The sequence below is a fragment of the Ruegeria sp. BHSB064 genome (genome assembly GCF_059613205.1).
Genome location: NZ_JBXWSB010000026.1, coordinates 1 through 49,111, shown reverse-complemented (window position 1 = coordinate 49,111; position 49,111 = coordinate 1). Strand labels below are relative to the sequence as shown.

48 protein-coding genes are annotated in these 49,111 nt (G+C 58.4%); 30 read left to right on the top strand and 18 right to left on the bottom strand.

The window, feature by feature from the left end:
• Both AC2FNU_RS08825 and AC2FNU_RS08820 read left to right on the top strand, forming a co-directional pair.
• Positions 1–150 (top strand): cold-shock protein (locus AC2FNU_RS08825; RefSeq protein WP_496787305.1); only part of this gene is annotated, 150 nt, incomplete at its 5' end.
• A gap of 163 nt (positions 151–313) precedes the next feature.
• Positions 314–868, top strand: coding sequence for a L,D-transpeptidase (locus tag AC2FNU_RS08820; protein ID WP_171647348.1), 555 nt, complete (start codon positions 314–316; stop codon positions 866–868).
• Between the two features lie 6 nt (positions 869–874).
• Here the strand turns inward: AC2FNU_RS08820 and AC2FNU_RS08815 are convergent, their stop codons facing one another.
• Positions 875–1,498, bottom strand: a complete 624-nt coding sequence (locus tag AC2FNU_RS08815) for an arylesterase (protein WP_496787300.1) — start codon at positions 1,496–1,498, stop codon at positions 875–877.
• Positions 1,499–1,564: 66 nt separating this feature from the next.
• Between AC2FNU_RS08815 and AC2FNU_RS08810 the strand changes: the two genes are divergently transcribed.
• Together AC2FNU_RS08810 and AC2FNU_RS08805 are read left to right on the top strand one after the other, a co-directional pair.
• Positions 1,565–2,260 carry an ABC transporter ATP-binding protein gene (locus tag AC2FNU_RS08810; protein WP_496787297.1) on the top strand — a complete coding sequence of 232 codons (696 nt, stop codon included), beginning with the start codon at positions 1,565–1,567 and terminating at the stop codon, positions 2,258–2,260.
• Entirely contained in the window at positions 2,257–4,785 is a 2,529-nt protein-coding gene (locus tag AC2FNU_RS08805; protein WP_496787293.1) for an ABC transporter permease, read from the top strand. Before AC2FNU_RS08810 ends, AC2FNU_RS08805 begins: the two co-directional genes overlap by 4 nt.
• Positions 4,786–4,787: 2 nt before the next feature.
• Here the strand turns inward: AC2FNU_RS08805 and AC2FNU_RS08800 are convergent, their stop codons facing one another.
• Positions 4,788–5,234, bottom strand: coding sequence for an RrF2 family transcriptional regulator (locus AC2FNU_RS08800; RefSeq protein WP_171093544.1), 447 nt, complete (start codon positions 5,232–5,234; stop codon positions 4,788–4,790).
• 93 nt (positions 5,235–5,327) lie between these two features.
• Between AC2FNU_RS08800 and AC2FNU_RS08795 the strand changes: the two genes are divergently transcribed.
• Positions 5,328–5,939, top strand: a complete 612-nt coding sequence (locus AC2FNU_RS08795; protein WP_496787288.1) for a gamma-glutamylcyclotransferase family protein — start codon at positions 5,328–5,330, stop codon at positions 5,937–5,939.
• Between the two features lie 26 nt (positions 5,940–5,965).
• Here the strand turns inward: AC2FNU_RS08795 and gltX are convergent, their stop codons facing one another.
• Positions 5,966–7,291: a glutamate--tRNA ligase gene (gltX, locus tag AC2FNU_RS08790; RefSeq protein WP_496787285.1), complete on the bottom strand. Its 1,326-nt coding sequence runs from the start codon at positions 7,289–7,291 to the stop codon at positions 5,966–5,968.
• Positions 7,292–7,432: 141 nt separating this feature from the next.
• Between gltX and AC2FNU_RS08785 the strand changes: the two genes are divergently transcribed.
• On the top strand, positions 7,433–8,365 hold the full coding sequence (locus AC2FNU_RS08785) for an MBL fold metallo-hydrolase (RefSeq protein WP_496787279.1): 933 nt from the start codon (positions 7,433–7,435) through the stop codon (positions 8,363–8,365).
• Positions 8,366–8,369: 4 nt separating this feature from the next.
• Here the strand turns inward: AC2FNU_RS08785 and AC2FNU_RS08780 are convergent, their stop codons facing one another.
• The 3 genes from AC2FNU_RS08780 to AC2FNU_RS08770 form a co-directional block, all read right to left on the bottom strand.
• The gene (locus AC2FNU_RS08780) at positions 8,370–9,701 is read right to left on the bottom strand and encodes an NAD(P)/FAD-dependent oxidoreductase (RefSeq protein ID WP_496787274.1); all 1,332 of its coding nucleotides are present in this window, start codon (positions 9,699–9,701) and stop codon (positions 8,370–8,372) included.
• Between the two features lie 137 nt (positions 9,702–9,838).
• Complete coding sequence (locus tag AC2FNU_RS08775) at positions 9,839–10,042, bottom strand: hypothetical protein (RefSeq protein WP_496787272.1); 204 nt, start codon at positions 10,040–10,042, stop codon at positions 9,839–9,841.
• 335 nt (positions 10,043–10,377) lie between these two features.
• Entirely contained in the window at positions 10,378–12,036 is a 1,659-nt protein-coding gene (locus tag AC2FNU_RS08770; protein WP_496787267.1) for an NAD+ synthase, read from the bottom strand.
• Between the two features lie 154 nt (positions 12,037–12,190).
• Between AC2FNU_RS08770 and AC2FNU_RS08765 the strand changes: the two genes are divergently transcribed.
• A complete protein-coding gene (locus tag AC2FNU_RS08765) occupies positions 12,191–13,672 on the top strand; it encodes an MORN repeat-containing protein (RefSeq protein ID WP_496787262.1) in 1,482 nt (493 codons plus the stop codon).
• A 4-nt stretch (positions 13,673–13,676) separates the two neighbouring features.
• Here AC2FNU_RS08765 and AC2FNU_RS08760 read toward each other — a convergent pair whose 3' ends face one another.
• Positions 13,677–14,342: an SDR family NAD(P)-dependent oxidoreductase gene (locus tag AC2FNU_RS08760; RefSeq protein WP_496787260.1), complete on the bottom strand. Its 666-nt coding sequence runs from the start codon at positions 14,340–14,342 to the stop codon at positions 13,677–13,679.
• A 291-nt stretch (positions 14,343–14,633) separates the two neighbouring features.
• Between AC2FNU_RS08760 and AC2FNU_RS08755 the strand changes: the two genes are divergently transcribed.
• On the top strand, positions 14,634–16,202 hold the full coding sequence (locus AC2FNU_RS08755) for a 2-isopropylmalate synthase (protein ID WP_496787256.1): 1,569 nt from the start codon (positions 14,634–14,636) through the stop codon (positions 16,200–16,202).
• A gap of 167 nt (positions 16,203–16,369) precedes the next feature.
• Here AC2FNU_RS08755 and AC2FNU_RS08750 read toward each other — a convergent pair whose 3' ends face one another.
• Positions 16,370–17,155 (bottom strand): 23S rRNA (adenine(2030)-N(6))-methyltransferase RlmJ, encoded by a 786-nt coding sequence (locus tag AC2FNU_RS08750; protein WP_496787253.1) that lies wholly within the window; start codon positions 17,153–17,155, stop codon positions 16,370–16,372.
• 155 nt (positions 17,156–17,310) lie between these two features.
• On the opposite strand from AC2FNU_RS08750, the gene AC2FNU_RS08745 reads away from it, so the two are divergent.
• Genes AC2FNU_RS08745 through AC2FNU_RS08720 form a run of 6 tightly spaced genes read left to right on the top strand, consistent with a single transcriptional unit; the run spans position 17,311 to position 23,877 of the window.
• A complete protein-coding gene (locus AC2FNU_RS08745; protein WP_039523195.1) occupies positions 17,311–18,357 on the top strand; it encodes a rod shape-determining protein in 1,047 nt (348 codons plus the stop codon).
• A 58-nt stretch (positions 18,358–18,415) separates the two neighbouring features.
• On the top strand, positions 18,416–19,318 hold the full coding sequence (gene mreC / locus AC2FNU_RS08740; RefSeq protein ID WP_496787251.1) for a rod shape-determining protein MreC: 903 nt from the start codon (positions 18,416–18,418) through the stop codon (positions 19,316–19,318).
• Positions 19,311–19,847, top strand: coding sequence for a rod shape-determining protein MreD (locus tag AC2FNU_RS08735; protein ID WP_496787247.1), 537 nt, complete (start codon positions 19,311–19,313; stop codon positions 19,845–19,847). Before mreC ends, AC2FNU_RS08735 begins: the two co-directional genes overlap by 8 nt.
• On the top strand, positions 19,844–21,793 hold the full coding sequence (gene mrdA, locus AC2FNU_RS08730) for a penicillin-binding protein 2 (RefSeq protein ID WP_496787245.1): 1,950 nt from the start codon (positions 19,844–19,846) through the stop codon (positions 21,791–21,793). Before AC2FNU_RS08735 ends, mrdA begins: the two co-directional genes overlap by 4 nt.
• Positions 21,790–22,929, top strand: a complete 1,140-nt coding sequence (gene rodA, locus AC2FNU_RS08725) for a rod shape-determining protein RodA (protein WP_496787244.1) — start codon at positions 21,790–21,792, stop codon at positions 22,927–22,929. Before mrdA ends, rodA begins: the two co-directional genes overlap by 4 nt.
• A gap of 15 nt (positions 22,930–22,944) precedes the next feature.
• Positions 22,945–23,877 carry a 2-hydroxyacid dehydrogenase gene (locus AC2FNU_RS08720; RefSeq protein WP_496787242.1) on the top strand — a complete coding sequence of 311 codons (933 nt, stop codon included), beginning with the start codon at positions 22,945–22,947 and terminating at the stop codon, positions 23,875–23,877.
• Positions 23,878–23,879: 2 nt separating this feature from the next.
• Here the strand turns inward: AC2FNU_RS08720 and AC2FNU_RS08715 are convergent, their stop codons facing one another.
• From AC2FNU_RS08715 to AC2FNU_RS08690, 6 genes are all read right to left on the bottom strand, one after another.
• Complete coding sequence (locus AC2FNU_RS08715; protein WP_496787239.1) at positions 23,880–25,895, bottom strand: M3 family metallopeptidase; 2,016 nt, start codon at positions 25,893–25,895, stop codon at positions 23,880–23,882.
• Between the two features lie 75 nt (positions 25,896–25,970).
• Positions 25,971–27,020, bottom strand: coding sequence for a HesA/MoeB/ThiF family protein (locus AC2FNU_RS08710; protein ID WP_496787237.1), 1,050 nt, complete (start codon positions 27,018–27,020; stop codon positions 25,971–25,973).
• On the bottom strand, positions 27,020–27,475 hold the full coding sequence (gene dut / locus AC2FNU_RS08705) for a dUTP diphosphatase (protein ID WP_496787235.1): 456 nt from the start codon (positions 27,473–27,475) through the stop codon (positions 27,020–27,022). Before dut ends, AC2FNU_RS08710 begins: the two co-directional genes overlap by 1 nt.
• 15 nt (positions 27,476–27,490) lie before the next feature.
• The gene (coaBC, locus tag AC2FNU_RS08700; protein WP_496787234.1) at positions 27,491–28,687 is read right to left on the bottom strand and encodes a bifunctional phosphopantothenoylcysteine decarboxylase/phosphopantothenate--cysteine ligase CoaBC; all 1,197 of its coding nucleotides are present in this window, start codon (positions 28,685–28,687) and stop codon (positions 27,491–27,493) included.
• A gap of 63 nt (positions 28,688–28,750) precedes the next feature.
• Entirely contained in the window at positions 28,751–29,575 is an 825-nt protein-coding gene (locus AC2FNU_RS08695; protein ID WP_496787233.1) for a ChaN family lipoprotein, read from the bottom strand.
• Positions 29,572–30,450, bottom strand: a complete 879-nt coding sequence (locus AC2FNU_RS08690) for an RNA polymerase factor sigma-32 (protein ID WP_496787232.1) — start codon at positions 30,448–30,450, stop codon at positions 29,572–29,574. The genes AC2FNU_RS08695 and AC2FNU_RS08690 overlap by 4 nt, the downstream gene beginning before the upstream one ends.
• Before the next feature lie 100 nt (positions 30,451–30,550).
• Here AC2FNU_RS08690 and cobU point away from each other — a divergent pair, with 100 nt between their 5' ends.
• The 4 genes from cobU to AC2FNU_RS08670 are packed head-to-tail and all read left to right on the top strand — an operon-like array spanning position 30,551 to position 34,152.
• The gene (cobU, locus tag AC2FNU_RS08685) at positions 30,551–31,072 is read left to right on the top strand and encodes a bifunctional adenosylcobinamide kinase/adenosylcobinamide-phosphate guanylyltransferase (protein ID WP_496787230.1); all 522 of its coding nucleotides are present in this window, start codon (positions 30,551–30,553) and stop codon (positions 31,070–31,072) included.
• On the top strand, positions 31,069–31,647 hold the full coding sequence (locus AC2FNU_RS08680) for a histidine phosphatase family protein (RefSeq protein ID WP_496787229.1): 579 nt from the start codon (positions 31,069–31,071) through the stop codon (positions 31,645–31,647). The genes cobU and AC2FNU_RS08680 overlap by 4 nt, the downstream gene beginning before the upstream one ends.
• Before the next feature lie 58 nt (positions 31,648–31,705).
• Positions 31,706–32,590: a glutathione S-transferase N-terminal domain-containing protein gene (locus AC2FNU_RS08675; protein ID WP_496787227.1), complete on the top strand. Its 885-nt coding sequence runs from the start codon at positions 31,706–31,708 to the stop codon at positions 32,588–32,590.
• A 47-nt stretch (positions 32,591–32,637) separates the two neighbouring features.
• A complete protein-coding gene (locus AC2FNU_RS08670; protein WP_496787226.1) occupies positions 32,638–34,152 on the top strand; it encodes a YifB family Mg chelatase-like AAA ATPase in 1,515 nt (504 codons plus the stop codon).
• Here AC2FNU_RS08670 and gshB read toward each other — a convergent pair.
• The 3 genes from gshB to rsmI all read right to left on the bottom strand — a co-directional run bounded on the left by gshB (position 34,149) and on the right by rsmI (position 36,373).
• A complete protein-coding gene (gene gshB, locus AC2FNU_RS08665) occupies positions 34,149–35,081 on the bottom strand; it encodes a glutathione synthase (RefSeq protein WP_496787224.1) in 933 nt (310 codons plus the stop codon). The genes AC2FNU_RS08670 and gshB overlap by 4 nt on opposite strands.
• Before the next feature lie 61 nt (positions 35,082–35,142).
• Positions 35,143–35,514, bottom strand: a complete 372-nt coding sequence (locus tag AC2FNU_RS08660; protein ID WP_496787222.1) for a YraN family protein — start codon at positions 35,512–35,514, stop codon at positions 35,143–35,145.
• Between the two features lie 4 nt (positions 35,515–35,518).
• Positions 35,519–36,373, bottom strand: a complete 855-nt coding sequence (rsmI, locus tag AC2FNU_RS08655; RefSeq protein WP_496787220.1) for a 16S rRNA (cytidine(1402)-2'-O)-methyltransferase — start codon at positions 36,371–36,373, stop codon at positions 35,519–35,521.
• Positions 36,374–36,461: 88 nt separating this feature from the next.
• On the opposite strand from rsmI, the gene AC2FNU_RS08650 reads away from it, so the two are divergent.
• The 3 genes from AC2FNU_RS08650 to murJ are packed head-to-tail and all read left to right on the top strand — an operon-like array spanning position 36,462 to position 41,951.
• Complete coding sequence (locus tag AC2FNU_RS08650) at positions 36,462–37,634, top strand: penicillin-binding protein activator (RefSeq protein WP_480800846.1); 1,173 nt, start codon at positions 36,462–36,464, stop codon at positions 37,632–37,634.
• On the top strand, positions 37,594–40,413 hold the full coding sequence (locus AC2FNU_RS08645; protein WP_496787219.1) for a [protein-PII] uridylyltransferase: 2,820 nt from the start codon (positions 37,594–37,596) through the stop codon (positions 40,411–40,413). Before AC2FNU_RS08650 ends, AC2FNU_RS08645 begins: the two co-directional genes overlap by 41 nt.
• On the top strand, positions 40,410–41,951 hold the full coding sequence (gene murJ, locus AC2FNU_RS08640) for a murein biosynthesis integral membrane protein MurJ (RefSeq protein WP_496787217.1): 1,542 nt from the start codon (positions 40,410–40,412) through the stop codon (positions 41,949–41,951). Before AC2FNU_RS08645 ends, murJ begins: the two co-directional genes overlap by 4 nt.
• Here the strand turns inward: murJ and AC2FNU_RS08635 are convergent, their stop codons facing one another.
• Entirely contained in the window at positions 41,952–42,638 is a 687-nt protein-coding gene (locus tag AC2FNU_RS08635; RefSeq protein ID WP_496787215.1) for a rhomboid family intramembrane serine protease, read from the bottom strand.
• Between the two features lie 86 nt (positions 42,639–42,724).
• Here AC2FNU_RS08635 and trpS point away from each other — a divergent pair, with 86 nt between their 5' ends.
• The 9 genes from trpS to AC2FNU_RS08590 form a co-directional block, all read left to right on the top strand.
• Entirely contained in the window at positions 42,725–43,753 is a 1,029-nt protein-coding gene (trpS, locus tag AC2FNU_RS08630) for a tryptophan--tRNA ligase (protein ID WP_496787213.1), read from the top strand.
• A 58-nt stretch (positions 43,754–43,811) separates the two neighbouring features.
• Positions 43,812–44,675 carry a branched-chain amino acid aminotransferase gene (locus AC2FNU_RS08625; protein WP_496787212.1) on the top strand — a complete coding sequence of 288 codons (864 nt, stop codon included), beginning with the start codon at positions 43,812–43,814 and terminating at the stop codon, positions 44,673–44,675.
• Positions 44,676–44,752: 77 nt separating this feature from the next.
• Positions 44,753–45,208: a universal stress protein gene (locus AC2FNU_RS08620; protein ID WP_496787210.1), complete on the top strand. Its 456-nt coding sequence runs from the start codon at positions 44,753–44,755 to the stop codon at positions 45,206–45,208.
• A 9-nt stretch (positions 45,209–45,217) separates the two neighbouring features.
• Positions 45,218–45,811: a 2-hydroxychromene-2-carboxylate isomerase gene (locus AC2FNU_RS08615; RefSeq protein WP_496787208.1), complete on the top strand. Its 594-nt coding sequence runs from the start codon at positions 45,218–45,220 to the stop codon at positions 45,809–45,811.
• Positions 45,812–45,880: 69 nt separating this feature from the next.
• Positions 45,881–46,444: a NifU family protein gene (locus AC2FNU_RS08610; RefSeq protein WP_480800841.1), complete on the top strand. Its 564-nt coding sequence runs from the start codon at positions 45,881–45,883 to the stop codon at positions 46,442–46,444.
• The gene (gene tsaB / locus AC2FNU_RS08605) at positions 46,434–47,024 is read left to right on the top strand and encodes a tRNA (adenosine(37)-N6)-threonylcarbamoyltransferase complex dimerization subunit type 1 TsaB (protein ID WP_496787204.1); all 591 of its coding nucleotides are present in this window, start codon (positions 46,434–46,436) and stop codon (positions 47,022–47,024) included. Before AC2FNU_RS08610 ends, tsaB begins: the two co-directional genes overlap by 11 nt.
• Positions 47,025–47,035: 11 nt before the next feature.
• The gene (locus AC2FNU_RS08600; RefSeq protein WP_496787203.1) at positions 47,036–47,434 is read left to right on the top strand and encodes a GNAT family N-acetyltransferase; all 399 of its coding nucleotides are present in this window, start codon (positions 47,036–47,038) and stop codon (positions 47,432–47,434) included.
• 157 nt (positions 47,435–47,591) lie between these two features.
• Complete coding sequence (locus AC2FNU_RS08595) at positions 47,592–48,590, top strand: BMP family lipoprotein (protein ID WP_496787202.1); 999 nt, start codon at positions 47,592–47,594, stop codon at positions 48,588–48,590.
• Positions 48,591–48,678: 88 nt separating this feature from the next.
• The coding region (locus tag AC2FNU_RS08590; RefSeq protein ID WP_496787200.1) for an ATP-binding cassette domain-containing protein at positions 48,679–49,111 on the top strand (433 nt) is incomplete at its 3' end.

Sequence of the window (49,111 nt, the reverse complement as noted above, 5' to 3'; positions counted from 1 at the left end):
CCCGAAGATGGCGGCAAAGACATCTTCGTTCACATCTCGTCCGTCGAACGCTCGGGCCTGACCGGTCTGGCCGACAACCAGAAGGTCACGTATGAGCTGCGCGCTGGTCGTGACGGTCGCGAAAGCGCCGACAACATCCAGCTGGCCTAAGCCAGTCTAAGGGTAAGGCATGGCCTTGCCCTTTCCTTCCCGCTCGCCTGCGTGGCGGACGGAACACATCACGACCACGTGATGATTGCCCCAGAATTGACCAAATATCATATCATACTGAAACTGTTCTAAAGTTTCATTGGTCATTCGATGAGGGTTCTTGATGTTTACACGCCGTGTTTTTCTGGCCGGAACAGCTGCCAGCCTGTTGCCGGGAATCGCCAGCGCCAAGAAAGCGGTTGAGTATGATCCGACACCGCAATTCGTGCGCATCAAAAAGCAATTCGTGCCCGGACAGCTACTTGTCGCCCCGCGCTCGTTCTACCTTTACTACGTGACTGAGCCTCGCAAGGCGATCCGCTATGGCTGTGGGGTCGGTAAGGCGGGATTGGAGTTCACCGGGACGGCGACGATCGCCGTGAAAAAGGAATGGCCGACCTGGCGCCCCACCGACGAGATGATCGAACGCGACCCGGTGGCCTACGCAAAATTCAAGGACAATGACTATGTCCAACCCGGTGGCGGAGATAACCCTCTGGGTGCGCGGGCGCTGTATCTGTTCCAGAACGGTGTCGACACGTATTTCCGCATCCACGGAACAACGCAGCCGCAAACCATTGGTCATGCAGTGTCAAACGGGTGCGTCCGGATGCTCAACGAACATGTCATTGACTTGTACAATCGCGTCCCAATCGGAACAGTGGTCACGGTCGTCTGATCAAACTCAGGGGGCCGCTGCCTGCCCAACAAGCTCCAGAACCGACGGGCCCAGCGCATCCACGATCCGGGCGACCCCTTCCGCGTTTGGATGAATGCCGTCGGCCTGCATGAATTGCGACACTGCGCCGGGATCACCCTCGGCTGCGAGCCCTTCAAAGAAACTGCTGACGAACAAGGTTTCATAGTCCCGAGCCAATTCGGGATACATGGCGTCAAAGGCCCGCTTGTAATCGGCCCCATAATTGCCGGGGGCCTGCATGCCAACGAGCAGAACGGCAACATCCCCCGCCCGTGCAACCTCAAGTATCTTGCTCAAATTGGCCCGCGAGACGGCAGGATCGATCCCGCGCAGCAGATCGTTTCCGCCCAAGGCAACGATCATTCCATCCACGTCCGGTGTCAGGGTCCATTCCACCCGTGCGGCCCCACCCGCCGTTGTGTCGCCCGAGACTCCGGCATTGATCACCTGCACATCTGCTCCTTGACCCTCAAGCCAACGGTCAAGCTGTGGAACAAACCCGTCTTCTTCCACCAGCCCATAGCCTTGCGTCAGCGAATCCCCCAAGGCGGCAATCACCACTTGCTCGGCTGTGGCCGTGAAACCGCAGAAGATAAACAGACCTGTCATCAAAGCCTTGCGCAATGAGGTGATCGCTCCATATCCCAAATGACCGCTCCTGAATCGGGTAAACCCATGACATCTGCCGTTCTCACTCTCCAAAATGCTGCTTTGTCTCTGGATGGCAATGCCGGACGGGTCGATATTCTGCATGACATTACGTTGTCTGTGACCAAGGGTGAGACACTCGGCCTGATTGGACCGTCCGGGTCGGGCAAATCCTCGCTGCTGATGTTGATGGGTGGGCTGGAACAAGCGACCAGTGGGCAGATCACCGCGCTGGGTCAGTACCTGACCAACATGGACGAAGATGCACTGGCCCGCTTTCGACGCAACAACATGGGCGTGGTGTTTCAGAATTTCCACCTGATCCCGACCATGACAGCGCTGGAGAACGTGGCAACCCCGCTGGAGCTGGCCGGTGAAAAGGATGCATTCGACCGCGCCGAGGCTGAGCTGGACGCCGTTGGGCTATCGCATCGGCGCGATCATTACCCGGCGCAATTGTCGGGTGGTGAACAGCAAAGGGTGGCCCTTGCCCGTGCCTCAGCGCCGCGTCCCAAGATCTTGTTGGCGGACGAACCGACCGGGAATCTGGACGAAACCAACGGTGCCGCGATTGTCGATCTGCTGTTCGGACTGCGCCAGAAATACGAGGCGACCCTGGTTCTTGTGACACACAGCCATTCTCTGGCGGAACGCTGTGACCGGGTCGTTCGTTTGCGCGATGGCAGAATCGCGGACGAAACCCGACAGCAGGCCGCCGAATGAGCCTGCGGCTGGCAGGGCGGCTCGCCCGTCGCGAGCTACGCGGCGGCTTGCGGGGATTTCGGATCTTTCTGGCTTGCCTGGCTCTCGGTGTCGCCGCAATCGCAGCCGTCGGGTCGGTGCGGCAAGCCATTCAAACCGGATTGGCGCAGGAAGGTGCTTCGCTTTTGGGCGGCGACGCCCAGCTTGAGTTCACCTATCGCTTTGCCGACGAGGCAGAGCGCGCCTGGATGCAGCAAACAGCCGAACAAGTGTCCGAGATCGTCGATTTCCGCTCGATGGCTGTTGTACCCCGCGCCGACGGACCGGAGCGCGCACTGACGCAAGTGAAATCCATCGACACTGCGTACCCCTTGATTGGTTCGGTCAGGCTGGATCCTGACATTGCACTGGATGACGCCCTGAACGGGACATCCGGTTTGCCCGGAGCGATAATGGAGCGCGTACTGATCGACCGGCTTGGGCTGACTGTTGGTGATCGCTTCAAGCTTGGGACGCAGGAATTTGTCCTGACAGCCGCACTGGTGAACGAACCCGACAGCGCGGCAGATGGGTTTGGCCTTGGACCGCGCACATTGGTTCGAACCGAGGCGCTACAGACCTCCGGGTTGTTGGAACCCGGTACTTTGTTTTCGACCAAATACCGATTGAACCTGCCAGACACGATTGTTCTTTCCGAAATCGCCGCCGAAGCTGACAAAGCCTTCGACGGCACGGGAATGCGATGGAGCGATGCGCGCAACGGTGCCCCCGGTATTTCCGAGTTTGTCGGCCGCCTCAGCGCCTTTCTCGTCCTTGTTGGTCTGTCGGGCCTTGCCGTAGGTGGTATCGGAGTTTCTGCCGCCGTGCGCGCTTATCTGACCCAAAAAACGGAAACCGTTGCGACCCTGCGCACCTTGGGTGCCGATCGCGCAACGATTTTTCAAACCTACATGCTTCAGATCGGCGTGCTGTCGGTCATCGGAATCGTGATCGGCCTGGCGCTGGGTGGGCTGGCTCCGCTGCTTCTGGCACCTCTGTTGGAAAGCCAGTTGCCGGTTCCGGCAGTATTCTCTCTCTATCCGCAACCACTGATCGAGGCCGCAATCTATGGGTTGCTTACCGCATTTCTGTTCACGCTTTGGCCATTGGCCAGAACCGAAGACGTGCGGGCCGCAACCCTATTTCGCGATGCGCTGAGCACGGCCCGAGCGATCCCACGCCCGATCTACGTCGTTGCCACAGGAATTGGACTTGTGTTGCTTGTCACCGTTGCCGCCTGGTTCAGCGGATCCACTCAATTGACTCTTTGGACAAGCGGCGGGCTTGTGGGCGCGTTGGTTTTGCTGACCCTCTCAGCCTATGCGATTCGCAAACTGGCCCGGGCCGGAGCGCCTCTGGCACGTGGACGTCCAGCGCTACGATGGGCCCTGTCCGCAATTTCAGACCCGCGTGAAGGCGCAGGCTCGGTGGTTCTGTCGCTTGGTCTGGGCTTGTCGGTTCTGGCCGCAGTTGGACAGATTGACGGCACGCTGCGCAACGCGATCTCAGGCAATCTGCCGGACGTAGCGCCCTCGTATTTCTTCGTCGATATCCAGAAGGACCAGATGCCAGGCTTTACCGATCGCCTGAACTCGGACCCTGCTGTCAGCCGCATCGAAAGTGCACCAATGCTGCGCGGGATCATCACGCAGATCAATGGCCGCCCTGCCCGTGATGTGGCTGGTGATCATTGGGTGCTCGAAGGAGACCGTGGTGTCACCTATTCTGCCCAACCTCCGGCAAACGCAAACGTAACCGACGGGGAGTGGTGGGCCGAGGATTACTCGGGCACGCCTCAGGTCAGCTTTGCTGCAGAAGAAGCCGCCGAAATGGGCCTGCAACTTGGCGATCAACTGACCGTCAATATCCTTGGTCGCGACATTACGGCAGAACTGACATCCCTGCGCGAAGTGGATTTTTCAACCGCAGGCATGGGATTCATCATGTCGATGAACCCCTCTGCACTGTCCGGTGCACCGCACAGTTTCATCGCCACTGTCTATGCAGAAGAGCAGGCCGAGGCTGCCATCCTCAGGGATCTCGCCGGCCAGTTCCCCAACATCACGGCCATTCGCGTACGCGATGCCATCGACCGTGTCTCGGGCCTGCTGGCCGGCATCGCCGTCGCCACTTCTTACGGCGCAGGTGTGTCCTTGCTAACCGGGTTTCTGGTCTTGATCGGAGCGGCAGCGGCAGGCGAACCTGCCCGCAGATACGAAGCGGCCATCCTGAAAACCCTCGGGGCCAACCGGGGCCGCATCCTGCGCAGCTTTGGCCTGCGCTCTGTCTTGTTGGGGGCCGCCGCAGGCTGCGTCGCCTTGCTGGTTGGCATTCTGGGCGGATGGGCCGTTGCCACCTACATATTCGAGACGGATTTTGCGATCATCTGGTCTTCGGCCCTCGGCATTGTTCTGGCCGGGATCGGCGTCACGCTTTGCGCAGGTCTTGCCTTTGCGCTACGTCCGCTTTCGGCCCGACCAGCCCGTATCCTGCGCGCCAGCGACTGAACTCAGCGCACACAGGCCACGGGCTGCAGAAGTTTCAGCAACGGATCATTGTCACAGACCAAGGCATCCAGCGAAACTTCATCGAGAGAGGCGTAAAACACCTCAGCCGCATCCTGCAGCGCCAGCCGCAACCGGCAGGCATCCGTCAAGGGGCAGGTATTGTCCGCATCCGCAAAGCACTCGGCAATGGGCAAGGCCCCTTCGACATGCCGGAAAACGGCACCGATCCGAATTTCTTCCGCCGGACGCGCCAGGGACATGCCACCATTGCGCCCCCGCTGCGTGCTCAGATAGTTCAACTGGCTCAGTTGATTGATCACCTGTGCCAGATGGTTTTCCGAGATGTTGCACACCTCGGCAATTTCCGCCTTCGTGACCAACCTGTCCGGATGCGCTGCGCAATACATCAACAGGCGCACGGCGATATTCGTCCGTTTGGTAATCCGCATGAGGGCCTCCCTGAATTCAAGATGCAGCCTTATTGCATGTCCGGGAAAAAAGCGGTTTGACATACATCAATCGATCAAAAGGACGCCTTATCCATGCCTGACCCCTATTTCTTTGGCTATGGCAGCCTTGTGAACCTCGCCACCCATGATTTTCCCGACCCGCGCCCGGCAAAATTGAAAGGCTGGAAACGGGCGTGGCGCCATACCGACTTACGTCCGGTCGCGTTCCTGACCGCAATTCCCGACCCCGAGTCCGAGATCGAAGGCATGATCGCCCATGTGCCCAAAAACGACTGGGCCGCACTGGATCAGCGGGAATGGGCCTATGACCGGGTTCCGGCAACGGATTCGATTTCACACACCCTGACACATGATGTCGAAATCGCGGTTTATGCGGTGCCCCATGACCGGCACACCGCGCCCAGCAATCACCATCCCTTGCTGCTCAGTTACATCGATGTGGTAGTGCAGGGATATCTGAGGGCGTTTGGACAAGACGGTGTGGACCGGTTCTTTGCCACAACCGACGGCTGGGACGCGCCTGTTGTGAATGACCGGGCCGAGCCGAAATATCCCCGCCACCAACAGCTCAAACCTGACGAGACAGCATTTGTAGATGATCGCCTGGAGCGCGCATCGGTAAAGATCATCCAGCCAAACCAACAAAAAGAGGCAGACGAACTGCCTGCCTCTTTCAAATTCTAAGCTTACATCTTTTCGGTACGGGGCGCTCAGCCCCGTGCGCGGATCACTTGCAGCAAGGGCAGCAGAGCCGCCATTTCCGGACCCCGCTCCATCCCGGTCAGGGCTTTGCGCAGCGGCATGAACAGACCTTTGCCCTTACGGCCTGTCGCCTCTTTCACCGCTTTGGTCCAAGCACCCCACGTCTCGCCATCAAACGGGCCGTCGGGCAGCAAAGCGATCGCTTCGGCAATAAACTCGCGATCTTCATCGGCAATCAAAGGCTCGGCCCCATCGCGGCACAGTTCCCACCAGCCTTTCAGATCGGCCAGAGTTGTGATGTTTTCGCGCGCCATGGCCCAGAAGGGTTCTGCCAAGTCAGCTGGAACCCCAGCATCCGCCACCGCATCACCTACATCTGCCAGCGGCAGCGATTGCAGGTGCTTGGCGGTCAGCGGGAACAGGTCTTGCACGTCGAACTTGGTCGGCGCCGCACCAAACCGGTTCACATCAAACCCTTCAATCAATTCCGCCATGTCCGAGCGCAACTCAACCGGGTCAGATGACCCCAAACGCGCCATCAGGCTCAGCAACGCCATCGGCTGCACGCCCTGTTCGCGCAGGTCGCGCAACGCCAGCGTGCCCAAACGTTTCGAAAGGGCCTCACCCTGCGGGCCGGTCAGCAGCGAGTGGTGGGCAAAACGGGGACACTGTCCGCCCAGCGCTTCGATGATCTGGATCTGCGTAGCGGTGTTGGTCACGTGGTCCGAGCCCCGCACCACATCGGTCACACCCATTTCGGTATCGTCCACAACGGACGCAATTGTATAGAGCACCTGGCCGTCACCACGGATCAGCACTGGGTCAGACACCGAAGCAGCATCAATCGAGATGTCGCCCAGAATACCGTCATTCCACTCGATACGCTCATGATCCAGCTTGAAGCGCCATACCCCGTTGCCACGTTCGGCGCGCAGGGCGTCTTTTTCGGCATCTGACAGGTTCAGCGCGGCCCGGTCATAGACCGGTGGCTTGCCCATGTTCAGTTGCTTCTTGCGTTTCAGGTCCAGCTCGGTCGGCGTCTCAAACGCCTCATAGAAACGACCCATCTCACGCAGCTTGTCGGCAGCTTCGGCATAGCGGTCCAGACGGTCCGACTGGCGTTCAACCTTGTCCCAATGCAGACCCAGCCACTCCAGATCCTGCTTGATGGCATCGACATATTCTTCCTTCGAGCGCTCGGGATCAGTATCGTCAATACGCAGGATGAATGTACCGCCAGCCTTGCGGGCGATCAGATAGTTCATCAGGGCGGTGCGCAGGTTGCCCACATGGATGTAACCGGTGGGCGACGGGGCGAAACGGGTGGTTGTCATGGATGTCTCCTGTTGGCGCGGCTCTTGTCACAGGATCGGCGATTTGTCCAGTCAACAGACCTGTTCACAGCAACGTCAGGTGGCAAGACTACACTTCAGACCTATCTAAAGAATTGCTGGCACTGACAGGGAGACCCCAAAATGACTATCAAACTGACCCGCCGGGCTGCACTTGGTGCGGCAGCGGCTTTACCTTTTGCCTCTGCCGCTACGCCAATTTTGGCCGCGGGAACCGAAACCAAAGCGAAATCAACCATCGCCAGATCGTTTGCTCTGGGTGATTTCACTGTCACCACATTGCTGGACGGCAGCGTCCCGCGCGATGACGCCAAAGCGCTGTTTGGCCAGGACGTGTCAGATGAAGATTTCGCAAAAGTATCAGCCGAAAACTTCATCTCACCCGACGTGGCGCAGTTCTTCTTCACCCCAACGCTGGTCAATACAGGATCCGAACTTGTTCTGTTTGACACCGGCCTGGGTCAGGGCGGCATTCAGACAGCTTTGGCCGATGCGGGCGTCACGCCCGATCAGATCGACGTGGTTGTCATCACTCATATGCACCCCGACCACATTGGCGGCATGACCACCGACGACGCGCCGACCTTCCCGAATGCACGCTATGTCACCGCATCGTCCGAATACGATTTCTGGTCCGGGATGGAGGCAGGAAACCGTGTCGGCGACATGGTCGCGGCCAAGGTCACGCCATTGGCCGAAAAGATGAGCTTTATCGAGGACGGGGGCGAAGTGTCGTCCGGAATCACGGCCATCGCTGCTTATGGACATACGCCCGGCCACACGGTTTTCCATCTGGAAAGCAACGGTCAGCGGCTGGTTCTAACGGCCGATTTGGCCAACCACTATGTCTGGTCCTTTGCCCACCCTGAATGGGGCTTTAGCTTTGACGCCGACAAAGAAGCTGCGACTGCATCGCGGCGTAATGTTCTGGGAATGCTGGCCGCAGATAAGGTGCCGATGATCGGCTATCACATGCCGTTTCCAGCCGCTGGCTTTGTAGAGACACGCGGCGAAGGCTTCCGCTTTGTTCCGGTCAGCTATCAGATGATGGGCTAAGCCACTAAAACCCCGGATCCGGCCGCACTTTCGAACCGTCGGTGAAACGCGACAGGCGAAACGCGGTCGGATCCACGCAAGGCGTCGTTTCAGCAACGAGATCGGCGATCAATCGCCCGGCACCTGAGCCAATGCCAAATCCATGGCCAGAGAATCCTGTGCCAATGAATAGGCCCGGCAACTCATCAACACCTGAGATCACCGGAATCGCATCCGGCGTAACGTCGATCATTCCAGCCCAACTTTGCACAACTTCGCTGTTCAGCAGTGCCGGGAACCCTTTACAGGCGCTGTCCCAAGCGTGTCGCAACACCTTTTGCGATGGCTCAGGGTCCAAAATTCGGCACTGTTCGAACGGCGTCACATCGGTGGGCAACCATCGCCGATCGTGTCGCGCTTCGATCGTCCAGCGTTTGGACAAGCGAAAACGCAGAGATTTCCACTCTTGCGCAAAGGCAGGAAGGAACTGCTTCGCAAGCCGGAAACTGTCAGGCACGATGTCCACTGTGTTCTCGTGGCCAGACGCAATGGTATAGCCGCCGTCAGCGCGCTTGCGGACCGCAAAATCGTCGGACCACAACGCGGGTCCGGGCCCATCTTGCACGGGGGATGTGCGCAGGACCGTATTCAGAACCTTGAGTTGCGGCAGCTCGACGCCCGCGTTGCCAGCAAACAACCGTGACCAAGCCCCACCTGCCAGGACAACCCGGTCGCAGGCCACCTTTCCACGCTCTGTAAAGACACCCGAGACACGCCCGTCTTGAATATCCAAACTTCGTACGGCGCATTGCGTCATGATCACTGCGCCCCGGTTTCGTGCAGCCTCGGCTATGGCCGGAACAGCCCATTGCGGCTCGGCCCGACCGTCCTGCGGCATGTAAAGCGCTGTTTGCAAACCCGTTTGATGCCCTTGCAGCAAATCGGAAAGCTCACCGCCGGACACCATCCGAGCCCCGGTCTGCAAGCCCTCAACATGTCGCATCCACTTTTGCAGGTTGGCTGCATCTCTTGCGCCAGAGGCCCCAAAAAGGATGCCGGATTGGGTATAGCCTGTTTCGCGCCCCAAACGCTCGTCCAGCGTTTGCCAAATGCGCAACGCCTCTTGCATCAGGGGAATTTCCCTTGGGTCTCGCATACCAAGACGCACCCAACCCCAGTTGCGCGAACTCTGCTCGGCTGCGATCTGACCCTTTTCACATAAAAGTACAGAAGCGCCGCGTTCAGCCAGTTCCAATGCAGTTGAAACGCCGATGATGCCGCCGCCAATGACAACAACATCCACAAGTTTAGGCAGGGCCAGATCAGATTCGACGGGGGTCGGTTTGGGTGCGGTCATCAACAGGTCTTATTCGGTCGCTTGGACCAGTATGGAGACCTGCCTACCGTGGATAAGCAATGTGAATTGCGAGCGTTCTTGCAGTATTTTCGACACCTGTGGCTCAGGTGCCGAAATCAGTGTCAGCGAAAAGCGTCTTAGGCCGCGCCGGACAATTCCGCCCATTTCTGGCGCAGGATCGCGGACAGCCCGTTTTGTTTGGATGTCGCTTGAGTTGTCACTTCCTTTTGCGGCAGCAATCTCGGAAACTCGGTTCGGTAATTGAGCGCAGCAAGCTCATCCAGTTCTCGCTGTTCCTCCATTAAATTGGCAATGGCCGCGTCCAGCTTTTCTTCATCCATTTTTTGCGGTTGCGACTTTATTGACCGCCATTTCAAAGGTGCATGAAGCGATCTATCATATTCCTTGTACATGTTTACACCACACCGTTCACTCAGACATTCCACCCAGGATGCGTCGCTCGTACCGCAAACCAAATCTACGCGTACCAGTTAAAATGCGTCGCACCCGCCCTACATAGGGCAACTTCCAAGCAAAAATGTGGCAGAAAAATGTCGCACAGGCAAGCTTGAGGCAGCCGTAACCTCTTCAAATCAAACCCAATTTGTCACGAATGGGCTACAATAAAAATATTGTTAATCCACTGTTTCCGGATGAGCTACAGAGCCCATGGTATTCAGCTCCGGTCGCGCCAACGATTCACAATTGGATAGCGTCGATCCAGCCAGAACGCCCGCTTGCTGAGGCGCGTACCGGGGGCAGACTGGAACCGTTTGTATTCACTGATGTAAATCAGATGTTCAACCCGCCGGGCCTCGGCGTCGTCATACCCGGCAGCGACGCAGTCGGCGATTGAGCCATCCTGATCGACGAGAATCTCCAGGATACCGTCCAGCACCGGGTAATCGGGCAAGCTGTCGCTGTCCTTTTGATCTTCGCGCAACTCCGCACTTGGCGGTTTGTCGATAACCGACGGGCGGATCACCTCGCCTTCAGGGCCCATCATCCAGTCGCGATGATTGGCATTGCGCCAACGGCAGGTTTCAAACACGCGGGTTTTGTACAGATCCTTGATCGGATTATAGCCGCCGTTCATATCCCCATAGATCGTGGCATAGCCCACCGCGACCTCGGACTTGTTGCCGGTGGTCAACAGCATTTCACCAAACTTGTTCGAGATCGCCATCAACAGCAGCCCACGCAGACGGGACTGAATGTTTTCCTCGGTCAACCCTTCGTCGAGCCCTGCAAACAAAGGCGCCAGAGTATTTGTGACCGCAGCACGGCCTTCGGAAATCGGCACAAAATCATAATGCACGCCCAATGCCTTGGCGACGGCTTCCGCATCGTCCAGGGACGCCTGACTGGTATATTCCGACGGCAACATCACGCAGCGCACGTTGTCGGCCCCGATGGCATCGACGGCGATGGCCGCCACCAACGCAGAATCGACGCCCCCGGACAGACCAAGAAGCGCCTTCTTGAAACCCGTCTTGCCCATATAGTCGCGCAGCGACTGCACCATAGCGCGGTAATCCTGTTCCCACACATCAGGCTGGGGAATGATTTCGGCAGGCGCGATCAGCCAGCCATCGTCACCACGCTCCAGGTCCACATGTGAGACGGTTTCGTCAAAAACAGGCAGCCGGAAGGCCAGCTCTCCGCCCGGATTCAGGCCAAAGCTGGCTCCGTCAAAGACCTGATCGTCCTGCCCGCCCACCATGTTCAGGTAAATCAGTGGCAAACCCGTTTCGACCACACGTGCCACCATATGGTTCAGGCGCACGTCATACTTGTCGCGGAAATAGGGCGAGCCGTTGGGGATCAGCAAAAACTCGGCACCGGTTTCTTCGAGCGTTTCTGCCACGTCCGGATGCCACCCATCTTCGCAGATCGGGCTGCCAATTCGGAAGCTCCCAACCGAATACGGCCCACCCAGCGGACCGGCATCATACAGACGCACTTCGTCAAAAACGGTTTCGTTCGGCAAATGATGTTTCAAGACCTTGCTGGTGATCCGTCCGTTTTTGAGGATCAGGTAGGCGTTGAACAACTTGTCCTCTTCCGCCCAAGGCGCGCCAATGGCAATCGCTGGTCCGTCTGCGCATGTTTTGGCCAACGCCTCGACCGCCGCCATGGCCGCACGGTGGAACACTGGCTTCTGGATCAGATCCTGCGTGTTGTACCCGGTGATGAACATCTCGGGGAAAGCTACCAGATCAGCACCGGCTGCTTTGCCTTGCTCCCACGCGGAAACTGCTTTGGCTGTATTGCCCTCAATGTCGCCCACAGTGGGGTTCAGTTGCGCCAGAGTGATACGGAAACGGTCGGCCATACTGCCCTCTTGCCTCGTCTGTCCTATTGCCATTTAGCAGATCACCGCGCGAGTAAAAGGCCAATGCGGCAAAAGCCGTTGCCCTGCCCCCGGCGGTATCTTAGTTTTGCGTCCAAAGATGCAACCAGCGATGATCCGGCAGGCAGGACCAAAAATGAACGTAATACGATACTCGATTTTGGCAGCGGGGATGAGTCTGGCCGCGGCGATGGCGTTTGCACAAGACGGAACTGTCATCGTCAAGGATGACGAAGTTGGTGGCGTTTACGAGGGTACCTATGAAAACGGGTTGCGCCACGGGACGGGAACGTACCGGCTGCCCAACGGGTTCGAATACACCGGCCAGTGGGTCGAGGGCGAGATTCAGGGCCAGGGCGTGACCCGTTATCCGGACGGGTCGATCTATGAAGGCAGTTTTGCCAAAGGCCAGCCTGAAGGGCGCGGCAAGATCGTCTATGCCAATGGCAGCAGCTATGACGGTGAGTGGTCCAACGGGTCGATCAACGGCACGGGTGTTGCCGAATTTGCAAATGGCACGCGCTATGAAGGCGAGTTCAGGAACGCCCAGCGGCACGGCAAAGGTGTTCTGACCTTTCCCGACGGATACGTTTACGATGGCGACTGGGTAGATGGTCAGCGGCAAGGCAAGGCCAAGATCACTTATGCGGATGGCAGCGTGTATGAAGGCGACGTCAGTGCAGGATTGCGCGACGGCACTGGCACGCAAACCATGCCGGACGGCATGATCTATGCCGGTGAATGGGCGCAGGATCAGATCACTGGCACCGGGCGCCTGACCTATGCCAATGGGGACGTCTACGAAGGCGAGCTGGTAGAAGGGCGCCGACAAGGCAAAGGTAAAGTGACCCATGCACAAGGCGACGTGTATGAAGGTGACTTTGTCGATGATCGTCGCCAGGGCAAGGGCACGTTCACCGGCACCGACGGCTTTGTGTACACCGGCGATTGGAATCAGGGGCAGATCGAAGGTCTGGGCGAACTGACTTATCCCGATGGATCGGTCTATGTCGGCGATTTTGTTGCGGATCTGGCGGAAGGTACGGGCCGCATCACCTATCCTGATGGATCAACCTATGAAGGCGATTGGATTGCAGGAGTGATCGAGGGTCAGGGCACGGCCACTTATGCCAACGGTATGATCTACAAGGGCCAGTTCAAAAATGCGCAAAGCCATGGCAAGGGTGTTGTGACACGCGCGGATGGGTCGGTCTATGACGGAGACTGGGTCGATGGCGTTCGCCAGGGCAAGGGCAAGGCAACCTATTCCGACGGAACCATCTATACCGGTGATTTCCTGAACGGAAAACGGCATGGTAAAGGGGAAATCGTGACGCCTGCCGGTTTCAAATATGTGGGCGACTGGTCCGAAGGTAAGATCGAAGGCGTAGGCGTCGCCACCTATTCGAACGGCGACGTGTACGAAGGCAACTTTGTCGACAACAAGCGGCAGGGCAGCGGAACGATGCGCTATGCCAACGGGCAGGAAGAAACCGGCATTTGGGAAAACGGAGTTTTGCCGGGCCGGGCCTCTGACCAGCAAAGCGAGTCCGACACCCCCGATCCACAACCTGCGCCGGATGATCAGGCCGAAGAGCCGGAGGCGTCCGACGGGTAAACCCTCACCAAGGAACGGGTTTTCCGGCCCAATCAAAGAACCCGCCGGTATCCTCTGGTGTCAGCCCATTGATCACGGATATCAGGTTTTGGGCAGCGTCCTCAGGCTCTACTGCGGGGTGCCGGTTCAGATACTTCCGCGTAAACGCAGTTTTCACGGTTCCCGGATGCAAGGCGACACAAATCGCTTGTTTATGCGTTCGTGATAGTTCAATGGCCGAGGTATGGACAACCTGATTGACCGCAGCCTTGGCGGCCCGGTAGCTGATCCAGCCCCCCATCCGATTGTCCCCGATGGACCCCACGCGCGCCGAGAGAACCGCAAAAACCGACCGCTCTTTGCGCGGCAAAAGTCTGTGCGCCCGGCTCAGCACCAAAGCCGGACCTACCGCGTTGAGCGCAAATTGATCCATCATCGCCTTGGCTGAAACAGCACGAATTGTCTTTTCCGGTGCGGCCCCTTCGATCTCCAACGCGCCGGACGCGACCAGTATCAAGTCAAAGGGATGTGACAGCCCGTCAATGATCTGCAACGCACGGTCGGGGTCGGTTAGGTCGAACCCGTCCAATGACCGCGACAGGCCCGTCACCGAGACCCCTTGCGTTTCCAATTCCGTGCGCACGGCTGCGCCAATTCCGCCCGAGGCTCCGATGATCAATGCTGTTTTCATTCGCATCCAGCTAGCTGCGCGGAAGACACAATCAAGTTGGTCTGGAATTAGAAAGCCCGCACGTGACCTTAAGGGCGCAAATTGGTCTTTTCATTCCCGGCGGGCTCTGTATAACCTCAATCCCATGATCAACCATGCAGATATCTTTTGTGCCGACACCGCCCAGCGCGGTGCGTCTCTGCGTGGCCTACTGATCCTAATCCGCCTCTGAGCGTGCCATCCGGCGCGCCCGCTCAGAGGAGGACGCCCGCGCGCCAAGAAGGCTTTAGGACAGACAAGAAAGAGATTCCCATGACCAACGTGACCGACCAAGACCGCGTCTTGATCTTCGATACCACTTTGCGCGACGGCGAGCAGAGCCCCGGCGCGACCATGACCCATGACGAAAAGCTGGAGATTGCCGAGCTGCTGGACGAGATGGGCGTCGACATCATCGAAGCCGGTTTTCCGATCGCATCCGAAGGCGACTTCAAGGCCGTTTCCGAGATAGCGCAACGTTCTAAAAAAAGCCGCATCTGCGGTCTGGCGCGCGCTAACTTCGCCGACATTGACCGCTGTTGGGAGGCCGTGAAGCACGCCGAACAGAACCGGATTCACACCTTTATCGGCACCTCTCCGCTGCACCGCGCCATTCCGAACCTGACCATGGATGAGATGGCCGACAAGATCCACGAAACGGTCAGCCATGCGCGTAATCTGTGCGAGAACGTTCAGTGGTCGCCGATGGATGCGACGCGGACCGAGTGGGACTATCTGTGCCGCGTAATCGAGATTGCGATCAAGGCCGGGGCAACCACGATCAACATCCCTGACACCGTGGGATACACTGCGCCTGTCGAAAGCGCCGACCTGATCAAGCGCCTGATCGAAACGGTTCCAGGCGCGGATGAAGTGATCTTTGCCACCCATTGCCACAACGACCTGGGCATGGCGACCGCGAACTCGCTGGCGGCCGTAGCAGGCGGCGCGCGCCAGATCGAATGCACGATCAACGGGCTGGGTGAACGCGCAGGCAACACCGCGCTGGAAGAAGTCGTGATGGCGCTGCGCACACGTAACGACATCATGCCGTGGCACACGGGTATCGACACCACCAAGATCATGCACATCTCACGCAGGGTGGCGACGGTGTCGGGCTTTAACGTGCAGTTCAACAAGGCCATCGTCGGCAAGAACGCCTTTGCCCATGAAAGCGGCATCCATCAGGACGGGATGCTCAAGAACCGCGAAAACTTCGAGATCATGCGCCCCGAGGACATTGGCCTGTCCGGTACTTCTCTGCCGCTGGGCAAACACTCAGGCCGCGCGGCGCTGCGCGACAAGCTTGAGACTTTGGGTTTTGAGGTCGGTGACAACCAGTTGCGCGACATTTTCGTGCGGTTCAAGGATCTGGCTGACCGCAAGAAAGAGGTGTTTGACGACGACCTGATCGCGCTCATGACCATGGATGAGCATGATGACTATCTGCAGCTTGTCTCGATGAAAGTGACCTGCGGCACGGGTGGTCAGGCAGAATCCACGGTCGAGCTGGAAATGGATGGCAAGGACATTATCGCCACTGAACATGGCGACGGACCGGTGGACGCGACCTTCAAAGCGATCCGGGCCATCTATCCCAACACGGCCCGTTTGCAGCTGTATCAGGTTCACGCTGTCACCGAAGGCACCGACGCGCAGGCCACAGTGTCTGTTCGCCTCAGCGAGGACGGCATGATCGCAACCGGTCAATCTGCGAATACGGATACGGTTGTGGCCTCTGCCAAAGCCTATATCCACGCGCTGAACCGTTTGATTGTGCGCCGTGAAAAAACCGGCCCCGGCGTGGACACGCGCGAGATCAGTTACAAAGACCTGACCTGAACGGCCCAAGGGCTCCCGCACCCGCGGCGGCCCGGCTTCGCCGTCCCTTCTTGGGTTTTGGGCCCGGCAGCGCGCTTATGGCGCGCTGCCGGGCCCAACTTGTTTGACGGCATCTTTGATGCTGGCAAACGAGGCGGGTGTATTGGTGGGTTTCACCTACCTTCTGTTCAAAGCTGGTCAAACAAGGCGGACAGACGCTTCATTTCGTCATCGATGCCAAACGGGGCGTTGATGATGAACATGCCGGAACCGATCATCCGATGGCCTTCACGAACCGGAGGGAACGTCACCTCGTGACAGACAGCTTTGGGCAAGTTTTGCGACTTCAAAGCACGGATCATGGCCTGGTGACGCTTGTCTGAGAGGATGGGATACCACAACGCTATGACCCCGACATTCCATTTGCGGTGCAGCTTGGCGATGATACCGGGCAGGCGGTCATAATCGGCTTTCACCTCATAGCTCGGGTCGATCAGCAGCATACCCCTGCGAGGTGTGGGTGGCAGCAAGGATTGCGCCAGCGCAAAACCGTCTTGCTGGTAAACCCTGGCCCCGTAGGGCGACATGGCCAAGGCCAGAGCGGCATGTTCTTGTGGGTGAAGTTCCGCAAAATGCAAGCTGTCCTGATCCCGCAGCAGATTGGCCGCAACAAGGGGTGAGCCCGGATAGGAGGCAGTGCCGTGACGGTTTTGAACGCTTTCCAAAACTTGCGCCATCGGATGATCAGGTCCGAACCACCCTTCTTGCTGCGCCCGCTGAATCCCCGCTGCGGCCTCTCCGGTGCGAACGGCCTCCTCCGCATCCAGCTTGTATAACCCTCGTCCCGAATGCGTTTCGATATAGCTGAGCGGCTTGTCCTTGCGTGTCAGATAATTCAGCACCCAGGCCAACAATGCGTGCTTTTGGACATCAGCCAGATTACCGGCGTGGTAAATGTGTTGATAAGAGAGCATTTTGCCTTCTAAAGTCCCAATCAATAAGGCGGAAAGGTGCTGATTGTCGCGGAATCAGCCCTTTTACCGGGCGTGATGGCACCCTATAAGTCATCCGTCCCGGAACCGTCGAGTCGCGGGCAGTAGAAAAACCGACATACAGGATCAGGGGAAACATGGGGATCTTTGGCAATCTGGGCGGCCTGTTCACAGCGGACATGGCTATCGACCTTGGAACAGCAAACACGCTGGTTTACGTCAAGGGGCGCGGTGTCATCCTGTCTGAACCCTCGGTGGTTGCCTATCACGTCAAGGACGGTGTGAAAAAGGTTCTTGCTGTTGGCGAAGACGCCAAGCTGATGCTGGGCCGGACGCCCGGTTCAATCGAAGCCATCCGCCCGATGCGTGAAGGTGTGATCGCGGATTTCGACACGGCGGAAGAGATGATTAAGCACTTCATCCGCAAGGTGCACAAGCGCTCGACCTTCTCGAAACCCAAAATCATTGTCTGCGTACCCCACGGCGCGACGCCGGTAGAAAAACGCGCGATCCGTCAGTCGGTTCTGTCCGCAGGCGCACGGCGCGCGGGCCTGATCGCCGAACCGATTGCAGCCGCGATTGGCGCCGGGATGCCGATCACCGACCCGACCGGCAACATGGTCGTCGACATTGGCGGCGGTACAACCGAAGTTGCGGTTCTGTCGCTGGGCGACATCGTGTACGCCCGCTCGGTTCGCGTGGGTGGCGACCGCATGGACGAAGCCATCATCTCGTACTTGCGTCGCCAACAGAACCTGTTGGTTGGGGAATCCACGGCTGAGCGTATCAAGACCACCATCGGCACCGCCCGTATGCCCGATGATGGCCGTGGCCAGTCGATGCACATCCGAGGGCGCGACCTGCTGAATGGTGTTCCCAAGGAAATCGAGATCAGTCAGGCTCAGGTGGCCGAAGCACTCTCAGAACCCGTCCAGCAGATTTGCGAGGCGGTTATGACCGCTCTGGAAACCACTCCGCCCGATCTGGCGGCGGATATTGTGGATCGGGGTGTGATGCTGACTGGCGGCGGAGCGCTGCTGGGTGATCTGGATCTGGCCCTGCGCGAACAGACTGGTCTGGCCGTGTCGATTGCCGACGAAAGCCTGAATTGTGTGGCTTTGGGAACAGGCAAAGCGCTAGAATATGAAAAACAGCTGCGCCACGCGATTGACTACGAGAGCTGAGGCGCGCACCTTTTAGGGGCAGTCTGAATTCGGCACGAGCAGCACGGGAAGGTAACCTGTGGCAAAAGACCGATCACAGCGCGATGACTACACAACCCCCTTGCGTCGCTTGTTGCTGGGGATCGTGATCCTTTGTCTGTTGGGAATCTTCCTGATCTGGCGCATCGACAGCCCGCGCGTGGAACGGTTTCGCGCGCAAGTGGTGGATGCAGTTGTTCCCTCGATGGAATGGGCCATGGTGCCTGTGACTGCCACTGTCAATCTTGTTCGTGACTTCCAAAGCTATCAGCGCCTGAGCGAGCAAAATCGCGAACTGCGCAGCGAACTGCGCCTGATGCGCGCCTGGAAAGAAGCGGCATTGCAGCTGGAGCAGGAAAACGCGCGGTTGTTGGACCTGAACAACGTACGTCTTGATCCGCGCCTGACTTATATCACCGGTGTTGTGATGGCCGACAGTGGCTCGCCTTTCCGGCAGTCGGTTCTGCTGAATGTCGGCGAGCGTGACGGCATCGTCGATGGATGGGCCACGATGGACGGCATCGGCCTTGTCGGACGGATCTCGGGTGTTGGTCCCGATACAGCCCGCGTCATTCTGGTAACGGATGCCACAAGCGCTATTCCCGCAACCATCCAACCATCGGGCCAGACAGCTTTGATCAAAGGGGACAACACGTCGGCACCGGTTGTCGAATTCCTTGAAAGCCGCGAACTGGTCCGCCCTGGCGACCGCGTAATTACATCGGGCGATGGCGGTGTATTTCCGGCTGGTTTGTTGATTGGCCAAATCGCGGTGGACCCCGGCGGCCGGTTACGCGTACGCCTGTCCGCAGACTTCGAGCGGCTGGAGTTTCTGCGCGTTCTACGCTTCAACTCGGCCCCGATCATTCGGGACCCCGGCGGTATAGTCGGCCGAACCCGGCCCGAAGCCGCCCTGTCGCCTGAAGAGCTGAGCGATGGATAAATCCGCCTCACATAACTGGGCGATGCGTGGTCTCTACACAGTGCTGGCTTTTGTTGTACTGTTCCTGCATTTGTTGCCGCTGGACGCCCAACCAGATCGCTGGCCCTTTCCCGACGTTCTGATCGCCCTGACCTTTGCTTGGGTGCTACGTCGCCCCGATTATGTTCCGACCTTGCTTGTTGCTGCCGTTATGCTGATGGCAGACCTTCTTTTGCAACGCCCACCGGGCCTTTTGGCGGCGCTGGTCGTTTTTGGACTGGCGTATCTACGCTCAGCGGCACCGGGTATGAAAGATTCCGGTTTTGTCGGAGAATGGATGTCAGTTGGCGTGGTTATTGCGGGTGTCTTTCTTGTAAACAGGGTCGCTCTTTCGATCCTGTCGGTACAACAAGCCGCGCTTGGGCCCGTCATGATCCAACTCTTGCTGACTGTTGCCTTCTACCCGGTCATTGTAGCGCTGAGCCAAGGCGTGTTTGGGGTCCGTCGCATGTCAGCGTCGGATACCGGTACGGTGGGAGGTCGGGCATGAAACCGCACAAGCCGAAATCCCAGGGCCTGGCCTACAAACGTTTGCCGCGGCGGGCGCTGTTGCTGGGCGGCCTGCAAGCGGCCTTCATTGGTGGACTTGCAGCGCGCATGCGATTCATGCAGGTGGACCAGGCAGACGAATACCGCCTTTTAGCAGAAGAAAATCGTATCAATATCCGCCTTATCCCCCCAAACCGCGGGCGGATCTATGACCGGAACGGCCAGATCATTGGCCAGAACTCGCCCTCATACCGCATCGTCATTGTGCCGGAAGACGCCGGTGATGTGGATCAGGTGATCCGCAAATTGTCGGAACTGATTCCTTTGAATGATGATGAAATAGAGCGCGCGCAGACCGAGATGCGCCGTTCGGCCCCATTCCTTCCGGTCACGCTGGCCGATCAGGTCACGTGGGAGGACATTTCGAAAGTTGCCGTCAATGCCCCTGCCCTGCCGGGTGTCACACCCGAAGTGGGTCTGACACGGCAATATCCACGCTATGAGGATTTTGCTCATATCGTCGGCTACGTAGGGCCTGTCAGTGACTACGACCTCAGCCAGATCGAAGACCCTGAACCCGTTCTGCGAATCCCCCGGTTTCAGATCGGCAAAGTGGGCCTGGAGGCAAAACAGGAAATCTCGCTGCGCGGCAAAGCCGGTGCCAAGCGTGTCGAAGTCAACGCAACCGGTCGCGTCATGCGCGAGCTGGACCGACAGGAAGGCCAGCCCGGAGCTGACTTGCAGCTGTCTGTCGATGCGGACCTGCAACAATACGCACAGGCCCGGTTGGCCGGCGAAAGCGCCGCTGCCGTCGTAATCGATTGCGAAACCGGTGATCTGCGCGCAATGGCCTCGGCCCCCAGCTTCGATCCCAACCTGTTTGTGCGCGGTATCTCGGTCGCAGATTACCGAATGCTGACGCAAGACAAGTACCGCCCGCTGGCAAACAAGACAGTCCAGGGCACTTACCCTCCGGGTTCGACCTTTAAAATGGTCACCGCGTTGGCCGCCCTTGAGGCTGGCGTGGTTGGGCCCGGAAACACCGTTTACTGCCCCGGTCATCTGAAAGTCGGCAGCCGCCGCTTCCACTGCTGGAAGCGCGGTGGTCATGGCATGGTGGACCTCAACACTTCGCTGAAACGCAGTTGCGACGTGTATTATTACGATGTGGCGATAAAGGTCGGCATCGACCGAATCTCCGAGATGGCCAACACGCTTGGACTGGGCATCAAGCACGACATCCCCATGTCCGCTGTGCGCGCCGGATTGGCGCCCAATCAGGAGTGGAAACAAAGGATCCACGGCGAAGAATGGCTTATCGGCGACACGGCCAACGCGTCCATAGGACAAGGCTTTATGTTGGCCTCGCCCATGCAATTGGCCGTTATGACCGCGCGGATCGCCACTGGTCGTGCGGTTTCGCCTCGTCTGGTGCGGTCGATCAACGGGGTTGAACAACCCAGCGGTGCAGGGGAACCGCTTGAGATCAGTCCCGCCAATCTCAAATACATCCGCGAGGCGATGTGGGCCGTTTCAAACGATCGACGTGGCACGGCTTATCGAAGCCGCATCATAGCGGATGATTTCCGCATGGCAGGCAAAACCGGCACCAGCCAGGTACGAAACATTACCAAGGCCGAACGCGCAGCAGGCGTGATCCGAAACGAAGACTTGCCCTGGGAACGCCGCGACCACGCGTTGTTCGTCAGTTTTGCTCCCTATGACAAACCCAAATACGCGATTGCCGTCGTGGTCGAGCATGGTGGCGGAGGGTCCAAGGCCGCAGCCCCAGTCGCGCGGGATATCATGCTTCAAGCGCTCTACAATGGTACCCCACCGCTTGACGCTTACCCGGTTGCGGATCGCGAACGTATCAAGAAACAGCAAAAACGGCTCGAAGGCGACCGTCGCCCCAAAGCGCGTCCTGACGGAAAGGACCGTGCATGAGCTATCTTGAGTACGCGGTCAAATCCACACCGTCGGGATTTCGTAAATTCCTGTACATGAACTGGCCGCTGACCCTGCTGCTGATCAGCACGGCCAGCGCTGGATTCCTGATGTTGTATTCGGTTGCCGGTGGATCATGGACGCCCTGGGCCGAGCCACAGATGGAACGGTTCGGGCTTGGCCTGACTGCGATGTTCATCATTGCATTGGTACCGATCTGGTTCTGGCGCAACATGTCCGTTCTGGCCTATCTGGGCTCGGTCGCGTTGCTGGTGTTTGTTGAACTGTTCGGCACCATCGGTATGGGCGCGCAGCGCTGGATCGACCTTGGTTTCATGCGCCTGCAACCCTCAGAAGTCATGAAGGTTGCGCTGGTCATGGTTCTTGCGGCCTACTACGACTGGCTGCCATCCCACAAGACATCCCGACCGCTGTGGGTTTTTATCCCGGTGGCGCTGATCATCCTGCCAACCCTTCTGGTCCTGAAGCAACCCGACCTTGGCACATCAATCCTTCTTCTGGCCGCGGGTGGCGGGCTGATGTTTCTGGCGGGGGTGCACTGGGCGTATTTTGCGGCCGTCATCGCGGCAGTTGTTGGCTTGATCGCCACTGTATTCAACAGCCGAGGGACCGAGTGGCAATTGCTCAAGGACTATCAGTTCCGCCGGATTGACACCTTTCTGGACCCTTCGACCGATCCACTAGGTGCCGGGTACCACATCACTCAATCCAAGATCGCCCTTGGATCTGGAGGCTGGAATGGGCGTGGGTTCATGCAAGGGACACAGTCGCGGTTAAACTTCCTGCCTGAAAAACATACCGACTTTATTTTCACGACCTTGGCGGAAGAGTTCGGCTTTGTCGGCGGCATCACCCTGTTGATCCTGTACGCGCTGATCCTTGTGTTCTGCATGGTAACTGCGCTTGCGACCAAGGACCGGTTTTCTTCACTGGTCACGATGGGGATCGCGCTGAACTTTTTCCTGTTCTTTGCCGTCAACATGTCGATGGTGATGGGCATGGCCCCGGTCGTTGGCGTGCCGCTGCCAATGGTCAGCTATGGCGGTTCGGCCATGCTGGTTCTGATGGCCGCGTTTGGCATCGTTCAAAGCGCACATATTCACCGCCCTCGCTGATCTGAAAGGCCATCGATGCCCGCAAACGTCCTGTTTTCCGCACGCCCAGCGCTTTGGCCCGTGTATGAACCGCTGCTGACTCAATACCTGGCAGAGGCAAACGTCGACGCAAAGCTGAGCACCGAGTTTGAGCCGGATCAGGTCGACTATGTCGTCTATGCTCCGAATGGTGGCCTGCAGGATTTCACCCCGTTTACGCGACTGAAAGCGGTGCTGAGCCTTTGGGCTGGCGTCGAGAAGATTGCGGATAATGAAACGCTGATTGTCCCATTGGCACGGATGGTGGATCACGGGCTGACGCAGGGTATGACAGAATGGGTGGTGGGCCACGTGCTGCGCTATCATTTGGGCATGGACCAGCACATTACCGTTCAGGATGGCGTCTGGGCTCCCGAGGCCCCACCTTTGGCCCAAGAGCGCAACCTCTGTATTTTGGGACTGGGTACGTTGGGTGAGGCCGCAGCCCGGGCCCTGACAGCGCTGAACTTCCAAGTCACCGGTTGGAGCCGCACCGCCAAAGACATTCCAGGCGTGACTTGTGTGTACGGTCCCGACGGGCTGCGCGATGCTCTGGCTACGGCTGAAATCGTGGTTCTGTTGCTGCCTGATACGCCTGCCACAGAAAATGCGCTGAATGCCGAAACCCTGGCCTTGCTGCCTAAGGGCGCGCGGATCATTAATCCGGGTCGCGGCCCGCTCGTTGATGATGACGCGCTGCTGGATGCGCTGAACTCTGGTCAGGTGGGTCACGCAACACTGGATGTATTTCGCGTCGAGCCCTTGCCCGCCGATCACCCCTATTGGGCGCACCCGAATGTCACCGTCACCCCGCATATCGCGTCAGAAACCCGCCCGGTCACAGCCGCGCAGGTCATTTGCGAGAATATCCGGCGCGGTGAGGCCGGAGAGCCCTTTGTGCACCTCGTAGATCGCACTCTGGGCTACTGAATTCAGGCCGCGATCAATCCGCGGCCTTTCAACAGGGCGTCCACGCCCGGCAATCGACCCCGGAACGCCAGATACAGGTCTTCCGCCTCTCGCGAGCCCCCAGTGGACAGGATGTTGTCTTCCAGCGCCTTGGCGCGTTCGGGATCAAAGGCACCGCCCGCCTCTTCAAAGGCGGCGAAGGCGTCGGCATCCATCACCTCGGACCACATGTAGCTGTAATAGCCCGAGCTATAGCCATCGCCTGCAAAGACATGGGCAAAATGGGGCGTGGCGTGGCGCATCCCGATAGCATGCGGCATCCCCAGGTCCGCCAGAACCTCGGCCTGTTTTGCCATCGGATCCGCCGGGGCATCGCCATCATGGAAGGCCAGATCAACGAGCGCTGAAGCAACATATTCCACCGTCTGGAACCCTTGATCGAAATTGGCAGCCTTCAACACCTTCTGCAGCATCTCCTGCGGCATCGGCTCGCCCGTTTCGGCATGTGTCGCAAACTCGGCCAGGACTTCGGGTACTTCCAACCAGTGTTCGTAAAGCTGGCTGGGCAGTTCTACGAAATCACGCGCGACCGAGGTGCCCGAGATGCTTTCATAAGTCACATTCGACAGCATCTGATGCAGGGCATGGCCGAACTCGTGGAACAATGTCCGCGCGTCGTCATAAGACAGTAGCGCCGGATCGCCCTTGGCAAAGTTGCAAACATTGATCACAACCGGCGCCTGATCTTTGGGGAACTTCGCTTGCGCCCGCATGGCGCTGCACCACGCGCCAGACCGCTTCGATCCCCGTGCAAAGTAGTCACCGATGAAAACGGCAATATGTTCCCCATTGCGCGTGACTTCCCAGGCCCTGCAATCCGGGTGATAGAGCGGAACGTCCAGCGGTGCGAATTCCAGTCCGAACAGGCGATTTGCGCAGGCAAAAGACGCCTCGATCATACGGTCCAGTTGCAGAAAGGGTTTCAGGGCCGCCTCATCCAGATCGTGTTCCGCCTTGCGCCGCTTTTCGGCGTAGTAGCGCCAGTCCCAGGCTTCCAGCGGACCGTTGATACCGTCTTCCTGCATCATCTGCGTCAGGATCTCGGCGTCTGCATCGGCGCGGGACTTGGCCGGTTCCCACACCTGCATCAACAGCTCACGCACGCGATCCGGTGTGCGGGCCATTTCGGTTTCCAGCTTGTAGTCGGCGAAACTGTCATAGCCCAGCAGCTTGGCGCGTTCTTCACGCAAACCTAAAATCTCGGCCGCAATTTCGCGATTGTCGGTGTCGCCGCCATTGGCCCCGCGCGCGGCCCAGGCGCGATAGGCTTTTTCGCGCAGGTCCCGACGGGGTGAGAATTGCAGGAACGGCACAATCAACGACCGCGACAAGGTCACTACCGGTCCTTGCGCCTCTTTCTCTCGCCCCGCAGCGCGGGCTGCAACCACGACAAAATCCGGCAGGCCCTGCAGACCCTCTTCGGTCAGGTCCATGAACCAGTCCCGCTCATCTGCCAACAGGTTTTGAGTAAAGGACGTCCCCAAAGAGGCGAGGCGCGACTTGATCTCTTGCATCCGGGTATCGTCTTCCCCTGCCAGTGCTGCGCCAGCACGCACGAAACCGCGATGGGTCAACATCAGCACACGCGCCTGTTCTTCTGTCAAGTTCAGATCATCGCGCCGCGCCCATAGATCGGCCACGCGTTTGAACAGCGCCTTGTTCGAGGAAATGCCGGAAAAATGTGCCGACAGCTTGGGGGAGAACTCTCGCTGCAACTCTTCCCGTCTGGGATTGCTGTCTGCCCCTGCAACCGTGAAAAAGACCGACAGAACCTTGTCCAACTGCTCGCCCGCAGCCTCCAAAGCCTCAATCGTATTGGCAAAGGTCGGAGCGTCAGAATTCTCGGCAATCGCGGTAATCTGATCGTTATGCGCCGTCATCGCCTGATCCAGCGCCGGGGCGAAATCATCGTCCGAGATTTCGGCAAAGGGGGCAATTTCAAACGGGGTGGTCCAGCTGGACAGGATCGGGTTGGTCATTCGGATCTCCTTTGACCCTATAGCTAAGTCGCCAAGGCCGGGTGTTCCAGAACCCACAGCTTGCGTAAAGAAAGGTTAATCGTTCGCGGTGCCGCAGACAGGGCAATCGGCGCGACGGGTCAGCGTGATTTTTCGGCTTTCGCCGTACAGCGCGTCATAGATCAGCATCTCGCCACGCAGCGCTATGCCTGCGCCGGTGATCACCTTGATCGCCTCGACCGCCATCATCGACCCAACAACGCCGGGCAACGGGCCGATCACCCCGGCCTCGGAACATGACGGGGCCAGACCAGGGGCCGGGGCTTCAGGGAATATGCACTGATAGCAAGGGCTGCCATTGGCCGGGTCGAACACACTCAGCTGCCCCTCCCACTGCGACAAAGCCCCCGAGATCAGCGGCCTGCCCAGCGCGACGGCCGTGCGGTTGGCCAGATAGCGCGTATCGAAATTATCGGTTCCGTCAAGGATCAGATCGAAATCGGCAAACAGATCGGCCGCGATCTCATCGCTCAACCGGCGATGATAGGGCAGAACCACCACGTTCGGGTTCTGCGCCTCCATCGCCTGCTGCGCCGAGAAAACCTTGGGCATCCCGATATCTGCGTCCCGGTGAATGACCTGCCGCTGCAGGTTGGCGTTTTCGACAACGTCATCATCTATGACACCGATTGTGCCCACACCCGCTGCAGCCAGATATTGCAAAGCCGGGGCGCCCAAACCACCCGCGCCAATCACAAGAACCCGCGCTTTTTTCAACTTTTTCTGCCCCGGACCGCCCAATTCGCGCAAAACGATGTGACGGGCATAGCGGTCCAGCTCGGTCTCGGTAAATCGGTCGGTGGGCATGGCAGGTTCCTGATCTGCAACGGACTCTGCACGATTTCGCAGGGCTTTCAGGCCCCTGCCATACAGTAAAACCATTGCGGCGAAACCCATAAGGATCAGCCACAGTGCCGCGGACCCGCCAGTTGCTTCTCGAAGAGGGTGACCATCCGGCAAGATCAGATGAGAAAGAATGACCCCCACCAACAACACGCTCACCGAAACCACGCGTGCTTTTTTCGACGTGCCAGCTATGTAACCAACACCCCAGAGCCCTGCGGCCAGAACAAAAACCAGCAGCATCAGCCGCGCCCGGTTGAGCCAAAGCCGCCGGACCCGCGACCGGTTTCGCCCAGTTCCTCAGCCAGTTCGAATGTGGCCTGCACGACAGGCGCGACCACCAGTTGCGCAATACGCTCACCATGGGCAATTTCGAAGCGGTCCTGACCTGCGTTCATCACGATTACGCCCAGCGGCCCCCGATAGTCACTGTCAATGGTACCCGGTGTGTTAGGCAGTGTAATCCCGTGTTTCAGCGCAAGGCCCGAGCGGGGACGGACCTGAACCTCGTATCCTTGCGGAATTTCGATGCGCAGGCCGGTCGGCACGAGGGCGCGTTGCCCGGGTTCCAACACAATAGGGGTGCAATCTGACAGGTTGGCGCGCACATCCGCCCCGGCGGCACCAGCTGTTTCATAAGACGGAAGCGCGACGGCGGGGTCTGCACCGTCTTCGCGGATCACTCGAATTTCAACCATGCCTTTGCCTTTCCTTCAGCCTGCCAATGCGTCCGCGATCTTTGCCGCCAGACGCCGGGCAACTTCGTCCTTGCCCAAGCGCGGCCATTCCTCGGCCCCACTGTCCGAGATCAGAATGACCGCATTCTCGGACCCGCCCATAATGCCGGTTGCAGGGCTGACATCGTTCGCAACGATCCAATCGCAGCCTTTGCGGCTGCGTTTGGCGGTAGCGTGTTCGATCACGTTATCCGTCTCTGCGGCAAAGCCCACCACCAGCGGCGGGCGGCCCACATCCATCTGGGATACACGTTTCAGAATGTCCGGGTTTTCGGCAAATTCCAGAACCGGCAGGCCATCCCGGCTTTTCTTCAGTTTCTTGTCCGACGCGCTGGCCACACGCCAATCCGCCACTGCCGCCGCGAACACACCCGCATCGACGGGCAGAGCGGCATCGACCGCGTCAGACATCTGTTGCGCCGTCTCGACCGGTACGACCTCAACACCCGCGGGGGGCGGTACATCTGCGGGACCAGTGACAAAGATCACCTCGGCCCCCAAATCCGCCAGCGCCTGTGCCACGGCGGAACCCTGCGCCCCGGACGACCGGTTCGCGATATAGCGCACCGGATCTATCGGCTCATGCGTCGGGCCGGAAGTCACCAGCACGCGTTTACCGGCCAAAGGTCCGGCAGTCAGTTGCGCCTCTACTGCCGCAACGATCTCCAAAGGTTCGGACATGCGACCCGGACCGTATTCGCCACAGGCCATATCACCTTCGTTCGGTCCAACAAAGTGTACCCCGTCAGCCTGAAGCTGCTTCAGATTGCGTTGCGTTGCCGGGTGGTCCCACATCCGTACATTCATCGCAGGCGCGCACAGAACGGGCGTGTCCGTCGCCATCAAAAGGGTCGACGCCAAATCATTGGCCAGACCACCTGCCATCTTGCCCATCAGGTCTGCCGTTGCAGGGGCCACGACGATCAAATCGGCTGAGCGTGACAGCTGAATATGCCCCATCTCAGCCTCGTCGGTCAGGTCGAACAGATCGCGGTATACCTTTTCGCCCGCAAGCGCGGACACGGATAATGGTGTTACGAACTCTTCCGCTGCGCGGGTCAGAACGGGTGTCACAGCTGCTCCACGCTCGCGCAGCCTGCGGATCAAGTCCAACGATTTAAAGGCCGCGATCCCCCCGCCAATGATCAGCAAAATACGCTTGGATGACAGCATGTTCAGCCCTTCCTGTGCCGGTCGGTCCTGACATTAGGCAAGGCCAGCAACGAGTACCAGCGATTAATTTTGCACTTGGAACGCTGCACAGGGATCTTCGCGCTCTACTGTTGGGCTGTCGATCACGACGTCGAAGTCACCGTTGATAATCCCATCCTCGGATTGTCCGACTGCAACAACCTTCCACCCCGGCTGAAGGCGCGCAATATAGGTCGGAATTCCGCGGTCCCTGCGCGCATGGCCATTGCCGGTAATCACCGCAACCGGGCCTCCGGTTTCCTCCATCGCACGCACCACTGCGCGGGCAAGCACCGCGTCACGCAAGCGTTGAATTGCAACCATCTGAGGAAGCATTTCAGCAGGCAACGCGTCGCAATGAGCGGCCAGTTGATCCGCCTCTCGCGCTGCCTGTTCATCGGGTGGCAAAGGAACCGTCAAACCAAATCGCGCCGCATCCGCGCCCAAAGCGGTGGCCGCCCCGCGTTCCATCGCAGCGCGTGCGGCAGTCCTTGGCACCATGGCCCCATACACGGGCGCAGTTGAGGCTTGGAAAACAGGATAATACATGCTGAGCGGAGGCCATCCGCTTTCAGCCCATTTCAGGATACGGCCCAACTCTTCCGGGTCCGACGCTGCCTTTTGCGCCAACCGCTGCGCACCTTCTTCAGTGACCATCTCCCATACAACGGCCGAAGGTGAAAAAGCGGACAGCGCTTCGGCCTGAATAGAGTGGTGAGCGGGGTTGTCATGCACCTCGCCCAGGATCAAAACATCGGCACCCCGCATCGCGGCCAATACGTCGTCGGTGAGTAAATCCTCTGCCGCCCCAGATCGCGCTGCGGCGATCATAAAGCCCAGAACACACACAAGAATCGCAAACTTTGTCATGCAATGAAGTGTTGCACCTCGCGCGACTGAGCTTCAAGGTTCTTACGCATTTTTGAAAAGGCCGCAGCCTCTAGCTGGCGCACACGCTCTTTGGACAAACCCAGTTCATCGCCAAGGCTTTCCAGCGTCCTTGCAGGCTCTCGCAACTTGCGCTCGCGCACGATGAACCGTTCGCGATCGTTCAGCGCGTTCATCGCGGTCAGCAGCCACTCGCGCAGTTGCGCGGTGTCATGGCTGTGTTCCACAGCTTCCGCAGCCTGTTCGCGATCGTCCTCTAACGCATCGATCCACTCGCGCCCGTCTTCGTCCGCAGACTGCACGGCGTTCAGCGAAAAATCGGAACCTGAAAGACGCCCCTCCATCATTTCAACATCGCGCAGGGGAACGCCAATTTCGGTGGCAATCATCTGATGCAGCTGGTGGCGATCCAACTCCAGACCTTCGGTCGCCGCCTCGCGCTCCAACCGGGCCTGCACCCGCCGCATATTGAAAAACAAAGACTTTTGGGCTGATGTGGACCCTGTCCGAACCATGGACCAATTGCGCATCACATAGTCCTGAATGCTCGCTTTGATCCACCATACGGCATATGTCGAAAAGCGCACGCCGCGATCAGGATCGAACTTGTCAGCAGCCTTCATAAGTCCCAACCCGGCCTCTTGGATGAGGTCATTCATCGGCGCGCCGTAGCGTTTGAACTTGGCAGCCATCGAAATCGCCAGCCGCATATATGCGGTTATCAACCGATGCAGGGCTTGTTCATCACGCTCATCGCGCCACGCGTAAGCCAGCTTTAGTTCGGTTTCCGCATCCAGCAGCTCAGCCTTCATCGCTTGCCGGGACATCGAAAAGTCTGTCGCGTTATCCAGTGCCATAAACCTCTCCCCTGTTTTGCAGGTGCTGGCCGGGCTTGCTTTGCCGACCTATGACCGATACGCAAAACAGCACTATGTGGATCATCTAAAGGTAAGAATTGTGTCGTCGGATTTAACCTTGGTTCTTGGGGGGGCTGCCTCGGGCAAGTCGGCCTTTGCCGAAGAACTTATTGTTTCAACGGGGAAAAATCGGAGTTACCTTGCGACATCACAAGTGTTTGATGACGAGATGCGCCAAAAAGTTAAGCGCCATCTTTTACAGCGTGGCGACGGCTGGACCACAGTTGAAGAGCCTCTTGATCTGGGGCCGGTTCTGGCCGGCTTGCCGCACGATCAGATTTGCCTGATCGACTGTGCCACCATGTGGCTAAGCAACCATCTTCTGGCAGAATCCGATCTGGACGCGGCACAGACTAACCTGCTGGATGCCCTGAACGCCTGCCCAGCCCAGGTTGTGATTGTCTCGAACGAGGTAGGCCACGGTATCGTCCCGGACAACGCCCTGGCCCGCCAGTTTCGCGAGGCGCAGGGGCGACTGAACATCGCGCTCGCTGCTCAGGCGGATCTGGTCGTACAGGTGACAGCCGGATTACCGTCTGTTTTGAAAGGCCAATTGCCATGACGCGCCTGCATCTTGTCCGTCACGGGCCGACACATGCAAAAACCATGGTGGGCTGGTCTGATCTGCCTGCGGACCTGAGCGATACGGAAGCCCTGAGGCGGCTGAACGATTACTTGCCATCCGAAGCGTTGGTGATCTCGTCCGACCTGTCCCGCGCCGTCGACACAGCATCAGCCATTCAGGGCCCGCGCCATCGGCTGCCTCACAATCCGGACCTTCGGGAAATCAATTTTGGCAGCTGGGAATTACGCGGATTCGCAGATATCGAAGCAGAAGACCCTGAACTGGCCTTCGCATATTGGGATAATCCCGGCGATGTCCGCCCGCCGCAGGGCGAAAGCTGGAACGACGTCCGCACCCGGGTCGATGCCGCGATCGACGCGCTTGTGGCTCAGCACACGGGGCGCGACCTGGTGATCGTCGCGCATTTCGGTGTGATCCTCACGCAAGTGCAGCGCGCTTTGGATCTGGATGGGCAGCAGACCTTTTCGCACCGGATCGACAATCTGTCTGTCACAGACATTACCTTAAGTGCCAACTCATTGTCGGTCGGCAAGATCAATCACCTTCCGTGAACTGACCCCGCACAAATCACTGTTTTACTGAGCAACCCGCCTGCGGCATCGTTCACGCATGACTTATGATTTGTATATCGGTGACCGCCTCTTCTCCAGTTGGTCCATGCGCGGCTGGTTGATGCTCGAGAAATTCAATCTGCCTTATCGCAGCCACATGATCGGCCTGTACTCGGGCAGCATGAAACAAGACATGGAACCGCTGGCCCCGGCCCGTCTGGTTCCCGCCTTGCGCCTGCCAGAGGGAACGGTTGTGGGAGAAAGCCTGGCCATGGCCGAAACGCTGGCCGAGCGTCACCCGGAAGCCGGGCTGTGGCCGTCTGATCCTGCAGCACGAGCCACCGCGCGCTGGCTCAGCGCCGAAATGGTCGCCGGTTTCAGCGCGCTGCGCGGCCAATGCCCGATGCAATTACAGCAAGTGTGGCAAGGGTTTGCCCCGCCCCCCCAGACTTTGGCCGATCTTGAACGGATCGAGACACTCTGGGCGCACGCGCGGCGCATTTCTGGCGCGGAAGAAGGCCCGTTGTTTGGCGCATATTCTCTGGCAGATGTATTCTATACGCCGGTTGCCGCGCGAATCATCGGCTATGGGCTGCCCGTGTCCGAGGCGAATCGGACCTATTGTTTGGACCTCCTGTCGGATCCAGCCGTCAGACAATGGCGCGCAATGGGCATGACAGTTCGATACGACCCATTCCCGTATCCGCAGGAGCTGCCGTCGATGCCTTGGCCGGTCGGCGGGGACTCGAACGCCAAACCGGTGTCAGGCGGTCCTTCCGTCAACGAGGCTTGCCCATACTCCGGCAAACCGGTTGCTGATTTTCTGGAATTGGATGGCCAGCGCTGGGGGTTCTGCAATCCGTTCTGCCGCGACAAAACCGTGGCTGACCCCGGCGCGTGGCCCAAATTTACCGCTTTGCTTGCGGCCGTTAACGACTCTTAAACCCCAATCATGGCAGCAACGTCCTGTTAACCAATATCAGGACTGCCATGGTTGCCCGTGCCCATACCGTCGCCTTTCAAGGGGTCGAAGCCCGCCCAGTCGAAGTGCAATGCGCTGTATCGCCCGGCTTGCCCGCCTTTTCCATCGTGGGCCTGCCGGACAAGGCGGTATCAGAAGCGCGCGACCGGGTCCGCAGCGCACTGAGCGCGATGGCCATCGCCTTGCCCTCAAAGCGGATTACAATCAACCTGTCCCCCGCTGATCTGCCAAAAGAAGGCAGTCACTTCGATCTGCCCATCGCAGTCGCACTACTGTCGGCCTTAGAGATCATTCCAGCCGATGCCGCAGAAAGCACCGTAGCTTTGGGAGAGCTTTCACTCGACGGATCTCTGGTCCCGGTGGTCGGAGCGCTGCCCGCGGCGATGACGGCGGCATCAGATGATCGCATGTTGCTATGCCCCCGCGCCTCCAGCGCCGAGGCGGCGTGGGTCGACGCAACCCAGGTGATCGGCGCGGGGTCTCTGGGCGATGTTGTGCGCCATTTCTCGGGCCAATCCCCCCTGCCAGCCGCCCAGCCCGGCGAAGTGAACCTGACGCCCAGTGCGCGAGACCTGCGCGACGTAAAAGGGCAGGAACGCGCCAAACGCGCCCTGGAAATCGCTGCAGCGGGGCGTCACCATCTGATCATGATCGGAACGCCGGGATCGGGAAAATCCATGCTGGCCGCGCGGCTTCCCGGCATCTTGCCCCCCCTGACCGCAGTTGAAGCTTTGGAAACCTCGATGATCCAGTCCTTGTGCGGTTTGCTGGACGAAGGCGGCATCAATCGCACGCGCCCGTTTCGCGAGCCCCACCATACGGCCTCGATGGCCGCCATTGTCGGGGGCGGCAAGGGAGCGAAACCCGGTGAGATTTCGCTGGCTCATAACGGCGTTTTGTTCATGGATGAATTTCCTGAGTTTCCGCGCACTGTTCTGGAAACCTTGCGCCAGCCCATCGAAACCGGCGAAGTTATGGTGGCGCGTGCCAATGCCCACGTAAAATATCCCTGCCGTTTTATGCTTGTGGCCGCAGCAAACCCCTGCAAATGCGGCTACCTGACAGATCCCTCTCGCGCCTGCTCACGCGCACCGGGCTGTGGCGAGGACTATCTGAACCGCATCTCAGGGCCGTTGATGGACAGGTTCGACCTGAGGATCGAAGTACCGCCGGTGGAATTCACCGATCTCGACTTGCCGCCGTCTGGCGACAGCACTGCCACGGTCGCTGAACGGGTCGAAAATGCCCGCGCCATTCAGGCAAATCGGTTTCAAGACACCCCACATTTGCGCCAAAACGCGGATGCAGAAGGGAAGATTCTGGAAGAGATCGCAACACCTGATGCGGAAGGCAAAGAGCTGTTGCTGAAAGCGGCAGACCGGTTTGGCCTGTCCGCGCGCGCGTTTCACCGCATCCTGCGCGTGGCGCGCACTATCGCTGATCTGGAGGGATCCGCAAACGTCCACAGATCGCACGTAGCCGAGGCGCTGAGCTTTCGCATCAGCGCCCGGGTCATGGCTTAGATCTTGGCTTCGATAGCCTGCCATATTTTTTCGGCAATGTTGACGCCGTCAAAGCGCTCAAGCTCCTGAATGCCGGTGGGTGAGGTCACGTTGATCTCGGTCAGATAGTCGCCAATCACGTCGATCCCGACAAAGATCTGACCTTTTTCTTTCAGCAGGGGGCCGATGGCCGCGCAAATCTCAAGATCTCGCTCTGACAGACCGATCTTTTCCGGACGCCCACCCACATGCATGTTCGATCGTGTCTCGCCAGCAGCAGGAACCCGGTTGATCGCGCCAACGGGCTCACCATCGACCAAAATCACCCGCTTGTCGCCATTGCTGACGTCAGGCAGGAATTTCTGCACAATCAGAGGCTCACGCGAGAACCCGGTGAACAGCTCGTGCAGAGATGTTAGGTTGCGATCATTGGCATCCAGTCGGAAAACGCCTGCGCCGCCATTGCCATAGAGCGGCTTAAGGATGATATCGCCGTGCTTTTCCTTGAACGCTTTGATCGTTTGCAGATCACGCGCAATGGTTGTCGGCGGTGTCAGATCAGCGAAATCCAGCACCAGCAGCTTTTCGGGGTAGTTGCGTACCCAGAACGGGTCATTGACCACCAGCGTCTGACCCTTGAGACGATCCAACAAATGCGTGGACGTGATGTAATGCATGTCAAAAGGAGGGTCCTGCCGCAACCAGACCACATCGAATTCTGCCAGATCCACCTCGCGTTCCGGTCCAAGAACCGCCGGATCGCCGGCGATGCGCTGCACCGTCATGTCATGACCTCGCGCCGTGATGCGGCCTTCCTGATACGCCAGTTGATCCGGCCCGTAGAAAAACAACGAATGCCCGCGCGCCTGCGCCTCTTCCGCCAGCCGGAATGAGCTGTCGGCGTTGATGTCCACGGCCCCGATCGGGTCCATTTGAAAGGCGATTTTCATGGCGTGTCCCTCAGTTTCACGCCAAATACATGGCCCAGCAGGCCTTGGGGTTCAATGGGGCTTAGTTGTGACCAAAGGCGTTTTCGATGATTTGAACTGCGCCAGAGCCATCCACCAGAGCTGCGTCAAAGCGCACTTCGGTGAGTTGCCCGTTTGGTTCATTCTCTAAGAACTGAGCAGCCGAAGCGTAGATTCGATCAATCTGTCGGGGGCTGATCCGGGCCGCTGCCTTGTCGAAACTGCTACTTTTCTTGACTTCGATGAACACAAGCCCCGCGCCGTTGCGCGCGATCAGATCGATTTCACCACCCGCGCCGCGCCAGCGCCGATGCAGAATGGCCATGCCACGGCGTTCATAGTCCAGGGCCACACGTTGCTCTGCTGCCTGTCCGGCATGGTAAGAAACTGAGCCCTGATTTGCCCGCCGACCCATGTCATCATTTTCCCAGCTTCAGAGCTTTCTGATAAATCGGACGGCGCGGCAGGTCGTACATTTTTGAAACAAGATCCGCCGCATCCCGAACCGAGTGGCTTTCCAAAGCTCGCTTCAAAGCCTCTTCTACGTCAGATTCGTTAACGCTTTGCGAATGGCCACGATCCACCAGCACAACAATTTCACCTTTGACTGTCTTGTCTTGGTAATCTTCGGCCAATTCGGTCAGGGTGCCACGGCGGATTTCTTCGAATTTCTTTGTCAGTTCGCGACACAGCGCCGCCTGACGGTCTGCTCCAAGAACCAGCGCCAAATCTGACAGGCTGGCGGAAACACGTTTTGGGGATTCATAAAACACTAAAGTACCAGGAATGTCCTTCAGCGCCTCAATCCGGGCGCGGCGTGCGCCGGACGCATTGGGCAGAAACCCTGCAAAAAAGAATGCGTCTGTCGGAAGGCCGGCCAAGGTCAAAGCCGTCAAAGTTGCCGACGCGCCGGGGGCGCAAGTTACCATGTGCCCGGCTTCAGCCGCCTGCTTTCCCAGATCATAGCCCGGATCCGCGATAAGTGGCATTCCAGCCTCTGAGGCATAGGCAACTGACTGCCCCTGCGCCAGCGCCTCCATGATTTTGGCGCGCGCGCCTGCGCCGCTGTGATCATGGTAGGCATGGATTCGGCGCCCCTCTAGCGGGACGCCGTGAATCTCCATCAAACGGCGCAAACTGCGGGTATCTTCCGCTGCGATCACGTCGGCTGATGCCAGTACATCCAAAGCCCTGAGCGTAATATCGCGCGCAGTTCCAATAGGAGTGGCAACAAAGTACAGGCCCGCAGCCAATCTGATCTTTTGGAAATTCAAAGCTGGACCCTCACAGCGTGACGTTTATTATCGCGGCTCGACAGAACAGAAGCATTCAAGGCCGCCGGATCAGGGAGTTTTCATTTAGATGTTTACCGTTTGCAAGCCCGTTAGCAAGTTGGCGAAAGCTGCTGCTGCCCTGACAACCGCGGCGTTTCTGGCCGCCTGTGAACCGGGTGGCCTTGGGGGTGGACCTTCGATCAATACCTCTGCTCCGGTTCCAGTGGCCTTGCTTGTGCCCAGCGGGTCTGGCCAGTCAGGTGATGCTGCATTGGCGCAAAGCCTGGAAAATGCAGCGCGTCTGGCAATGTCTGATCTACCCAATGTGACCATTGACCTGCGTGTTTACGACACCGCCGGAAACCCGAACACGGCGACTGCGGTGGCCCAGCAAGCCGTTGCGGATGGTGCCAAGATCATCATCGGGCCGGTCTATGCGCAGGCCGCAAATGCCGCCGGACTGGCGGTATTGAACAACAATATCAACGTGCTTTCGTTTTCGAACAACACCAGCATTGCGGGTGGAAACGTCTTTGTTCTTGGCCCCACTTTTGACAACACAGCCAACCGTTTGGTGAGCTATGCGGGCAGTCAGGGCAAGGCCAACACAGTTATTGTGCACAGCAACGACGCAGCAGGCCAGTTGGGCCAAGCCGCAATTGCCAGCGCGCTTGCCAGCAGCCGTGTCAACAACGCCGGCACCGTTGGATATGACCGTTCGCAACAGGGCGTTATCAACTCGGTGCCCTCCATCAAAGCCACGGTTGATTCGACCGGAGCGGACTCGATTTTCCTGACGGCCACAACGGCGGGTGCATTGCCTTTGTTCTCGCAATTGCTGCCTGAGGCTGGAGTGTCGCCCGCGACCACGCAATTTATCGGCCTGACGCGCTGGGATATTCCTCCGCAGACGCTTGAGTTACCGGGGGTGCAAGGGGGATGGTTCGCTCTGCCTGATCCGTCCAAGGCTCAGGCATATCGTCAACGTTATAACGCGACATATGGCGAAGCGCCCCATCCGATCAGCGGGTTGGCCTATGACGGTATCGCAGCCATCGGCGCATTGGTCAGCCAGGGCAAATCCGATGCTCTGACCGCGTCAGCGCTGACACAGAACGCCGGTTTCCAGGGCGTTGGCGGCATTTTCCGCCTGCGTCCAAACGGCACCAACGAACGCGGTCTGGCGGTCGCCACGATCCAGAACAAACAGGTGGTTGTGATTGACCCTGCCCCACAAAGCTTCTCTGGCGCCGGCTTCTGATCAGCCGGGCGTCAGCCCTGTGCCTGAAAGCTCATTAATCTGCCCCGCCGAAGACATCTTCGACAGTGCCAGCGTTCATGACGCGCTGGCGCTGGCGTTTGAGTCCTGCACGGACAACAGCAAAATGCGGGCTGAAACGGTGCGAATTCTGCGCGAAGCACAAAAATCCGGGCGCGCGGCCATCGCCGAAGCCTTTGGCAAACGCCCCTTTGAAGCACGCGCGTTGACGCGGTCGTACACCTATCTCACGGATCAATTGGTCGGTACGGCTATGCAGGTGTCCAGCACACGTCTGCATCCGTTGGCGACCCCCACCCAAGGCGAAAAGATCGCGGTTCTGGCTGTCGGCGGATACGGGCGTGGGGAAATGGCACCAGCGTCGGATGTCGACCTGCTGTTTCTGACCCCCTACAAAATCACAGCCTGGGCTGAGAGCGTCATTGAATCGATGCTCTACATTTTATGGGACTTGCGGCTGAAAGTCGGCCATTCCTCTCGTACGATCAAAGACTGCCTGCGACTGGGCGCCGAGGATTTCACCATCCGTACCGCCATGTTGGAACAACGCTATCTGGCAGGCGACAAGGCGCTGGCGGACGAGCTGGAACAACGCCTGAAGAATGAATTGTTCAAAGGAACCGAACGCGAATTCATCGAAGCCAAGCTGAAAGAACGGGATGAACGCCACCTGAAACAAGGTGAGCGTTACATGGTCGAACCCAATGTGAAAGAAGGCAAAGGCGGCCTGCGTGACCTTCAATCCCTCTACTGGATCGCAAAATATGTCTATGGCGTGCAGGACGTGGCTGAACTTGTTCCTCTGGGTCTGTTTACGCCAGAAGAGTTCGAGACCTTTGTTCAGGCCGAAGAATTCCTGTGGGCCGTGCGATCTCATCTGCATCTGGTAACAGGTAGGGCCACAGAACAGCTGACGTTTGACATGCAGGTCGAAGTGGCCGCGCGCATGGGGTATGAGGATCGCGCCGGGCGACGCGCGGTCGAGGTGTTCATGCAACGCTATTTCCGCGAGGCCACTCGGGTCGGTGAGCTGACGCGGATATTCCTGACCAAGCTGGAAGCGCTGCACATGAAAAGCGCGCCGTTGCTGGAGCGTATTTTCCGCAGAAGCCCAAGGGTCAAGGATGGCTGTAGAGTGGTTCACGGGCGTCTCGACGTAGCCGACCCCGACACGTTCCTGTTGGACAAACTAAACCTTTTGCGTTTGTTCGAAGAAGGGCTGCGGACCGGTATGCTGATCCATCCGGATGCAATGCGGCTTGTCAGCGCCAATCTGCATCTGATCGATGACGAGATGCGCAACGACAAAGAAGCCAAACGCATTTTTCTGGATCTTATGCTGAAACACGGCAATCCGGAACGTGCATTGCGCAGGATGAACGAACTAGGTGTTCTGTCGGCCTTTTTGCCCGAGTTCGAGCACATCGTGGCGATGATGCAGTTCAATATGTATCACAGCTATACGGTGGACGAGCATACCATCCAATGCATCATCAACCTTGCCCAGATCGAGCGCGGTGAACTGGTGGAATCCCTGCCGCTTGCCTCTTCGATCCTTGAGCGCGGGGTCAATCGAAAGGTGCTGTACGTCGCATTGCTGTTGCACGACATCGCCAAAGGCCGCCCCGAGGATCATTCGATTCTGGGCGCACAGATCGCGCGCAAGGTGGCCCCACGATTGGGGCTGAGCAAATCAGAGTCGGAAACGGTTGAATGGCTGGTTCGGTATCACCTGCTGATGTCGGACATGGCGCAAAAACGCGACATCTCGGACCCGCGGACCGTTCGAGATTTTGCCAAGGCCGTTCAAACGGTCAAACGGCTGGATCTGCTGACCGTTCTCACCGTCTGTGACATTCGCGGCGTCGGTCCCAACACCTGGAACAATTGGAAAGCCACGTTGCTGCGCGCCTTACACGCAGAAACCAAGCGTGCGCTGGAAACTGGTATGGAAGACCTCAACCGCGCCAATCGCGGGGCGGAGGCCAAGAAGGCATTGCGCGCGGAATTGGCGGGCTGGTCCAAAACCGACCTCAAAACTGAAACGACGCGTCACTATGATCCGTACTGGCAGGGTCTTAATCTGGCGACGCATGTCGAGTTTGCAGAGATGCTGCACGCACTGGACCAAAGTGGTGATCCGGGCGCGATGGAGATCAGGCTTGAACCTGACGAGGATCGAGACGCAACGCGGGCTTGCTTTGCAATGGGCGACCATCCCGGGATTTTTGCACGTATCGCTGGGGCTCTGGCCCTTGTTGGCGCAAACGTCGTGGATGCCCGCAGTTACACAACGAAAGATGGCTATGTAACAGACGCGTTCTGGATTCAGGACGCCGAAGGACGCCCATTCGAAGCCGCGCGCCTGCCCCGCCTGACGCAGATGATCCACAAGACGCTGCGCGGCGAAGTGGTTGCCAAGGAAGCCCTGAAATCACGCGACAAGATCAAGAAACGCGAACGCGCCTTCAACGTGCCGACCCATATCACTTTCGACAATGATGGGTCTGAAATCTACACGATCATCGAAGTTGACACGCGTGACCGCCCCGGTCTGCTTTATGACCTGACACGGACGTTGGCAGCGGCGAATGTGTACATTGCCAACGCCGTGATTGCGACCTACGGCGAACAGGTGGTGGACGCCTTTTACGTCAAGGACATGTTCGGACTGAAATACCATTCGGAAAGCAAGCAGCGCGGGCTTGAGGCGAAGTTGCGCAAGGCGATCACCGAAGGCGCCGAGCGTGCGGCCTCATGAAGCAAATCCGGTTGATTTCGGGCTTTTTCACGGTCGGCTTCTGGACACTCGCCAGCCGCATTCTGGGGTTTCTGCGGGAAATTCTGTTGACCGCTCTGATCGGTCCCGGGCCGGTTATGGACGCGTTTGTTGCGGCCTTCCGCCTGCCGAACATGTTCCGCCGCTTTTTTGCCGAAGGTGCCTTTAACGCGGCCTTTGTGCCCATGTTCTCAAAGCGGCTGGAAGCGGATGAAAATCCGCAGGGCTTTGCGCAGGATGCCTTCAACCTGTTGGCGCTTGCCGTTCTGGCACTGGTTGGGCTTGCGCTGGTTTTCATGCCCGGTTTGGTGTGGCTGACAGCCGAAGGGTTTTATGGCGACGAGCGCTTCGATCTGGCGGTGGACTATGGGTATGTCGTCTTTCCTTACATCCTGTTCATGTCTCTAGCCGCCCTCTTTTCCGGTGTCCTGAACGCAACCGGTCGGTTCGCGGCCGCAGCTGCCGCACCAGTTTTGTTGAATATCTTTGCCTGCACTGCCCTGATCGCCGGAGCCCTTTCAGGCGGAGAGGTCATCCGGTGGCTGATCTCGGTTATTCCGGTTGCAGGTATCGCTCAATTGGCGCTGGTCTGGGTTGCAACGGAGCGGGCCGGTATCTGCATTCGGCCCGGTCTGCCCAGACTGACGCCCGAGATGCGCAGGATGGTTTGCATCGCGGTCCCTGCCGCTCTGGCGATGGGCGTCACGCAGGTCAATCTGGTGGTCGGGCAATTGGTGGCGTCGAAAACTGAAAAGGCCGTCAGCTGGCTGTTTGCGGCAGATCGGCTGTACCAACTGCCGCTAGGCGTGGTCGGTATCGCCATCGGCATTGTTCTGCTGCCCGACCTGTCGCGGCGACTGCGTGCCGAGGACAAAGAAGGTGCGCGCAACGCGTTTTCCCGCGCTGGAGAGTTCATGTTGCTGCTGACCCTGCCTTCGACCGTGGCGTTTCTGGTCATACCGAACCCGCTGGTCTCGGTGCTGTTCGAACGGGGGCAATTCACCACCGAGGATACCACAGCCACAGCGCGGGCCGTTGCCATCTATGGCATCGGATTACCTGCCTTCATGCTGCAAAAACTGCTGCAACCACTGTATTTCGCACGCGAGAACACGCGTTCTCCGTTTCACTATGCTGTCGTGGCGATGATCGTGAATGCGGCCTTGGCGTTTGGCCTCTTCCCGCTTGTGGGCTGGATCGCACCCGCGATTGCTGCATCAACAGCGGGTTGGGCCATGGTCGTTCTATTGGCATTTGGGGCGCGAAACATGGGAGACGAAGCGCGGTTCGATGACCGGTTCAAACAACGCGCGGGCCGGATCGTGCTGGCCTCGATTGGCATGGGTGCGGTCTTGTATGCGGCGCTTCAAGTGTTTGGATGGACGCTGGTTGTTCCCGGTTGGCGCTACCTTGCGCTGCTTGTCCTGATTATGGTCGCGGCGGCTTCTTACTTTGGTCTGGGTCACCTTTTAGGCGCATTCAAACTGTCTGAGTTCAAACGCGCCCTGCGCCGCTCCTGATCAATCGCGGCGTATGCGCCCGACGATGCGGTCCCAGGCGCCGGGTGCGACAAGGAAAGAGACGCCGAAACCGGTGGCAAACCCGCCCAGATCGGCGACCCATTCCCAATTGCCGCCAAAGATCAGGCCAAACAGAAACTGAATGCCCATGAGAACGGCAATGAGTTGAAATGCCCGCGCCTGATTTGCGCCAACCAAGGATAGTTTGCGCCACAACAACCAGGTAAATGCGCCGATCAGGCCGTAAACCGGTGGAAACCCTCCGATCAGAGGATAACGGGGATCCAGCAGAACGGCATAAGCCAACGCCCCCCCGATACCAGAGACGACAAAGATCAGCAGCATGGGGAAGCCGCCAAATACTTCGCCGACCATCTTGCCCATGGCTAGAACGAAAACACAGACAAATACCGCCTGCGTGAAATTGGCCGAGACAAACGGGTAGGTCACGAACCGGATCACATGTTCAAACGGCCAGCGCCCGTTCAGCACCATCCAGTCGAAGATATCCGCCGAAAACGCATAGTTTTGTATCGCGTCCAGCCGCCAGCCGACCGCTGTTGGCCCTCCGATCAGGCCGCGCGTTCCCAAGGTGAAGGCCAGTTCGATCCCGATGATGAATAGAACCAGCGCCACAACAACGGGCGGCAATGGGTTCACGGCGGGTGTGTAATGCTCACTGCTCATTGGGCGGGCCTTTCGCGGCTGTTGACGTCCCTGTGCCTCATGGGTAAGCGACGGAGGCTGATTTTTCCAGACGGGAGTTCCCTTCGATGACCGAGACCCAGTTCACGCCGCGCGTGTTTTCCGGCATCCAGCCTTCGGGCGGGCTGACCCTGGGCAACTATCTGGGCGCGATGAAGCGCTTTGTGGATATGCAGGGTGCAGATTTCGAAACCATCTATTGCATGGTCGATCTGCACGCGATCACCACATGGCAGGACCCCGCAGCATTGTCTCACAATACCCGTGAGTTGTGCGCAGGTTTTATCGCGGCGGGCATCGACCCCGAACAGTCGATTTTGTTCAACCAAAGCCAGGTGCCCGAACATGCGCAACTGGGCTGGATCTTTAACTGCGTCGCCCGGATGGGGTGGATGCAACGGATGACCCAGTGGAAGGACAAGGCGGGCAAGAACCAGCAGAATGCGTCGCTGGGGCTGTTTGCTTATCCGTCTCTGATGGCGGCCGACATTTTGATCTATCACGCGACCCATGTGCCGGTGGGTGAGGATCAGAAGCAGCATCTGGAGTTGACCCGTGATATCGCCATCAAGTTCAACAACGACTTTGGCGTCGACTTCTTCCCGATCACCGAGCCGGTAATCGAAGGCGCGGCAACCCGCGTCATGAGCTTGCGCGACGGGTCCAAGAAGATGTCGAAATCCGATCCGTCGGACATGAGCCGGATCAACCTGACCGATGATGCCGACGCGATTGCCAAGAAAATCCGCAAGGCCAAGACTGATCCGGACGCGCTGCCGTCGGATGTTGACGGGCTGGAGGATCGCCCCGAGGCTCGTAATCTGGTCAATATCTACGCGGCGTTGAACGATCAAAGTGTCGAACAGGTTCTGGCCGAAGTCGGCGGCAAGCAGTTTGGTGAGTTCAAACCAATGCTGGCCGATCTGGCGGTGGCGAAACTGGCACCGATCTCGACAGAAATGTCTCGTTTGATGGCAGATCAGGGCGAAATTGACCGGATCCTGGCCCGCGGGGCCGAGCGTGCGCGAGAGATCGCTGCTCCGATCCTGCAAAAGACCTACGAAATCGTGGGCATGGTTGGATCGGCATCACGCTGATTGCTCTGGACCTTCTTGTGACGCCCTCCTAGGTTTGCGCAAAGCTTGGGAGGGCATCATGGCAACAGGCAAGAATATCCGCACCTATTTCGAAGGCCAATGGCATGACGGGGATGCACCCATCATGCGTGCCGCCGATCACGGGGCCTGGTTGGGGTCTTCCGTCTTTGATGGCGCTCGATATTTCGAAGGCCTTTCACCCGACTTGCACGCGCATTGTGCCCGGGTAAACCGATCCGCTGAAGCATTGATGCTGACCCCGACCGTTACAGCTGAAGATATGGTGGAACTGGTGCATGAAGGGTTGCAATCCTACGCCGCAGATACCGCTGTCTATATTCGGCCGATGTATTGGGGGATCGACGGCGACCAGACCGCAATTGTCCCACAGGAAAACAGCACGGGCTTTGCCATTTGTCTGGAAGAGATCCCGATGGCACCGGACACCGCCTCGGTCACGTTGACAACCACGCGGTTCCGCCGCCCTGTTTTGGAAAGTGCAGTTGTAAACGCCAAGGCCGGGTGCCTGTACCCCAACAACGCACGCATGTTGCAAGAGGCCCGGTCAAAGGGGTTCTCGAATGCACTGGTCGCTGATGCAATGGGGAACGTGGCTGAAACCGCAACGGCCAACATCTTTATGGTCAAAGACGGTGAGGTCTTCACCCCCGCCCCCAACGGCACGTTTCTGGCGGGGATCACCCGCGCGCGACATATCAAGAACTTGCGCGACGACGGTGTCGCGGTTCACGAAACGGTTTTGAGTTTCGAGGATTTTCACGAGGCAGACGAAGTGTTCATGTCAGGCAACATGAACAAGGTGACACCTGTTACAGCTCTGGACGATACGCAATTTCAAGTTGGCCCTATTGCCCGCCGCGCCCGTGGACTTTACTGGGATTGGGCTGCAAGCGAACGCTAGCATGTCACTTTGAACGTGTCCGAGTTGCCACAGCGCAACCGCTGGGGCATGATCCCTGAAACTTGAAGAGGACACCCATGCGTAAGTTTCTAGTTGTTCTGGATGACAGCCGCGAATGCCTGAACGCCATGCGCTTTGCCGCGATGCGTGCGGCGCATACCGGTGGCGGAGTGACGATCCTTTCGGTGATCCCACCTGACGAGTTCAACCACTGGATCGGTGTCGCCGAAACCATGCGCGAAGAAGCGCGGGAACGTATCCATGCGCATTACGAGGTTTTTGCCAAATGGATGCGTGACAAACAGAATGTGGAACCGGAATTGGCCATCCGCGAAGGCGATCCGGTGGCACAGATCATAGAACATGTTCAATCCGATCCCGAGATCGGTGTGCTTGTACTTGGGGCGGGAACCGACAAAAAAGGGCCTGGCCCGCTGGTGACTCAGTTGACGAAAAACTCGGGCAGCCTTCCGATCCCGATCACCATTGTTCCCGGCGACCTGAGCAAAGAAAAACTGGAAGAAATCACCTGAGGACTGACGATGGCGAAGACGACACAGTTCTGGTTCGAATTCGCCTCGACCTATTCCTATCTCAGCGCAATGCGGATCGAAGCTGCGGCGCAAGCCAAGGGTGTTTCGGTCGAATGGCAGCCTTTTCTGCTTGGCCCGATTTTTGCAGCTCAGGGATGGCAAACGTCTCCGTTTAATCTCTACCCTGCCAAAGGGCGGTACATGTGGCGCGACATGGAGCGTCAGTGTGCGGCACGGGGGTTGCCATTTGTGCGACCTGAGCCCTTTCCGCAGAATTCTCTTTCGGCAGCACGTTTGTCGCTGGCTATTGAAGATCAAAAAGAGCGGGCCGCTTTTGTCAGGTCGGTCTACAGCGCAGAGTTTGGGGCGGGGCGCGATATCTCGGATCAGAACGTGCTGACGGATTGTCTTGTATCTGCGGGCCTGCCAACTGACACCTTGGGCCGTGCGCAAGACCCGGACATCAAGGCTGCGCTGTTTGCGCAATCCAACCGCGCCACAGAGCTTGATCTGTTCGGAGCGCCGAGTTTTCTGGTCGAAACAGAACTATACTGGGGCGATGACCGTCTGGATGAGGCGCTGGAACACGCTGCCTCAATTTAGAACCGTTCCAAATCTTGACTTCCCGCGCCCCTGCGCGCATATCAGAGGCACATCAGACGGAGCTGCCTCATGTTCATCCAGACCGAATCCACCCCAAACCCGGCCACGTTGAAGTTCCTGCCCGGCCAAACGGTGCTTGAGGCTGGAACTGCGGATTTCCCAACGCCAGACGCGGGCGAGAAATCTCCTCTGGCCAAACGGATCTTTGCCGTTAACGGTGTGACCGGCGTGTTCTTTGGCAACGATTTTGTCACTGTCACCAAATCCGATGACGTTCAGTGGGATCACATCAAACCGGCGATCCTGGGTGCGGTGATGGAGCACTACCAATCGGGTCAACCCGTGATGGGCGCAGATGCAACTGCCGCATCGGGCCACGCGGAACACACTGGGGAAGACGCTGAAATCGTCAATCAGATCAAAGACCTGCTGGACAGCCGTGTGCGCCCGGCGGTGGCTCAGGACGGTGGTGACATCACCTTCCACGGTTTTGATCGCGGTATCGTTTACCTGCACATGCAGGGGGCCTGCGCTGGCTGCCCATCTTCGACGCTGACATTGAAAATGGGTATCGAGAACCTGCTGCGTCACTACATCCCCGAAGTGACCGAGGTTCGCCCTGTTGCCGTCTGACCCGACGATCCTGGCATTTGATACATCGGCCGCGCATTGCGCGGCCGCTTTGTTGCGCGGTGGTGAAATCATCACGTCTCGGGCAGAAGCAATGTCACGCGGGCAGGCCGAGCGCCTGATGCCGATGCTCGAAGACGTACTCGCTCAGGGTGGTTGCGCTTGGTCCGATCTTGACGCCATCGGCGTGGGAATCGGCCCGGGTAATTTCACTGGCATTCGAATCTCGGTCTCTGCCGCGCGCGGGCTTGCCCTGGGTCTCGGCATTCCTGCCGTTGGTGTTTCAGGCTTCGATGCTTTGATGGAGCTGGACAGTGCGGATCAGATTCCATGTATACCGGCCCCGCGCGATCAGGTTTATGTTCGGATCTTCGGCGATGATCCAAGCCTGATGCCCAGGGTAGAGGCCGAGGCACTTGGGTCTTTGTTTTCCTGCAATGACCCGGACAAACAAGCCCAAGCCATTGCACGCCTGACGGCTGAACGTTGGCGCGATGTCAGCGCACCACCAGCGCCGCTGTATGTCCGGCCCGCAGATGCGGCCCCGTCGCGTGATGTGCCTCCGGTCTTGTTGGACGAATGACCCCTCACGATATGGCAATAACGCATGCCGCTGCGTTCACGCAGTCGCGCCCGTGGTCCGCCAGCGAATTTGAAAGCCTTCTGGGCAACCCGTTTACGAATTACGTTGGTGATCCGCGCTGCTTTGCCTTGTTTCAGGTGATCGCGGGCGAGGCCGAGCTGCTGACAATTGCGACTCACCCTTCGGTACAACGTCAGGGTCTGGCCCTGAAAACCATGCGCAAATGGCACCATCAGGCCGTGACCATGGAAGCAAGCCGGGCCTTTCTGGACGTCGCAGCTGACAATGTGGCGGCAATCGCCTTGTACGAACGCTGCGGGTATCATCGCTGCGGCGTGCGGCGTGCGTATTATTCGCGCGAAACGGGCATAAAAACCGACGCTCTAGTGATGGAATGTCGCCTGCCCTAAGGGCAAGTGAACATTTTTTGGACCATTTGGTCAGGAATCAATTGACCATGACGGTTGCAAACCCCCTTAATACCCGCCATCACAACAGTTATGCTCGCTAAACGTGGGTAAACGGGACTAATCTGATCCCGTGCCAACATAAAACTGGGAGACCGAAATGACCCTGATGAAATCCTTGATGAGCGCTGCTGCAGCCGTCGCTCTGACTGCAGGTGCCGCTCTGGCTGAACCGGCGCTGATCTTTGATCTGGGCGGCAAATTTGACAAGTCGTTCAACGAAGCGGCCTATAACGGCGCACAGCGTTGGGCAAATGAGACCGGTGGAAAGTACCGTGAGATCGAAATTCAGTCGGAAGCACAGCGTGAGCAGGCCCTGCGCCGCTTTGCTGAATCCGGTGCAAACCCGATCATCACCATGGGCTTTGGCATGGCTGATCCGCTGTCAGCAGTCGCTGGCGATTATCCGGACACCAAGTTCGTTGCCGTTGACGTGAACTGGCTGGATATCCCAAACATCCGTCAAATTGGCTTTGCCGAGCATGAAGGTTCGTACCTGGTTGGCATGATGGCCGCGATGGCGTCGGAAACGGGCACCGTTGGTTTTATTGGCGGCATGGATATTCCGCTGATCCGTCACTTTGGCTGCGGTTACGCGCAGGGTGCCAAGGCTGTGAATCCTGACATCAACATTGTAGCCAACATGACCGGCACCACTCCGGCGGCGTGGAATGATCCTGTGAAAGGATCCGAACTGACCAAGGCACAGATCAGCCAGGGCGCAGACGTGATCTATGCGGCAGCCGGTGGCACAGGCGTTGGCGTTCTGCAAACCGCAGCCGACGAAGGCATCCTGTCAATCGGCGTGGACAGCAACCAGAACCACCTGCATCCGGGCAAAGTTCTGACCTCGATGCTCAAGCGCGTGGATGTTGCCGTTTATGAAGCGATGAAAGCAGGCGACGACGTAGAAACCGGTATCTTCACCATGGGTCTGGCCGAAGACGGTGTTGGCGTTGCGATGGATGAAAACAACGAAGCCCTCGTGTCCGTCCGCATGGCAGACGCTGTGGACGATGCGCGCAGCGCCATCATCAACGGCGACATCAACGTTGTCAGCTACTACGAGAACGACAGCTGCCCGGCACTGCAGTTCTAAAATACATGCGGGGTGGGGGATTTCCTCCGCCCCGCTTTCCACTCTGCCGCGCCGTCCGTGCGGCCCTTTCGGCAATTGAGGACAAGACATGACCGTCCCCGCCATTGAGCTCAAAGGGATTTCCAAAGCCTTTGGGCCGGTTCAGGCCAACAAAGACATCTCCATCAGTGTCGCCCCCGGTACCATACACGGGATCATCGGTGAAAACGGCGCGGGCAAATCCACGCTGATGAGCATCCTTTACGGCTTTTACAAAGCCGACAAAGGTGAGATCTGGATCAACGGATCCAAGACAGACATCCCTGACAGCCAGGCCGCAATCGCTGCGGGAATCGGGATGGTATTCCAGCATTTCAAGCTGGTTGAAAACTTTACCGTTCTGGAAAACATCGTGTTGGGTGCCGAAGATGGCGGGCTGCTTGCCCCGTCTCTGGCAAAGGCGCGTAAAGAGCTGAAAGATCTGGAAGAAGAGTACGAACTTTTCGTCGACCCCGACAAGCGTATCGACGAGATCGGCGTGG

Coding starts and splice junctions, on each gene's coding strand:
- AC2FNU_RS08820 (WP_171647348.1), top strand. CDS start 314: ATGTTTACACGCCGTGTTTTTCTGGCCGGAACAGCTGCCAGCCTGTTG.
- AC2FNU_RS08815 (WP_496787300.1), bottom strand. CDS start 1,498: ATGACAGGTCTGTTTATCTTCTGCGGTTTCACGGCCACAGCCGAGCAA.
- AC2FNU_RS08810 (WP_496787297.1), top strand. CDS start 1,565: ATGACATCTGCCGTTCTCACTCTCCAAAATGCTGCTTTGTCTCTGGAT.
- AC2FNU_RS08805 (WP_496787293.1), top strand. CDS start 2,257: ATGAGCCTGCGGCTGGCAGGGCGGCTCGCCCGTCGCGAGCTACGCGGC.
- AC2FNU_RS08800 (WP_171093544.1), bottom strand. CDS start 5,234: ATGCGGATTACCAAACGGACGAATATCGCCGTGCGCCTGTTGATGTAT.
- AC2FNU_RS08795 (WP_496787288.1), top strand. CDS start 5,328: ATGCCTGACCCCTATTTCTTTGGCTATGGCAGCCTTGTGAACCTCGCC.
- gltX (WP_496787285.1), bottom strand. CDS start 7,291: ATGACAACCACCCGTTTCGCCCCGTCGCCCACCGGTTACATCCATGTG.
- AC2FNU_RS08785 (WP_496787279.1), top strand. CDS start 7,433: ATGACTATCAAACTGACCCGCCGGGCTGCACTTGGTGCGGCAGCGGCT.
- AC2FNU_RS08780 (WP_496787274.1), bottom strand. CDS start 9,701: ATGACCGCACCCAAACCGACCCCCGTCGAATCTGATCTGGCCCTGCCT.
- AC2FNU_RS08775 (WP_496787272.1), bottom strand. CDS start 10,042: ATGGATGAAGAAAAGCTGGACGCGGCCATTGCCAATTTAATGGAGGAA.
- AC2FNU_RS08770 (WP_496787267.1), bottom strand. CDS start 12,036: ATGGCCGACCGTTTCCGTATCACTCTGGCGCAACTGAACCCCACTGTG.
- AC2FNU_RS08765 (WP_496787262.1), top strand. CDS start 12,191: ATGAACGTAATACGATACTCGATTTTGGCAGCGGGGATGAGTCTGGCC.
- AC2FNU_RS08760 (WP_496787260.1), bottom strand. CDS start 14,342: ATGAAAACAGCATTGATCATCGGAGCCTCGGGCGGAATTGGCGCAGCC.
- AC2FNU_RS08755 (WP_496787256.1), top strand. CDS start 14,634: ATGACCAACGTGACCGACCAAGACCGCGTCTTGATCTTCGATACCACT.
- AC2FNU_RS08750 (WP_496787253.1), bottom strand. CDS start 17,155: ATGCTCTCTTATCAACACATTTACCACGCCGGTAATCTGGCTGATGTC.
- AC2FNU_RS08745 (WP_039523195.1), top strand. CDS start 17,311: ATGGGGATCTTTGGCAATCTGGGCGGCCTGTTCACAGCGGACATGGCT.
- AC2FNU_RS08735 (WP_496787247.1), top strand. CDS start 19,311: ATGGATAAATCCGCCTCACATAACTGGGCGATGCGTGGTCTCTACACA.
- mrdA (WP_496787245.1), top strand. CDS start 19,844: ATGAAACCGCACAAGCCGAAATCCCAGGGCCTGGCCTACAAACGTTTG.
- rodA (WP_496787244.1), top strand. CDS start 21,790: ATGAGCTATCTTGAGTACGCGGTCAAATCCACACCGTCGGGATTTCGT.
- AC2FNU_RS08720 (WP_496787242.1), top strand. CDS start 22,945: ATGCCCGCAAACGTCCTGTTTTCCGCACGCCCAGCGCTTTGGCCCGTG.
- AC2FNU_RS08715 (WP_496787239.1), bottom strand. CDS start 25,895: ATGACCAACCCGATCCTGTCCAGCTGGACCACCCCGTTTGAAATTGCC.
- AC2FNU_RS08710 (WP_496787237.1), bottom strand. CDS start 27,020: ATGCTGCTGGTTTTTGTTCTGGCCGCAGGGCTCTGGGGTGTTGGTTAC.
- dut (WP_496787235.1), bottom strand. CDS start 27,475: ATGGTTGAAATTCGAGTGATCCGCGAAGACGGTGCAGACCCCGCCGTC.
- coaBC (WP_496787234.1), bottom strand. CDS start 28,687: ATGCTGTCATCCAAGCGTATTTTGCTGATCATTGGCGGGGGGATCGCG.
- AC2FNU_RS08695 (WP_496787233.1), bottom strand. CDS start 29,575: ATGACAAAGTTTGCGATTCTTGTGTGTGTTCTGGGCTTTATGATCGCC.
- AC2FNU_RS08690 (WP_496787232.1), bottom strand. CDS start 30,450: ATGGCACTGGATAACGCGACAGACTTTTCGATGTCCCGGCAAGCGATG.
- AC2FNU_RS08680 (WP_496787229.1), top strand. CDS start 31,069: ATGACGCGCCTGCATCTTGTCCGTCACGGGCCGACACATGCAAAAACC.
- AC2FNU_RS08675 (WP_496787227.1), top strand. CDS start 31,706: ATGACTTATGATTTGTATATCGGTGACCGCCTCTTCTCCAGTTGGTCC.
- AC2FNU_RS08670 (WP_496787226.1), top strand. CDS start 32,638: ATGGTTGCCCGTGCCCATACCGTCGCCTTTCAAGGGGTCGAAGCCCGC.
- gshB (WP_496787224.1), bottom strand. CDS start 35,081: ATGAAAATCGCCTTTCAAATGGACCCGATCGGGGCCGTGGACATCAAC.
- AC2FNU_RS08660 (WP_496787222.1), bottom strand. CDS start 35,514: ATGGGTCGGCGGGCAAATCAGGGCTCAGTTTCTTACCATGCCGGACAG.
- AC2FNU_RS08650 (WP_480800846.1), top strand. CDS start 36,462: ATGTTTACCGTTTGCAAGCCCGTTAGCAAGTTGGCGAAAGCTGCTGCT.
- murJ (WP_496787217.1), top strand. CDS start 40,410: ATGAAGCAAATCCGGTTGATTTCGGGCTTTTTCACGGTCGGCTTCTGG.
- AC2FNU_RS08635 (WP_496787215.1), bottom strand. CDS start 42,638: ATGAGCAGTGAGCATTACACACCCGCCGTGAACCCATTGCCGCCCGTT.
- trpS (WP_496787213.1), top strand. CDS start 42,725: ATGACCGAGACCCAGTTCACGCCGCGCGTGTTTTCCGGCATCCAGCCT.
- AC2FNU_RS08625 (WP_496787212.1), top strand. CDS start 43,812: ATGGCAACAGGCAAGAATATCCGCACCTATTTCGAAGGCCAATGGCAT.
- AC2FNU_RS08620 (WP_496787210.1), top strand. CDS start 44,753: ATGCGTAAGTTTCTAGTTGTTCTGGATGACAGCCGCGAATGCCTGAAC.
- AC2FNU_RS08615 (WP_496787208.1), top strand. CDS start 45,218: ATGGCGAAGACGACACAGTTCTGGTTCGAATTCGCCTCGACCTATTCC.
- AC2FNU_RS08610 (WP_480800841.1), top strand. CDS start 45,881: ATGTTCATCCAGACCGAATCCACCCCAAACCCGGCCACGTTGAAGTTC.
- AC2FNU_RS08600 (WP_496787203.1), top strand. CDS start 47,036: ATGGCAATAACGCATGCCGCTGCGTTCACGCAGTCGCGCCCGTGGTCC.
- AC2FNU_RS08595 (WP_496787202.1), top strand. CDS start 47,592: ATGACCCTGATGAAATCCTTGATGAGCGCTGCTGCAGCCGTCGCTCTG.